Annotated in this window: 58 protein-coding genes (2 of these 58 cut by a window edge); 24 read left to right on the top strand and 34 right to left on the bottom strand. The window is 72.2% G+C overall.

Going from position 1 to position 54,598, the window contains the following annotated elements; genetic code table 11:
• The 4 genes from MCBMB27_RS16970 to MCBMB27_RS16985 form a co-directional block, all read left to right on the top strand.
• Positions 1–80 carry the 3' end of a response regulator transcription factor gene (locus MCBMB27_RS16970; RefSeq protein ID WP_075380908.1) on the top strand. Its footprint begins 370 nt before the window's first position, so the window shows 80 of its 450 coding nt (coding positions 371–450); its start codon lies beyond the left edge, outside the window; it ends in the stop codon at positions 78–80.
• A 372-nt stretch (positions 81–452) separates the two neighbouring features.
• Complete coding sequence (locus MCBMB27_RS16975) at positions 453–821, top strand: SPW repeat protein (RefSeq protein WP_043387222.1); 369 nt, start codon at positions 453–455, stop codon at positions 819–821.
• An 83-nt stretch (positions 822–904) separates the two neighbouring features.
• A complete protein-coding gene (locus tag MCBMB27_RS16980) occupies positions 905–1,129 on the top strand; it encodes a hypothetical protein (protein ID WP_043354335.1) in 225 nt (74 codons plus the stop codon).
• A 120-nt stretch (positions 1,130–1,249) separates the two neighbouring features.
• Entirely contained in the window at positions 1,250–1,942 is a 693-nt protein-coding gene (locus tag MCBMB27_RS16985; protein ID WP_043354333.1) for a helix-turn-helix domain-containing protein, read from the top strand.
• A gap of 47 nt (positions 1,943–1,989) precedes the next feature.
• Here the strand turns inward: MCBMB27_RS16985 and MCBMB27_RS16990 are convergent, their stop codons facing one another.
• The 4 genes from MCBMB27_RS16990 to MCBMB27_RS17005 all read right to left on the bottom strand — a co-directional run bounded on the left by MCBMB27_RS16990 (position 1,990) and on the right by MCBMB27_RS17005 (position 6,418).
• Positions 1,990–2,850 carry a universal stress protein gene (locus tag MCBMB27_RS16990; protein WP_053610293.1) on the bottom strand — a complete coding sequence of 287 codons (861 nt, stop codon included), beginning with the start codon at positions 2,848–2,850 and terminating at the stop codon, positions 1,990–1,992.
• A 107-nt stretch (positions 2,851–2,957) separates the two neighbouring features.
• Positions 2,958–3,224: a hypothetical protein gene (locus MCBMB27_RS16995; protein WP_236952731.1), complete on the bottom strand. Its 267-nt coding sequence runs from the start codon at positions 3,222–3,224 to the stop codon at positions 2,958–2,960.
• Positions 3,225–3,327: 103 nt separating this feature from the next.
• Positions 3,328–6,024 carry a cation-translocating P-type ATPase gene (locus MCBMB27_RS17000; protein ID WP_083683578.1) on the bottom strand — a complete coding sequence of 899 codons (2,697 nt, stop codon included), beginning with the start codon at positions 6,022–6,024 and terminating at the stop codon, positions 3,328–3,330.
• Positions 6,017–6,418 (bottom strand): DUF6455 family protein, encoded by a 402-nt coding sequence (locus MCBMB27_RS17005; RefSeq protein ID WP_043387209.1) that lies wholly within the window; start codon positions 6,416–6,418, stop codon positions 6,017–6,019. Before MCBMB27_RS17005 ends, MCBMB27_RS17000 begins: the two co-directional genes overlap by 8 nt.
• A 138-nt stretch (positions 6,419–6,556) precedes the next feature.
• On the opposite strand from MCBMB27_RS17005, the gene MCBMB27_RS17010 reads away from it, so the two are divergent.
• The 8 genes from MCBMB27_RS17010 (at position 6,557) to MCBMB27_RS17050 (ending at position 15,757) form a co-directional block, all read left to right on the top strand.
• Positions 6,557–7,030, top strand: coding sequence for an SPW repeat protein (locus tag MCBMB27_RS17010; protein ID WP_075380909.1), 474 nt, complete (start codon positions 6,557–6,559; stop codon positions 7,028–7,030).
• A complete protein-coding gene (locus MCBMB27_RS17015) occupies positions 6,991–8,649 on the top strand; it encodes a bifunctional aminoglycoside phosphotransferase/ATP-binding protein (RefSeq protein WP_083683580.1) in 1,659 nt (552 codons plus the stop codon). The genes MCBMB27_RS17010 and MCBMB27_RS17015 overlap by 40 nt, the downstream gene beginning before the upstream one ends.
• Positions 8,650–8,722: 73 nt before the next feature.
• On the top strand, positions 8,723–10,087 hold the full coding sequence (locus MCBMB27_RS17020; RefSeq protein WP_075380910.1) for a S41 family peptidase: 1,365 nt from the start codon (positions 8,723–8,725) through the stop codon (positions 10,085–10,087).
• Between the two features lie 39 nt (positions 10,088–10,126).
• Entirely contained in the window at positions 10,127–12,730 is a 2,604-nt protein-coding gene (gene mgtA / locus MCBMB27_RS17025) for a magnesium-translocating P-type ATPase (RefSeq protein ID WP_083683582.1), read from the top strand.
• A gap of 90 nt (positions 12,731–12,820) precedes the next feature.
• Entirely contained in the window at positions 12,821–13,168 is a 348-nt protein-coding gene (locus MCBMB27_RS17030) for a DUF1476 domain-containing protein (protein WP_043352687.1), read from the top strand.
• Positions 13,169–13,248: 80 nt separating this feature from the next.
• Positions 13,249–13,899 (top strand): BON domain-containing protein, encoded by a 651-nt coding sequence (locus MCBMB27_RS17035; protein WP_053610287.1) that lies wholly within the window; start codon positions 13,249–13,251, stop codon positions 13,897–13,899.
• An 11-nt stretch (positions 13,900–13,910) separates the two neighbouring features.
• Positions 13,911–14,387 carry a hypothetical protein gene (locus tag MCBMB27_RS17040; protein ID WP_081948758.1) on the top strand — a complete coding sequence of 159 codons (477 nt, stop codon included), beginning with the start codon at positions 13,911–13,913 and terminating at the stop codon, positions 14,385–14,387.
• Between the two features lie 656 nt (positions 14,388–15,043).
• The gene (locus MCBMB27_RS17050) at positions 15,044–15,757 is read left to right on the top strand and encodes a Crp/Fnr family transcriptional regulator (protein ID WP_158713301.1); all 714 of its coding nucleotides are present in this window, start codon (positions 15,044–15,046) and stop codon (positions 15,755–15,757) included.
• 391 nt (positions 15,758–16,148) lie between these two features.
• On the opposite strand, the gene MCBMB27_RS17055 is transcribed toward MCBMB27_RS17050, so the two are convergent.
• Complete coding sequence (locus tag MCBMB27_RS17055; RefSeq protein WP_043759287.1) at positions 16,149–18,695, bottom strand: phosphoketolase family protein; 2,547 nt, start codon at positions 18,693–18,695, stop codon at positions 16,149–16,151.
• A 132-nt stretch (positions 18,696–18,827) separates the two neighbouring features.
• Between MCBMB27_RS17055 and MCBMB27_RS17060 the strand changes: the two genes are divergently transcribed.
• The 3 genes from MCBMB27_RS17060 to MCBMB27_RS17070 are packed head-to-tail and all read left to right on the top strand — an operon-like array spanning position 18,828 to position 20,692.
• Complete coding sequence (locus tag MCBMB27_RS17060) at positions 18,828–19,028, top strand: hypothetical protein (protein ID WP_043759288.1); 201 nt, start codon at positions 18,828–18,830, stop codon at positions 19,026–19,028.
• Positions 19,029–19,053: 25 nt separating this feature from the next.
• Positions 19,054–19,698 carry a BON domain-containing protein gene (locus MCBMB27_RS17065; protein ID WP_043352669.1) on the top strand — a complete coding sequence of 215 codons (645 nt, stop codon included), beginning with the start codon at positions 19,054–19,056 and terminating at the stop codon, positions 19,696–19,698.
• A 10-nt stretch (positions 19,699–19,708) separates the two neighbouring features.
• Complete coding sequence (locus MCBMB27_RS17070; RefSeq protein ID WP_075380912.1) at positions 19,709–20,692, top strand: zinc-dependent alcohol dehydrogenase family protein; 984 nt, start codon at positions 19,709–19,711, stop codon at positions 20,690–20,692.
• A gap of 92 nt (positions 20,693–20,784) precedes the next feature.
• Here the strand turns inward: MCBMB27_RS17070 and MCBMB27_RS17075 are convergent, their stop codons facing one another.
• Positions 20,785–21,780 (bottom strand): ABC transporter ATP-binding protein, encoded by a 996-nt coding sequence (locus MCBMB27_RS17075; protein WP_043352660.1) that lies wholly within the window; start codon positions 21,778–21,780, stop codon positions 20,785–20,787.
• Positions 21,781–21,992: 212 nt separating this feature from the next.
• Here MCBMB27_RS17075 and MCBMB27_RS17080 point away from each other — a divergent pair, with 212 nt between their 5' ends.
• The 3 genes from MCBMB27_RS17080 to MCBMB27_RS17090 are packed head-to-tail and all read left to right on the top strand — an operon-like array spanning position 21,993 to position 24,013.
• Positions 21,993–22,808, top strand: coding sequence for a universal stress protein (locus MCBMB27_RS17080; protein ID WP_043387218.1), 816 nt, complete (start codon positions 21,993–21,995; stop codon positions 22,806–22,808).
• On the top strand, positions 22,808–23,140 hold the full coding sequence (locus MCBMB27_RS17085; protein WP_053610283.1) for a c-type cytochrome: 333 nt from the start codon (positions 22,808–22,810) through the stop codon (positions 23,138–23,140). The genes MCBMB27_RS17080 and MCBMB27_RS17085 overlap by 1 nt, the downstream gene beginning before the upstream one ends.
• 12 nt (positions 23,141–23,152) lie before the next feature.
• Entirely contained in the window at positions 23,153–24,013 is an 861-nt protein-coding gene (locus tag MCBMB27_RS17090) for a universal stress protein (protein WP_075380913.1), read from the top strand.
• 338 nt (positions 24,014–24,351) lie between these two features.
• Here MCBMB27_RS17090 and MCBMB27_RS17095 read toward each other — a convergent pair whose 3' ends face one another.
• The 7 genes from MCBMB27_RS17095 to MCBMB27_RS17125 form a co-directional block, all read right to left on the bottom strand.
• Positions 24,352–24,798, bottom strand: coding sequence for a host attachment protein (locus tag MCBMB27_RS17095; protein ID WP_043352661.1), 447 nt, complete (start codon positions 24,796–24,798; stop codon positions 24,352–24,354).
• Positions 24,799–24,815: 17 nt separating this feature from the next.
• Complete coding sequence (locus MCBMB27_RS17100; RefSeq protein ID WP_043352654.1) at positions 24,816–25,622, bottom strand: universal stress protein; 807 nt, start codon at positions 25,620–25,622, stop codon at positions 24,816–24,818.
• Positions 25,623–25,710: 88 nt separating this feature from the next.
• Positions 25,711–26,358 (bottom strand): BON domain-containing protein, encoded by a 648-nt coding sequence (locus MCBMB27_RS17105; protein WP_043387185.1) that lies wholly within the window; start codon positions 26,356–26,358, stop codon positions 25,711–25,713.
• A 48-nt stretch (positions 26,359–26,406) separates the two neighbouring features.
• Positions 26,407–26,859, bottom strand: coding sequence for a response regulator (locus MCBMB27_RS17110; RefSeq protein WP_043352641.1), 453 nt, complete (start codon positions 26,857–26,859; stop codon positions 26,407–26,409).
• Between the two features lie 132 nt (positions 26,860–26,991).
• A complete protein-coding gene (locus tag MCBMB27_RS17115) occupies positions 26,992–27,249 on the bottom strand; it encodes a hypothetical protein (protein WP_043352639.1) in 258 nt (85 codons plus the stop codon).
• A 12-nt stretch (positions 27,250–27,261) separates the two neighbouring features.
• Positions 27,262–27,477, bottom strand: a complete 216-nt coding sequence (locus MCBMB27_RS17120; protein ID WP_043352636.1) for a hypothetical protein — start codon at positions 27,475–27,477, stop codon at positions 27,262–27,264.
• Positions 27,478–27,561: 84 nt separating this feature from the next.
• Positions 27,562–28,080 carry a potassium channel family protein gene (locus MCBMB27_RS17125; protein ID WP_043352634.1) on the bottom strand — a complete coding sequence of 173 codons (519 nt, stop codon included), beginning with the start codon at positions 28,078–28,080 and terminating at the stop codon, positions 27,562–27,564.
• A 175-nt stretch (positions 28,081–28,255) separates the two neighbouring features.
• Here MCBMB27_RS17125 and MCBMB27_RS17130 point away from each other — a divergent pair, with 175 nt between their 5' ends.
• The 3 genes from MCBMB27_RS17130 to MCBMB27_RS17140 all read left to right on the top strand — a co-directional run bounded on the left by MCBMB27_RS17130 (position 28,256) and on the right by MCBMB27_RS17140 (position 29,291).
• A complete protein-coding gene (locus MCBMB27_RS17130; RefSeq protein ID WP_043352632.1) occupies positions 28,256–28,495 on the top strand; it encodes a biotin/lipoyl-containing protein in 240 nt (79 codons plus the stop codon).
• A gap of 71 nt (positions 28,496–28,566) precedes the next feature.
• The gene (locus MCBMB27_RS17135) at positions 28,567–28,941 is read left to right on the top strand and encodes an SPW repeat protein (protein ID WP_043387180.1); all 375 of its coding nucleotides are present in this window, start codon (positions 28,567–28,569) and stop codon (positions 28,939–28,941) included.
• Positions 28,938–29,291, top strand: a complete 354-nt coding sequence (locus MCBMB27_RS17140; protein WP_043352630.1) for a c-type cytochrome — start codon at positions 28,938–28,940, stop codon at positions 29,289–29,291. Before MCBMB27_RS17135 ends, MCBMB27_RS17140 begins: the two co-directional genes overlap by 4 nt.
• Before the next feature lie 214 nt (positions 29,292–29,505).
• On the opposite strand, the gene MCBMB27_RS17145 is transcribed toward MCBMB27_RS17140, so the two are convergent.
• The 5 genes from MCBMB27_RS17145 to MCBMB27_RS17165 form a co-directional block, all read right to left on the bottom strand.
• Entirely contained in the window at positions 29,506–30,201 is a 696-nt protein-coding gene (locus MCBMB27_RS17145) for a dienelactone hydrolase family protein (RefSeq protein ID WP_043387178.1), read from the bottom strand.
• Positions 30,202–30,240: 39 nt separating this feature from the next.
• Positions 30,241–32,259 (bottom strand): erythromycin esterase family protein, encoded by a 2,019-nt coding sequence (locus MCBMB27_RS17150; RefSeq protein ID WP_075380914.1) that lies wholly within the window; start codon positions 32,257–32,259, stop codon positions 30,241–30,243.
• Positions 32,260–32,360: 101 nt separating this feature from the next.
• Entirely contained in the window at positions 32,361–32,891 is a 531-nt protein-coding gene (locus MCBMB27_RS17155; protein WP_043759316.1) for an Hsp20/alpha crystallin family protein, read from the bottom strand.
• A gap of 263 nt (positions 32,892–33,154) precedes the next feature.
• Complete coding sequence (locus tag MCBMB27_RS17160; RefSeq protein ID WP_043352646.1) at positions 33,155–33,574, bottom strand: CBS domain-containing protein; 420 nt, start codon at positions 33,572–33,574, stop codon at positions 33,155–33,157.
• 206 nt (positions 33,575–33,780) lie between these two features.
• Positions 33,781–34,599: a universal stress protein gene (locus MCBMB27_RS17165; RefSeq protein ID WP_075382003.1), complete on the bottom strand. Its 819-nt coding sequence runs from the start codon at positions 34,597–34,599 to the stop codon at positions 33,781–33,783.
• A 191-nt stretch (positions 34,600–34,790) separates the two neighbouring features.
• Here MCBMB27_RS17165 and MCBMB27_RS17170 point away from each other — a divergent pair, with 191 nt between their 5' ends.
• On the top strand, positions 34,791–35,357 hold the full coding sequence (locus MCBMB27_RS17170) for a flavodoxin family protein (protein WP_075380915.1): 567 nt from the start codon (positions 34,791–34,793) through the stop codon (positions 35,355–35,357).
• Here the strand turns inward: MCBMB27_RS17170 and MCBMB27_RS17175 are convergent.
• Positions 35,347–36,228: an RMD1 family protein gene (locus tag MCBMB27_RS17175; RefSeq protein WP_403091468.1), complete on the bottom strand. Its 882-nt coding sequence runs from the start codon at positions 36,226–36,228 to the stop codon at positions 35,347–35,349. The two genes, MCBMB27_RS17170 and MCBMB27_RS17175, sit on opposite strands and share 11 nt — an antisense overlap.
• Positions 36,229–36,305: 77 nt before the next feature.
• On the opposite strand from MCBMB27_RS17175, the gene MCBMB27_RS17180 reads away from it, so the two are divergent.
• The gene (locus MCBMB27_RS17180) at positions 36,306–36,674 is read left to right on the top strand and encodes an SPW repeat protein (protein WP_043759318.1); all 369 of its coding nucleotides are present in this window, start codon (positions 36,306–36,308) and stop codon (positions 36,672–36,674) included.
• Positions 36,675–36,961: 287 nt separating this feature from the next.
• On the opposite strand, the gene MCBMB27_RS17185 is transcribed toward MCBMB27_RS17180, so the two are convergent.
• The 8 genes from MCBMB27_RS17185 to MCBMB27_RS17220 form a co-directional block, all read right to left on the bottom strand.
• The gene (locus MCBMB27_RS17185; RefSeq protein WP_075380916.1) at positions 36,962–38,359 is read right to left on the bottom strand and encodes a bifunctional enoyl-CoA hydratase/phosphate acetyltransferase; all 1,398 of its coding nucleotides are present in this window, start codon (positions 38,357–38,359) and stop codon (positions 36,962–36,964) included.
• A gap of 12 nt (positions 38,360–38,371) precedes the next feature.
• Entirely contained in the window at positions 38,372–40,228 is a 1,857-nt protein-coding gene (locus MCBMB27_RS17190) for a PHA/PHB synthase family protein (protein WP_083683590.1), read from the bottom strand.
• A gap of 103 nt (positions 40,229–40,331) precedes the next feature.
• Complete coding sequence (locus tag MCBMB27_RS17195; protein WP_053610280.1) at positions 40,332–41,453, bottom strand: ABC transporter permease; 1,122 nt, start codon at positions 41,451–41,453, stop codon at positions 40,332–40,334.
• Between the two features lie 19 nt (positions 41,454–41,472).
• Positions 41,473–44,217, bottom strand: a complete 2,745-nt coding sequence (gene rbbA / locus MCBMB27_RS17200) for a ribosome-associated ATPase/putative transporter RbbA (RefSeq protein ID WP_075382005.1) — start codon at positions 44,215–44,217, stop codon at positions 41,473–41,475.
• Positions 44,218–44,225: 8 nt separating this feature from the next.
• Entirely contained in the window at positions 44,226–45,545 is a 1,320-nt protein-coding gene (locus MCBMB27_RS17205) for an HlyD family secretion protein (RefSeq protein WP_075380917.1), read from the bottom strand.
• Positions 45,542–46,438, bottom strand: a complete 897-nt coding sequence (locus MCBMB27_RS17210; protein ID WP_075380918.1) for a CBS domain-containing protein — start codon at positions 46,436–46,438, stop codon at positions 45,542–45,544. The genes MCBMB27_RS17205 and MCBMB27_RS17210 overlap by 4 nt, the downstream gene beginning before the upstream one ends.
• Positions 46,439–46,585: 147 nt before the next feature.
• A complete protein-coding gene (locus tag MCBMB27_RS17215) occupies positions 46,586–46,903 on the bottom strand; it encodes a hypothetical protein (RefSeq protein ID WP_124262963.1) in 318 nt (105 codons plus the stop codon).
• Between the two features lie 168 nt (positions 46,904–47,071).
• Positions 47,072–47,416: a hypothetical protein gene (locus MCBMB27_RS17220; protein ID WP_043759339.1), complete on the bottom strand. Its 345-nt coding sequence runs from the start codon at positions 47,414–47,416 to the stop codon at positions 47,072–47,074.
• Between the two features lie 295 nt (positions 47,417–47,711).
• Here MCBMB27_RS17220 and MCBMB27_RS17225 point away from each other — a divergent pair, with 295 nt between their 5' ends.
• A complete protein-coding gene (locus MCBMB27_RS17225) occupies positions 47,712–47,966 on the top strand; it encodes a hypothetical protein (protein ID WP_043386906.1) in 255 nt (84 codons plus the stop codon).
• An 81-nt stretch (positions 47,967–48,047) separates the two neighbouring features.
• Here the strand turns inward: MCBMB27_RS17225 and MCBMB27_RS17230 are convergent, their stop codons facing one another.
• The 7 genes from MCBMB27_RS17230 to MCBMB27_RS17260 all read right to left on the bottom strand — a co-directional run.
• Positions 48,048–49,064 carry an asparaginase gene (locus MCBMB27_RS17230; protein WP_043386909.1) on the bottom strand — a complete coding sequence of 339 codons (1,017 nt, stop codon included), beginning with the start codon at positions 49,062–49,064 and terminating at the stop codon, positions 48,048–48,050.
• Between the two features lie 146 nt (positions 49,065–49,210).
• Positions 49,211–49,825, bottom strand: a complete 615-nt coding sequence (locus MCBMB27_RS17235) for a hypothetical protein (RefSeq protein ID WP_075380919.1) — start codon at positions 49,823–49,825, stop codon at positions 49,211–49,213.
• 171 nt (positions 49,826–49,996) lie between these two features.
• Entirely contained in the window at positions 49,997–50,860 is an 864-nt protein-coding gene (locus MCBMB27_RS17240) for a CheR family methyltransferase (protein ID WP_043386914.1), read from the bottom strand.
• Positions 50,857–52,077, bottom strand: coding sequence for a chemotaxis-specific protein-glutamate methyltransferase CheB (cheB, locus tag MCBMB27_RS17245; protein ID WP_053610567.1), 1,221 nt, complete (start codon positions 52,075–52,077; stop codon positions 50,857–50,859). Before cheB ends, MCBMB27_RS17240 begins: the two co-directional genes overlap by 4 nt.
• 57 nt (positions 52,078–52,134) lie before the next feature.
• Positions 52,135–52,527: a response regulator gene (locus tag MCBMB27_RS17250; RefSeq protein WP_043352407.1), complete on the bottom strand. Its 393-nt coding sequence runs from the start codon at positions 52,525–52,527 to the stop codon at positions 52,135–52,137.
• 11 nt (positions 52,528–52,538) lie between these two features.
• Positions 52,539–53,057 carry a chemotaxis protein CheW gene (locus tag MCBMB27_RS17255; RefSeq protein ID WP_043386919.1) on the bottom strand — a complete coding sequence of 173 codons (519 nt, stop codon included), beginning with the start codon at positions 53,055–53,057 and terminating at the stop codon, positions 52,539–52,541.
• A 64-nt stretch (positions 53,058–53,121) separates the two neighbouring features.
• A protein-coding gene (locus tag MCBMB27_RS17260; RefSeq protein WP_075380920.1) for a hybrid sensor histidine kinase/response regulator crosses the window boundary here: on the bottom strand, positions 53,122–54,598 show its 3' portion. Its footprint extends 1,253 nt past the window's final position; the window shows 1,477 of its 2,730 coding nt (coding positions 1,254–2,730); the start codon falls outside the window, past its right edge; the stop codon is at positions 53,122–53,124.

Genomic DNA, 54,598 nt, shown 5'->3' on the forward strand with positions numbered 1-54,598 from the left:
CAGCCCGAGACACCGCCCGAGACACCGCCCGAGACGCCGCCCCGGCGCCACGCCCCGCGCCCCTCCCCCAGCCGGCCTGACCAAACCCGACGGAAACCAGATCGGCAAACCGGCGCGCGCCGGCGTGCCCGAGGCCGAGCCACCCTGGCCGAGGAGACCGCGGCGCCCGCATGCGGCGGCGGACGATCCCAAGGCCCCTGTGCGCTCCGTCACAGCGTACGGCCAAGCAAAAGGACCGGACCACGTCGCTCTTGTCTCCACGGCCCGACGATTTGCCAAGCTTATTCATGAACATTGTGGCGAAACCTGCACAAAGATCTTGAGCTGGATCAATGTATCGCCGCACCAATACGGAGACCCTGAAAATCGGGAAGGCGGCAGGCCGTCTGCCGCTCGTGCTCCGGACGCCCGCTCAGTCCGGCCGCCGGGGCCCCTTCGTCAGGGGGAAGCCGATGAGAACCATCGAGAACCGAACCGAGGACATGATCCCGAACGCGCTCAACATCCTCCTCGGGATCACGCTCGTCCTCGCACCCTGGTATCTGGAGTTGAGCTACGATTCCGCCGCCGCACGCAACGCCTTTCTCAGCGGCGGCGCCATCACCGTCGTCGCGTTGCTGGCCCTCGGCCGGACCTACGATTGGGAAGAGTACCTCAACCTCGCCCTCGGCCTATGGGCGGCCATGGCGCCGTGGGCACTGGGCTTCGCGGAGACCAGGGGCGCCATGGGGGTGCATGTCGGGGTCGGGCTCGCGGTGGCCGCCCTGGCCGCGTTCGAACTCCGGCGGCTCTACGTGTCGCCCCAGGCGCGCTCGGTCTGAGGCGGCCGGGCGCCGGAACGGCCGCGGCAGCCCTGCGCCGCGCGCGGCCGCGTCCCTCACGGCATCGTTTCCAGGAGGCTGCCATGCCCCTCGACCCCGTCGCGCTCGCGGCCGCCGCGTCCTTCACGGTCGGCTGCGCGGGCATCCACGCCCTGCGCCGTCATGCCGACGTCCTCACGCTGGTTCTGGGCGTGCTGGCATACGGGCTCGCCACCCTGGTGGGCGCCCTCCTCGCGGGGCGCTCCGGCCTGCCCGGGCTCCCCGACCCGGTTCCCGCCTGGGCATTCGCGACGACCGCGGGCCTCTGAGCCCGACGCGCGGCACTACGTAATTGTCCGTAAGCAAGTTCGCTTAAGACACGAACCGGAATTTCATCGCTCCCCGAGGACGGCCAATCTCGCTCCCACGACGAGGTGAGGAGCGAAGCGATGAGCACCGACTACACCGCACGGACGTCCACGCAGATCCCGGCAGGCCATTCGGCGCCCTTCCCGAGCCTGGACGCAAGCGCCCTGTTCGCGGGCTGCCCCGAGGTGATCGGGACGCCGTTCTCCTACGCCCGCGAGGAGGAAGTCTACGGCGAGGGCGAGGAGGCCGAGTTCGTCTACAAGGTCGTCAGCGGCGCGGTGCGCACGCACAAGGTGCTGAGCGACGGCCGTCGTCAGATCACCGGCTTCCGCCTGCCCGGCGACCTGTTCGGGTTCGAGCAGGGCAAGATCCACCGCCACAGCGCCGAGGCGCTCACCGACACCAAGGTGCTGATCTTCAAACGGCGGCAGGTCGAGCGCGCCGCGACCGACCGGGCCGAGTTCGCCTGCCAGCTCTGGGACATGGCCACGAACGATCTGAGGCACGCCCAGGATCACATGCTGCTGCTCGGGCGCCGCTCGGCGGCGGAGCGCGTGGCAAGCTTCCTCATCGACGTGGACGCACGCCTGGGCGGCACCGGGACCTTCGCCCTTCCGATGACCCGGCGCGACATCGCCGATTTTCTCGGGCTGACCATCGAGACCGTGTCGCGCACCCTTTCGCAGCTGGAGGAGGACGGGGCCCTGCAACGCGTCGGCGGCCGCCAGGTCAGCCTGAGACGGGCCCGGCTCCACCGCATGATCGAGGACTGAGCGCGACGCCGCCCCGGCGGGTCGCGACGGATCGTGCTGCCGCGCCGTCAATGGGCGAGGAACAGCGGAAGGGGGCTGCGGGCCAGGAGCGACTGGGTCACGCCGCCGAAGAACCATTCCTTCAGGCGGGCGTGCCGGTAGGCGCCCATCACCAGCATGTCGGCGCGGAACAGGCCCGCCTGGGTCCTGAGCGTCTCCGCGACGTCGTCGACGACCGGCAGGACGTTCACCGACACGGTCACGCCGTGGCGCGCGAGGTGCGGCGCGAACTCGGCGCCGGCGACCGCGGCCGACAGGTCCTTCTCGCCGACGACGGACACGATCTCGACCGCCTCGGCGGCGCGCAGGAACGGCAGGGCATCGTTCGCCGCCCGCGCGGCCTGGGCGCTGCCGTCCCAGGCGACGACGATCCGACCGGCAGGCCAGGCCGAGCAGCCCGCAGGCACCACGATGAGCGGGCGACCGCTGCCGAACAGGAGTCCGTCGATCAGGTCGCGGTCGAGATCGACCTCCCGCGCCTCCGCGTCCAGGATGGTCAGGTCGGCGAGGCGCGCGCGGGCGGTGAGCCGGGCGATCAGATCCGGGTAGGCCAGCGCGGGCGCCTCGGTCGTACAGGTCACCCCCGCACGGGTGGCATCCCCGGCGGCGCGTTCGGCGACGGCCTGGGCGAGGACGCGCAGGCGCCGGTTCTCGTCCGCGACGAGGCCGTCGACGAACCCCAATCCCGCGCCGCCCACCATGGTGAGACGGCGGGCCGCGGACTGGACGGTGAGGTGGGCGCCCGCCGCGGCGGCGAGCGTGAGGCCATAGCCAAGCGCCGTTCCGGGCTCGTCGCCGCGGCCCTCCTCGGTGACGGCGACCAGGATGTCGCGCAAGGCGGCGAGGGGCGATGAGGACGGGAGGGACATGAGAGCTCCGGGCTGCCGATCGCCCGAGTCTCGACGGGTGCGGCCGCTCGACCTTGATCCAGCTCAACGCCGGACCGTCGGCGACCGCGCCGGATCACCCGATCCGGTCAGGGCTTCTTGCGGAAGCGGGACACGAACCGCTCCACCGCCCGCGCCATCGCTTCGAGCCGCGGCTTCAGCGCCGGGATGTCCTCGCTCAGGAGGGCGAAGCCGAGGGGCAGCATCCAGAGGCCGAGGATCGGCAGGAACGACAGCAAGCCGCCGCCGATCAGGGCGAGCGCCGCCGCCAACCGCGCCGGCCGCCGCGAGGGCTTCCTCAGCCACGTGACCGCATCGCGCAGGCGCCCGGGAAGGCGGCCGGTCAGCCGCTCCATTCGTGCATCCCAATCCGCTGCGGTCGGGTCCGTCGTGATCCTGCTCATGGACGACAGCTTACACGAAGGCGCGCGGGCCGTGGGCGCGGAGGGGCACCGGACCTCACGTCGGACGGCCGTTGCGCCCGGACGGCCGGCGGGCTCCTGCCGCCAGGGTGGCGAGTTGGACGACCAGGAGCGGTGCGAGGCTCACCGAGAGGACGAGCATCCAGCCGTTCCGATCGAGCGGGACGAGGCCCAGCAGGCGGCCGACCGGCGGGAGATAGGCCGGGCCGACGAGGAGCGCCGTGCACAGGAGCAGGGCGGCCCAGACCCAGGGATTCCGGGTGACCTCGTTGCGGAGGAGCGGCGCGCTGGAGGCGCGCATGTTGAACACCTGCCAGAGCTGCGCGAAGGCGAGCGTCAGGAACGTGACGGTCACGACCGAGGCCGGATCGAAGGCGAGCCAGAACGTGGCGGCGGCGCCGGCCGCGAAGGTCGCCGCCGTCATCGCGGCGGCGTGCAGGCCGATCCGCGTCCATTGCACCCGCCCCAGAATGGGCTCCTTCGGATCCCGCGGCGGTCGCCGGAGGATGTCGTCCCGGCCTTCGCCGAGGGCCAGGGCGAAGGCCGGGAACACGTCGGTCACGACGTTCAGGTAGAGGATCTGCATCGGCAGGATCGGTAGCGGCAGCGTCGACACGACCGCGAGCCCGACGACCATCACCTCGCTCAGGTTGCAGGCCAGGAGATAGGTGACGAACCGGCGGATGTTGTCGAAGATGATCCGCCCCTCGCGGATCGCGCCCACGATGGTCGGGAAGGCATCGTCGAGGAGGATCATGGCGGCGGCCTCGCGCGCCACGTCCGTCCCCCGCCGGCCCATCGCGACGCCGATATCCGCCTGCCTCAGCGCCGGGGCGTCGTTGACGCCGTCGCCGGTCATGGCGACGACCTCGCCCTTCGCCTGGTAGGCGCGGACCAGCGCCAGCTTCTCGGCCGGGCTCACGCGGGCGAAGACCGCGACATCCTCCAGCCCGTCCGGCAGGCCGGCATCGGGGACGCCCTCCGCGATGCGGTCCCCCGGACCGGCGAGACCGACCGCGAGGGCGATGCTCCGGGCGGTTACGGCGTGATCGCCGGTGACCATGACCGCGCGGATGCCCGCGGCGCGGCAGGCCGCCATCGCCGCCGGCACGTCTTCCCGGGCCGGGTCCTCCAACCCGACCAGCCCGAGGAACGTGAGATCCTCGAAGGGCGGGCATCCCGGGTCCGCGACCGTCCTATCGGCGCAGGCGATGACCCGCAGGCCCCGTGCCCCCAGATCCTCGACGCGGCGTCGCCACAGGGTGCGGTCGCCCGCGTCGAGGAGACGATCATGCGCGCCGTCACCGGTGCGCCGCGAGGCGGCGAGCACGGCCTCCGGGGCGCCCTTGACCGCCACCCAGAAGCCCGGCCCCGCAGCATGGATGGTGGCCATCATGCGGACGGCCGCCTCGAAGGCGTGCTTTCCCACGAGAGGCCGGTCGCGCCCGAGGGCCGCGCGGTCGAGGCCGGCGGACCGCCCCGCCCGCAGCAGCGCCTGTTCCATCGGGTCGCCGCTGCCGTCTCCGGCGCCCGATCCGAGCGCGGCGTCGTTGCAGAGCACCGCAACGCGGAGCAGGCGTCCGGCTTCGATCGAGGGCCCTCTTTCGGCCAGGTCCCCCTGCCCGGAGGGCAGCGACAATTGCCGCACCGTCATCCGGTTCTCGGTGAGCGTCCCCGTCTTGTCGGTCAGGATGACCGTCGTGGCGCCGAGCGTCTCGACGGCCGACAGGCGCTCGATCAGCGCGTTCCTGCGGGCCATCCGCCACATACCGCGCGCGAGCACCAGGGTCGCGACGATGGGCAGGCCTTCCGGAATGGCCGCGACCGACAGCGCGATGCTGGCCTCGGTCATGAGGCGGAGATCCTTGCCGGTTGCGATGCCGAGGCCGGCCAGGAGAACGGCCACCCCCAGGACCGCCCAGACCATCTGGCCGGACAGGCGGCCCAGGCGCCGTTCCAGGGGCGACCCCTCCGGGTCGGCCTGCGCGACGAGGCGCGACACCGCCCCGAGTTCGGTCGCCGCGCCGGTCGCGACCACGACACCCGCACCGCTCCCGCGGGTGACCAGCGTGCCCCGGAACAGCATCGACGCGCGCTCCGCGAGGCGTGCCTCCGCGGCGACCGGCTGTGCCGACTTGTCCACTGGCACGGATTCCCCCGTGAGGGTCGACTCGTTGGCGCCCAGGTTCGACGCCTCGACCAGCCGGATGTCGGCCGGGACCGCATCGCCGCCCTCGATCAGCACGATGTCGCCCGGGACGAGATCCTCGGCGGGCAGGACCCGGATGTGCCCGTCGCGGCGGACGCGGGCCGAGCGCGTCCCGAGCGACCGCAAGCCCTCGACGGATCGGACCGCCCGAAGCTCGGTGAAGAAGCCGAGGCCGGTATTGATGGCCAGCACCGCGATGACGGCGGCCGCCTCCTGCCAATCCCCGAAGTAGAGCGAGAGCCCGCCGGCCGCGGCGAGCAGGTAGACGACGGGGCTCGCGAGCTGGTGCAGGAGCAGGGACAGCCTGCCGGCCCTCTCGGTCGTGGCGATCACGTTCGCGCCGAACCGCGCGCGCCGTCGCCGGGCCTCCGCATCGGTCAGGCCCGCGGGCAGGGCGGTCTCGAAACGCCCTGGAACCTCCGCGACCGGCAGGGCATGGACGGGTTTCGTCCCCGCCGCCGGGCACCCGGTCGCGGCCGGCGGGCTGGGCCATTCGGGATCCTCGGCCGGATCCCGCTCAAGCATGGCGCAGCCGGTCGAGGCGCGCGGCGTTCGGGCAGAAATCCGGGTAGGTGCGGGCCGCCGTTCCGGCCCGGAGCTCGCGTTCGCAGCGGCTCCGCGCGCCGCAGGCCCGGCAAGCGGCCTCGAGCGCCCGCATGGTCTCGGGCTCGCTCCGCCGAACGGCTTCGGGGTCGAGCTGCAGGCGTCGCATCAGGCTGACGACGCCCTGGAGCTTCGCGCCGGCTTCCGGCGACAGGCCGGCGGGCGCCGCGGCGTCGGCCTCCATCATCGTCTCCATCATCTCCTGGTCGATGTCCCGGATTTCCTGCGCCGCCTTCAAGAGGCAGCACCATCCGGTCATCGCGGCGGCGACGCCGAATGGATCGAAGGGGTCGGTCTTGTCGGCTGGTGCGGCCATCACAGACTCCTGAAAGTCCCTGCGTGCCCCACCGCGGCGGCGGCGCCCTTGATCCATCTCAAGGCCGATCCGGCGACATCGGCGCACATCTCGGTCGGCGGCGGCCCAGGGCCCGCCACACCCTGGGGACGAGGGGCGATGCGCACCATCGACAACCAGCCGGAAGACATCTTCCTGGGGGGCTGGAACCTCGTGCTGGGGGCGGGCCTGATCCTGGCGCCCTGGTACTTCGGCTTCCGATCCGAGGACATCGCGGCCTGGAACGCCTGGATCACCGGGGCGACGATCCTGGCCTTGGCGGCCCTGACGCTGATGCGCACCCGTGAGGGAGAGGTGTACGCCATCGGGGCGGCCGGTCTCTGGTCCTGCGCGGCCCCCTGGGCGCTGGGCTTCCAGGACGCCGCGGCCTGGGCTCACGTGGGCCTCGGCGTCGCCCTCCTCGTCTCGGCCGGATCCTGGCTGTGGCGGCTGCGGGACCTGCCCGCCTCCCAGAAATCGGCCCAGAAATCTGCTTGGCAAACCGCGCCGCCCGCGGCCCGCGCGACGCCCAGGGTCAGCGAGGATCGATCCGCATGTCGACCGGGGACCAGGACGCCGTCGCCGCGTTCCTGACGCAGGCCCTGTCGGGCACGGGACAGGTGGAGACCGTAACCACCCACATCTCCCGGCTCTTCCTGGCCGGCAGCCGCGTGTTCAAGCTCAAGCGCGCCGTCCGCTTCCCCTATCTCGACTTCTCGACCCCCGAGCGGCGCCTCGCCGCCTGCGAGGCCGAGGTCGTGCTCAACCGCCGCACGGCACCCGCGCTCTACCTCGGCGCCCGGCGGATCACGCGCGGACCGGACGGAGGCCTGGCCTTCGACGGGACCGGGAACCTCGTCGACGCCGTGGTCGAGATGCGGCGGTTCCCGGAGGCGGACCTGTTCGACACCCTGGCGTGCGAGGGTCGCCTCGGACCGGACCATATCGCGGACCTTGCCCAGGTCATCGCCGCCTTCCATGCCGGCGCGGAGATCCACCGCGACAAGGGCGGGGCCGCCGCCCTGACGGCGCTCGTCGACTTGAACGCGGCGGCGCTCCGGGCGACGGGGCTCGCCTCGACCGGCGCGGTGGCGACGCTGACGGCGCGGTTCCGGGCGGTTCTGGCGCAGCATGCCCCCCTGCTCGACGCCCGCCGCGCCGCCGGCAAGGTCCGCCGCTGCCACGGCGACCTCACCTTGCGCAACATCTGCCTGTTCGAGGGCAAGCCGACGCCGTTCGACTGCATCGAGTTCAGCGAGACCATCGCGACGACCGACATCCTGTACGACCTCGCCTTCGTCCTCATGGACCTCTGGCACCGGTCGCGCTTCGACCTCGCCAACCTCCTGCTCAATCGCTACCTCGATGGGGCGGACGAGACCGACGGTCTCGGATTGCTGCCGGTCCTGATGGCGCTGCGCGCGGTGATCCGCGCCCACGTCACGGCGGCTCAAGCGGCGGACGGAACCGGCGCGGCCGCCGCCGCCAGGACCGCCGAGGCGCGCGCGTATCTCGCCCTCGGGGAAGACCTGCTGACCGACAGGCCGGCGGGCCTCCTGGCGGTCGGCGGCTTCAGCGGTTCCGGCAAGTCGAGCGTCGCGGCGGCGGCGGCCCCCTGGATCGGCGCGGCCCCGGGCGCCCGGATCCTGTCGAGCGATCGGATCCGCAAGCGCCTGCACGGGGTCGGCGCCCTGACGCGGCTCCCGGCGGCGGCTTATGCCCAGACCGTGTCGCGGCGCGTCTACGCGATCCTGCGGCGGGACGCCGGGCGGGTCCTGGCCGCGGGCCATTGCGTCGTCGCCGATGCGGTCTTCGATCGACCGACCGAGCGGGCGCAGATCGAGGCCCTCGCCCGAGACCGGGGGGCCCGGTTCTGCGGCGTCTGGCTGGAGGCCCCGGCCCCATTGCTCGCGCGCCGCATCGACAGCCGCGCCGGCGACCCTTCGGATGCCACCGCGACGGTCCTGGCGGCCCAGGTCGCGCGGGGTCGCGGCGCCCTCGCGTGGCACGAGCTCCGCGCCGATCAGCCCGTGGACGCGTTGCGCGCGACGGTCCTGTCGCTCCTGGGGAGCGCCGGCGTGACGGGCTGGCCGGCGGCCCGGCCACCCGACGGGTCACCGGCGACCCCAACCCCGCCGGATCGGCCGGAGCGGGCACGGGGCGTTCCGACGACGATCGCCATCGCGCAGGGCCCGCCTCCGCACACGCGGTGACGTTGACGCACGTCAAGGCGAGGCCGGGCGCGGAGAGCCATCCTCACCGCGCGCGTGGACGTCGAACCGGGCGATGCCGTTCAAACCGATCGCAAGCAAGGCGGCACGCGACCGGTCGGCCCCCGGTCGCGGCGCCGCGTGCTGCCTCGCCGGGGCGGCCTGGCTCGCCGGCGCTGCCGGCGCGCTGCTCACGAGCCCCGCCGCACCCGACGTCGGCCTACGCCCGGACGGGTTCCAGGAATCGCCCTATCGGGACCTGCGGCTCTTCGGGGCCGCATTCCACGCCATCCGGTCACGGGCGGCCGACATGCGCGGCGACGGTCCGTTGATCGACGCGGCCATCGTCGGGATGCTCGCCGCGCTGGACCGGCATTCACACTACCTCACCGCGGCCGAGTTCCGCCGGCTCGATGAGCAGGATACGGGGAGCTATGCCGGCATCGGCGTGGTCGTCGACGCGGACGGGACGGTGCGGCGCACGCTTCCCGATGCCCCGGCCGCGCGCGCCGGCCTCACGCCCGGGACAATCATCCAGGAGATCGACGGCGTCGCCATCGGGCGCATCGCGCCCGACCAGGTCGCCGACCGCCTGCGCGGAGAGCCGGACTCGGCGGTGCGCGTGCGGGTCGTCAGGCCGGGCGAGCCTGCCCCGGCCGAGATGGTCCTGATCCGGGAGTGGCTGCCGCTGCACCCGGTGCGTCTGAAAGCCCTGGATACCGTCGCCTATCTCGGGCTCGACCACTTCGACGAATTCACGACCGGCCGGCTGCTCAGGGCGGTGGCGAACCTGAAGGCCGGCATCGGCCGTGACAGGCTCACGGGGTTCATCCTGGACCTGCGCGGCAATCCGGGGGGCCTCGTCGTGCAGGCCGTCGCGGTGGCCGGGGCCTTCCTCGGACGGGGCGAGATCGTGCGACTGGTCGGCCGGGACCCCGGCAGCGTCGAGCGGTTCGCGCTGGACAGGACCGGTGCCGACGTGATCGACGGCCTTCCGTTGGTCGTGCTCGTCGACGGCGGGACCGCGTCCGCGGCCGAGATCGTCGCCGGCGCCCTTCAGGATCACCGGCGGGCGATTCTCATCGGGACGCGCACCTACGGCAAGGGGGCGGTCCAGACCACCTATGCCCACCGCGACGGGCGCGCGCTGCGCCTCACCACGGCCTGGTTCGTCACGCCCGCGGGCCGCCGGGTGGACGGCAACGGCATCGCACCCGACCGCGTGGTGACCCCGGACGGCATGGCGGCCGGGACGCAGGGCCGCCTATCGCCGGAGCCCGGTGCGGGCGGCGGCTCGCTGCAGGACGGCTTCGTCGCGGACGGCCTCATCGATCCGTCGCGGGACCGGCCGTTGACGGCGGCCGTGCAGCATCTGCTGGCCGTCAGCCAGAGCGGCGGCGGCGGCTTGATCCACCGCAACGACCCCAGTCCCAACCGGTGATGTCGTGCCGCCGCGAGCGGGAGAGCGACGGGTCGACCCATGGAGATGACGGCGGTTCCGGCGCGCGCGCGCGACATCGCCACTCCGACGGAGCTGTCGTCGCCCGGGCCGAGCGGGGCGTTCTGGGTGCGCGGCCTCGAGGCGCTCTGCGCCGAGCTCCGATGCGGGCTCGACGGGCTCGGCGCGGTCGACGCCGCGCGACGGCTCGAACGCTACGGGCCGAACAGCGATGCCGGGACGCGGGCCGGCGGCGCCCTGCAGGCCGTGCTCCGCCGCCTGCTCGAACCGCTCGCCCTGATCCTGATCGCGGCCGGCCTCGTCTCGGTCGTGACCGGCGACGTGGTGGGAGGCGTCATCATCGTCGCCATCCTCGGCCTGTCCATCGGACTCGACACGGTGCAGGAGGGCCACGCCACACGGGCCGCCGAGGCCCTGCGCCACACGGTGGCGCTGAAGGCCGAGGTCAGGCGGGACGGCAGCTTCGTCACGGTCCCGGTGGAGCAGGTGGTTCCCGGCGACATCCTGCGCATGCGGGCCGGCGACATCGTCCCGGCCGATGCCCTCGTGATCGACGGCGACGCCTTCACGGTGGCCGAGGCCGCCCTGACCGGCGAGCCCTACCCGGTGGAGAAGCGGGCCGGGCCGGTGACGTCTCCAGAGCCGGCGGAGGCCTCGAACGCCGTGTTCCGCGGCGCCGTCGTGCGGACGGGCAAGGCAACCGCCCTCGTCGTCGCGACCGGCCCCGCCACGATGTTCGGCGCGGCGGCCTCGGTTCTGGCCGAGGCGCGGGCATCCTCGCCCTTCCAGCGCGACCTCCACGCCTTCGGGCTCATGGTCGCCCGGCTGACCCTGGCCCTGGTGCTCAGCGTCCTGGCCGCCCGCGTCGTGCTCGGCCGCCCCGTGCTCGACTCCCTCCTGTTCGCGGTCGCGCTCGCCGTCGGCCTCACCCCGGAACTGCTGCCGATGGTCACGACGGTGACGCTCTCGCGGGGCGCGCTGCGCTTGGCGGCCCGCAAGGTCATCGTGAAGCGGCTCGCCGCGATCCACGACCTCGGCGCGATGACGGTGCTGTGCACCGACAAGACCGGGACGCTGACCTCGGCCGAGATCGCCCTGGGCCGCAGCCTCGATCCGGCGGGCCGCGAGGACGCGCGGCCGTCGCGGCTCGCGGCGGTCGCGGCCGATCTCGGCGGAGATCGCAGCTCGCTCGACGCGGCCCTCGTCGACCATCACCCGAACGCGGGCCGGGCGTGGGTCCTGGCCGGCCAGCGGGCGTTCGACTACGGGCGCCGCACCGGGTCGGTCCTCGCGCAGGGACCGGAGGGGCCGCTGCTGATCCTGAAGGGCGCGCCGGAGGCGGTCCTGGCGCTGTGCACCGCGCGCCGCGCCGGCGAGGGGACGGAGCCGATGGGCCCGGAGGAACGCGGCGCGGCCCTCGGGCAGGTCCGGAGCCTGGCCGAGGAGGGGCTGCGCACTATCGCGGTCGCGTCGCGGCCCTGGTCGGGGCCCATGCGGCCGCCCGGAACCGCGGACGAGGCCGACCTCGTCTTCGAGGGCTTCTGCGCCTTCGCCGACCCGCCCAAACCGACGGCCGCCGCCGCCGTCACGCGGCTCGCGCGCGCCGGCGTGCGCCTGAAGATCCTGTCCGGCGACGACCCGGTGGTCGTGCGCCGCCTTGCCAGCCTCGTCGGGCTTCACACCACCACGGTCCTGTCCGGCTCCGAGGTCGCGGCCCTGAGCGATGCGGCGCTCGCGGTGCAGGCCCGCAAGGTGGACGCCTTCGGACGGCTCACCCCGGACCAGAAGGCGCGCATCGTGCGGGCGCTTCAGGCCAGGGGCGCGATCGTGGGCTTCCTGGGTGACGGCATCAACGACGCGCCGGGCCTCGCGCAGGCCGATATCGGCCTCTCCGTCGAGGGCGCGACCGGGGTCGCGCAGGCCGCGGCCGACATGATCCTGCTCGCCTCGGACCTCGCGGTCGTCGCCGACGGCGTCGAGGAGGGGCGGCGGACCTTCACCAACATCCTGAAGTACATCCGCATGGGCGCGAGCTCGAACTTCGGCAACATGCTCTCGATGGCGGTCGCGTCGGTGACGCTGCCGTTCCTCCCGATGCTGCCGACGCAGATCCTTCTCAACAACCTGCTCTACGACCTCTCGGAGGTCGGCATCCCCTTCGACCATGTGGCGCCGTCCGCGACCGCCCGGCCACAGGTCTGGGACATGGCGGCCATCCTCCGGTTCGCGGGCGTGATGGGCCCGCTCTCGTCGCTGTTCGACCTCCTGACCTTCGGCGCCCTGCTCTTCCTCTTCGATGCCTCGGCGGAGGAATTCCGGACGGCCTGGTTCCTCGAATCCATGGCGACGCAGATCCTCGTGATCTTCGTCATCCGGACGAGCGGGCGCCCCTGGCGGGATCGTCCGAGCGCGGCGCTGGCGTGCTCCTCGCTCGCCGCGCTGGCGGCCGCGCTGGCCCTTCCCTTCACGCCGGCAGGGCCTTGGTTCGGCTTCCAGGCCCCGCCCCTGCCGACGCTCCTCGGCATCGCGCTGATCACCCTCGCCTACCTCGCGGCGGTCGAGACCGTGAAGCCCTGGGCCGCCCGCCCGCCGCACCGCGCCCGCCATCGGCGCGCCGAACCTTGATCTGCCTCAAGGCCGGCGGCGCCGGCCGGTTGAAGGATGGCCGAACCGCAGCCGGCGCGGTCCGGCACCGCTCACGGGATGGAGGCTTCCATGACCACGACGTTCGACGAGCGCGAGCGAGCCGCCGAACGCCGCTTCGTCCAGGAGGAAGAGGCGCGGTTCCACGCCCGCAACCGGCGCAACCGGCTCCTGGCCGCCTGGGCCTCCGAGCGGATGAACCTGACCGGCCAGGCGGCGGAAGACTACGTCACCGCCGTCACGGAGTACGCCGTCGTGACCGAGGACGAAGCGCTGATCGACAGGCTTCGGTCGGATCTCGGGGCGGCCGGCATCGACGCGACGATCCCCCGCCTGCGCACGGAGCTGGAGCGGTGCGCCGCGCTCGCCCAGGCCGAGCGGCGCGTCGGCGTCGCGCTGAATCGAGGCTCCTCCGTCTAGGCCGCGCCGCAGCGCCGAGGAGCCCCCGCGCCATCGCGCCAGCCAGAACGATCGGGAGACACGCCATGAGGAAGGACCCCATGACCGACAAGGACCTGCGCCGGGCGGTGCTCGACGAACTCGACTTCGACCCGAGCCTGGACGCCGGGGATATCGGCGTCGCCGTCTCCGAAGGGGTGGTGACGCTCACCGGCCATGTCGGCAGCTACGCCGAGAAGGTGGAGGCGGAGCGCGCCGTGCGCCGCGTCCGGGGCGTGCGCGCCATCGCGCAGGAGATCGCGGTCCGCTACGCCGACGCGAAGAAGGTGGCCGACGACCAGATCGCCGCCCGAGCGCTCGCGATCATCGACTGGTCGGTGCACCTGCCGAAGGACGCCATCCAGGTGAAGGTGGCCGGCGGCTGGGTCACGCTGACCGGCACGGTGGACTGGCAGTACCAAGTGGCGGGCGCCGAGGCGGCCGTCCGGAAGCTCACCGGCGTGCACGGCGTGACCAACCTCATCGAAATCCGGCGGCAGGTGCCCCCGGCGGCGGTCAAGGACAAGATCCTGGAGGCGTTCCGGCGGGGCGCCCTGTTCGAGGCGGAGGGGATCAAGGTCACCGTCACGGGGGACAAGGTGACCCTGGAAGGGGCGGTGACGGCCTGGGCCGAGCGCGATGCGGCCGAGCGCGCCGCATGGTCGGTGCCGGGCGTGCGCGCCGTCGAGGACCGCATCGTGGCCCTGAGCTGAGGAGGACCGCCATGTCCGGCGAATCGCACGCGCTCGACGCCGCCCCGCTCCAGGGTGGACGACCTCCGGGGAAACCCGATGCCCGGCCCGGACTGTCTCGCGTGACGCTGACGCTGGCGCGCTGCCCGGAGCATCCGGACGGCAGCACCGGACGGGGCTACGAGATCGTGGCGCCCCTCACGCCAGACGGGCACCTCGACCCGGCGCTCTGGCGCGAGACCCGCGACCGGTGCCGCGTCCGCCGCTTCTGGATCGGCGAGCCGGACCGGCACGGCCGCCTGGTGCACCGGGCCGGTGGCGAGGGCGGCGCGACTTGGCTGATCGACTACGAGGACTGGACGAACGAGGATGACGAGGCCGGCTACCATCTGGGTACCCACGTCTTCGTCGAAGGCGAGTACGTCTCGATCCGGGATGCCGGCGGCGCGGTCTACCGCACGTTCAAGGTCGCCCGCCTCACCCATCCGGACGGCGGGGACGGATCATGACGGGCGGGGGCGCGGACTGTCCCGTCTTGCCCCTGTGCCCGCCTCCGTCGGAGTTCGGGTCCGCCGAGAGCACCCTTCTGACGCGGTGGCGCACCTTCTGGCGCGATCTGCCGCTCGCCCGGGCCGGCGCGGTCGACCGTCTCCTGTACCGATGGGTGCGGCCGGCCGACATCGCAGCCCGTTCCGTCGGTTCGACGGAGGGGCGCGACGGCCGCGATGGCGGGGTCGGGATGGGGGGTGTGCGCGCGTGAGCGCGATGGAGCGTGCAGCCCCCCGCCGTCCCTCAGGGTGCGGCGATGATCTCCGGGGGCCGCCGGGCGGCAGGCGGTGCATCGTGCCGCGATGCCGGATGGCGTGGAGGCTTCGAACCGGGCGCCTTTGATCCACCGCAAGGCACGACCGCGGCGCGGCGCCGACCTGTTTCCATCCAGCGAGACTGGGGGCGCATGATGTCGATAGCCGAAGGGAAGACGCGCTCAAGGCTGAGCCACGAAGCGATCACCGCCCAGGGATGCGAGGCGGCGCAATCCCCCCCTGGCCCGACACGGCCCCCGACACTGCCCCCGACACTCCCCCTGGCACGCGCCCGGGACGCGCAGAGGGGCCGGCGGAAGTTTGCCCGCGACCCCACGCGCCCGTCGGGCGTGGATTGGACCTTGACCATCCGGCGCAGGCTGGATCGGTCCGGCGGCGTCTGGGCCGCGGAGATCGATGCCCTCGCCGCATCCGTATCCCGGGTCGTGAACGTCGAGGCGGACACGGACATCGTGCGCGAGGGCGACACGCCGACCGAATGCCGCCTTCTGCTGGAGGGTTGGACGTGCCGGTACGTCCCCTTGAAGGACGGCAGGCCGCAGATCCTCGGCCTGCAACTCGCCGGCGACGCCCTGGACCTGCAGGGCCTTCTGCGGGGCGAGATGGATCATGTCATCGCCACGCTCACCCCATGCCGCATCGGCATCATTCCGCACGGCGTCCTGCACGGGCTCGTCGAGCGGCATCCCGGCATCGGCCGTCTGATTCAGGTCGAAACCGCCACCGAGGCGGCCATAACCCGCCGCTGGCTCCTGAATGCGGGGCACCGTCAAGCCTATGCGGGGATGGCGCACCTGATCTGCGAACTCTTCACCCGGGCCGCGGTGGCCGGCATGACCGAGGCCTTCCGATTTCCGATGCCCCTGACGCAGACGGAACTCGGCAGCGCCCTGGGCCTCACATCGGTCCACGCGAACCGAACCATGAAGAGGCTCCAGCAGGCCGGGCTCGTGTCCAAGCGATGCCGATGGATGACCATCGAGGACTGGGACGGTCTCCGGAAGGTCGCCGAATTCGACCCTGCCTACCTGAACCTGGATTTCCCGCCCCCCTGACCCGGGGTGGACACGGCCCGGGTTCGGCTCCCCCCGGATCCGGGTTTGGAGCGGTCCTCGCGGAGGGACTCATCCGCGATTGCGTCCAGCCCGGGGGATGGCGCGGCCCCGAAGACGGCCCGAAGACGCCTCGCGCGGCACGCGCGCTTCGGGCCGTCGCGACACCCCGAAGGTCGGGCACCGATACCGTGATCGCAGTCAGGAAGGGACGCCCGGGGGGTTCGTCCAGCGCGCCCAGCACCGGCGCGTCGAGGCCTCCGATCGGGAGCGCCGCTCATGACCGGTGTCGGCGACCGCGGGCGCGCCACGCCGGGTCGTCGGCACCCGGCCGGGACAGGGCGCGGCGCAGGCTGGAGGCGCCGGCGTCGAGGACGCGGATCATCGCCCGGCCTCAGGTGACGACCGTCCAGTCGTCCAGGGTTTCGCCCGGGCGAGGCTCTTCGCCCGTGGTTGGACCGCACTGCATGATGTCGCCGTCGATCCGCCGACGGTCCGGATGCGGATGCGCATGCCGGTCCGGCCAGACCCAATCCCGCACCTCCGGCAGGTCGTCGCCGGTGCGACGGACATACGCGTGATGGGCCGCCAAGGCATCCCGCAGCGCCTGCTCGGCATGCTCGGCGCATGCCCCGAGATGGGGGACCGTCTGCAGCGCGGCGAGCGCGAGGTGGAAGCGGTCGAGGCGGTTCAGCACGCACATGTCGAAGGGCGTCGTGGTCGTGCCCTCCTCGATGAAGCCGTGGACGTGGAAGTTGCCATGGTTCGTCCGCTTGTAGGTCAGCCGATGGATGAGCCACGGATAGCCGTGATAGGCGAACACCACGGGCCGATCGGAGGTGAACAGGCTGTCGAAGGTTGCGTCGTCGAGCCCGTGGGGGTGCGTCTCGGGCGCAGGCAGCGTCATCAGGTCGACGACGTTCACCACCCGGACCTTGAGCGCGGGGACATGTCGGCGCAGCCAATCCACCGCGGCGAGCGTCTCCTGGGTCGGCACGTCGCCCGCGCAGGCCATCACCACATCCGGCTCCCCCGCACCCTCGTTGGAGGCCCAGTCCCAGATGTCGACGCCGGCCGCGCAATGGCGGACGGCCTCGTCCAGACTCAACCACTGCAGGGCCGGCTGCTTGCCGGCCACGACGACGTTGATGCGGTCGTAGGTGCGCAGGCAATGATCCATGACGCAGAGCAGGGTGTTCGCGTCCGGCGGCAGGTAGATGCGGGCCGTGTCGCCCCGCTTGTTGGCCACGAAGTCGATGAAGCCGGGGTCCTGGTGGCTGAAGCCGTTGTGGTCCTGCCGCCAGACATGGGACGAGAGAAGGATGTTGAGGGACGGCACCGGCCGGCGCCAGGGCAGGTCGCGCGCGGATTTCAGCCACTTGGCGTGCTGGTTCACCATCGAATCGACCACGTGCGCGAAGGCCTCGTAAGTCGCGAACAGGCCGTGCCGCCCGGTCAGCACGTAGCCCTCCAGCCAGCCCTCGCAGAGGTGCTCGCTCAGCACCTCCATGACGCGGCCGTCGCGGGCGAGGTTCTCGTCGCCCGGCAGGATCGCCTCCTGCCAGGCGCGGCTCGTCACCGCGAAGACCGCGTCGAGGCGGTTCGAGGCGGTCTCGTCCGGCCCCATGATGCGGAAGTTGCGCGCCGGCGCGTTCAGGGTCAGCACCTCCCGAAGGTAGGCCCCGAGCGCGCGGGTGGCCTCGGCCCTGGTGCGGCCGGGCTCCGGCACCGCGACGGCCGCCACGCTCAGGTCGGGTAGGCGCAGGGGCGCGCTCTTGTGCGCGTTGGCGTGCGGATTGGCCGAGATGCGCCGCGCCCCCTTCGGCGGCAGCGCGGCGAGTTCGGGGACGAGGGCGCCGTCCTCCGCGAACAGCTCCTCCGGACGATAGGAGCGCATCCAGGCTTCCAGGATCGCCCGGTGCTCCGCATTCTCCCGGACGGCGGCGACCGGCACTTGGTGCGCACGCCATGTGCCCTCGACGGGCTTGCCGTCCACGCAATGCGGCCCGGTCCAGCCCTTGGGGCTGCGCAGCACGATCATGGGCCAGCGGGGCCGCTCGACGGCGCCGCGTCCGGCACGCGCCCGGATCTCCGCGATGGTGTCGAAGGCGGCATCGAGGGCCGTGGCCATGGCCTGGTGCATCGGGGCCGGGTCGTCGCCCTCGACGAAGACCGGCGCGTAGCCGTAGCCGACGAGAAGGCTGCGCAGCTCGTCCGCGGGCATGCGGGCGAGGACCGTCGGGCTGGCGATCTTGTAGCCGTTGAGGTGCAGGATCGGCAGGACCGTGCCGTCGGAGCGCGGATCGAGGAACTTGTTCGCGTGCCAGGCGGCGGCGAGCGGCCCGGTCTCGGCCTCGCCGTCCCCGACGATGCAGGCGACGGTCAGGCCCGGATTGTCGAGGGCTGCCCCGAACGCATGCGCCAGAGAGTAGCCGAGTTCGCCGCCCTCGTGGATCGAGCCCGGCAGCTCGGGCGAGGCGTGGCTCGGGATGCCGCCGGGGAACGAGAACTGCCGGAACAGGCGGCCCATCCCGACCGCGTCCCGGGCCACGTCCGGGTAGATTTCGCTGTAGGTGCCCTCCAGGTAGGCGTTGGCCACGAGACCCGGCGCACCGTGGCCCGGTCCCCAAACGGCGATCATGTCGAGGTCGCGCTGCCGGATGATCCGGTTCAGGTGCGCGTAGATGAAGTTGAGGCCGGGCGTCGTCCCCCAGTGGCCGAGGAGCCGCGGCTTGACGTGCTCCGCCTTGAGCGGCTCGCGCAGGAGCGGGTTGGCCATGAGGTAGATCTGCCCGACCGACAGGTAGTTGGCGGCGCGCCAGTAGGCGTCGATCGTCCCGAGGCCATCGGGTCCGAGCGGCCCGGGCACGAAGGCCAGGCCGTGTCCGTCGTCCCGGCCTTCGCCGTCGCGGCGCTCCTTCGAGCCGTGCCTCGCGTCCATGTCGGCCTCCCGGCGGATCCGTAACCCGGGGCGGACCCTGCCGGGGGCCGGGCCCGGCGGCGTTGAGGTGGATCAAGGCCCTCCCCAGGCAGGACGGCAAGATGGCCCCGTCAGCCAAGACGGGAGCGAACGATGACCCTGGTGCTTCGATCCACCCACATCCGGACGGTGCGCCGCGTATGGATGCCGCTCAGGCTCGAGCCGCGGAACGACGCGGGCCGGCGCGTCGTGGCGGATGGCTACCACTACGGGCGCATCGGCAGTCTGCAGGCCCTGGCCCTGGCCATCGCGGCCTCGGCGGTGACGACTGTGCTGCTCTGGCTGGTCCTCTGAACCGAGCGACGCGGGGAGACGGGTGATGGACGACAAGACCGTGCACCAGCATGTGCTCGACGAGCTGGAATACGCTCCGATGATCGACGCGGCGCAGATCGGCGTCACCGTCGAGAACGGCATCGTGACCCTGACGGGGCATGTCCGCAACTACGCCGAGAAGGGCATCGCCGAGCGCGTCGTGCTGCGGGTCCGCGGCGTGCGGGGCGTGGTGGAGCGGATCGAGGTCCGTTATCCGAACTGCCCCATCGTCGGCGACGAGGCCCTGGCCGAGCGCTGCGCCCGGGTGCTCGCATGGGACGTGCAGATCCCGGAGAACGCGGTCACGCTCAAGGTCGAGAAGGGCTGCGTCACGCTCGACGGCTGTGTCCCGTTCTATCACCAGAAGGCGGCCGTCGATCAGGCGCTGCGGCGCCTGGCCGGCGTCACCGACATCGTCAATCTCATCGCGGTGAAGCCGCTGGCGCAGGCCACCGAGGTGAAGTCCCGCATCCTCGCGGCCCTGAGACGGAGCGCGCGGGATCCGGATACGATCCGCGTGCACGTGGACGGCGACAAGGTCACCCTCGACGGGTGCGTCGATGTCTGGAGCGAGCGCGAGATCGCCGAGCGGGCCGCGTGGTCGGCGCCCGGCGTCCGCGCCGTCGAGGATCGCCTGACCCTCGCGTGAGGCCGGTCCGATGCTGGCCATGGTCCTGCGGGAGATCGGCGCGGCCCTCGTACCGGAGGAGCGTCCGGACCCGGACCCCGGGCCGGGCGAGCTGCGCATCCGGGTCGAGGCCTGCGCGGTCTGCCGAACCGACATCCACGTCATCGACGGCGACCTGCCCCAGGCCGTCTACCCCATCGTGCCGGGACACGAGGTCGTCGGGCGCGTCGAGGCGGTCGGCGCGGGCGTGACGGCGCCGCGACCGGGCATGCGGGTCGGCGTACCTTGGCTCGGGCATGCCTGCGGGCACTGCGCCTACTGCGAGACGGGGCGCGAGAACCTCTGCGACGCCCCCGGCTTCACCGGCTGCACCCGCGACGGCGGCTTCGCGAGCCATCTCCTGGCCGAGGCCGCCTTCACCATCCCGCTCGACGCGCGCCTGGACCCGGTCGCGACGGCGCCCCTTCTGTGCGCCGGGCTGATCGGCTGGCGCACGCTGCGGATGGCCGGCGATGCCGGAACGGTCGGTCTCTACGGGTTCGGGGCGGCCGCCCACATCGTCGCCCAGATCTGCCGCTGGCAGGGGCGGCGCGTGTTCGCGCTGACCCGGCCGGGCGACCGGGACGCCCAGGACTTCGCGCGCACGCTGGGGGCCGCGTGGGCCGGCGGGTCGGACGAGGCGCCGCCCGAGCCGATGGACGCGGCCCTGATCTTCGCCCCGGACGGGAACCTCGTCCCGCGGGCCCTCGGCGCCCTGCGCAAGGGGGGCCGCGTGGTCTGCGGCGGCATCCACATGAGCGACATCCCGGCCTTCCCCTACGACCGGCTCTGGGGCGAGCGCTCCGTGCATTCGGTGGCGAACCTCACGCGCGAGGACGCCCGCACCTTCTTCGCCGTCGTGCCGCAGGCCGGCCTCGTCACGCACACCCGCACCTACGCGCTGACCCGCGCCAACGAGGCCGTGGCGGATCACCGGTCCGGCGCCCTCCGGGGCGCGGCGGTCCTCGTGCCCTGATCCCACGTCCCGGGCGCGAGGCCGTCCGGGCGGGGCACCGGGTCGAGGCGGTTTCGGGCGATCGGCGGGCACGATCCGGCCGGAACGCCGCCTCAGGCGCCCTGCCGCGGGAGCGTGTCGAGGGCCTGCCGGAGCAGGGCGTACTTTGCCAGCGTGACGCGCCACTCCCGGAACCAGTCGATCAGGCCGCCCCACGGATCGTTGAGCTGCCTCAGGCCCGCGACGAAGGCCACGACGGTCCCAAGATCCGTCTCGCCGTTCACCACGAGGTAGCCGCCCAGCCCCAGGGTCAGCGCCACCCCGGCATGGTGCATCAGGTTCATGAGGAAGTTCATCGAGAACTTCAGCTTGAAGATGCCCATGTTGAGCCGGAACACCCGCTCGATGCGTGCGTCCTGAAGTCCCGTGGCCTCGTGTCGGTGCCGGCCGATGATGCCGCCGCTGATGCGGCGCAAGGCGCCCGTCCGCGCGACCACGCGGCGGTTGATCGCCTGCTGCATCAGCGGCACGAAGACCATCTGCGGTACGAACACCGCCAGCGCCAGGGCCGCCATCAGCGGGTTGAGGTACAGCATGTACCCGAACGTCCCCAGCACGATGCCGCCCTCCAGGACCGGTTCCGAGACGCTCACGCCGACGAAGGCGCCGACCGGCTCCGCCTCCGCCAGGACGAGGGAGACCTCCACGCCCTCGACCGCCGCACGGTCGCCCGGGGCGAGGGTGCCGAGGTCTTGCAGCAGCGTCCTGCGGAGCCGGCGGACCGCGCTCTCGCTGACGTAGCTGCGGTATATGTTGAGCGCGAGCTTGAGGGCCCCCATCGCCGTGGCCGCCGCGATGTACAGGGCCGCGAGCAGGAGGATGGTTCGGGCGCTCCCGCCGGGAAGGGCCGCGTTGACGACCCGGCGCTGCAGCTCGAGGGGCGCCAGATCCGCCACGAAGAGGGCCGTCGCCATCGCCACCAGGGCCAGCTGATGGGCGCCGCTCGCGCTCGCGATGAAGGCCGGGAGGGTCCGCGGCGTCGCCAGCCCATCGCGGGAGGGCCCGAAACCGGGCAGGCCTGAAGCCAGGATCGCGGAAGCGGACGGCATGAGACCTCCATCCGCAACCTCATGTCCCCATCCGGCGGGACCGGGCATTGCGATCGGTCAATCGTCCCGGACATCGCGCCCACCGCGCGGCGGGACACGCGCCCTCGCGGCTTGCGCTGGCCCCGGTGCGGTTGAGCTGGATCAAGGCCCCGGCCACCCGCACGGGCAAGAGTCGCCGGGCCGGGCGGACGGGCCCGCGCCGGGAGGTGATCATGCGGATCTCCAACATCTTGGTCTCGGTCGACCGCGGGGCCACGGCCGTCGACCGCGTCCGGCTCGCCGCCGACATCGCCTGGCGCTTCGACACCACCCTGATCGGCGTCGCCGCGCGGCAGCTCGTCACCATGATCCCGGTCGAGAGCGCCGACGCGTCGCAGCGCATCTTCGAGATCGAGGAGACGCGGGCGAAGGAGGAGCTGGCCGAAGGGCGGGCGCTGTTCGAGCGCGAGGCCGGCGAGCGGGTCAGGACCGCGTGGCGGGAGGCGCTGGCCGAGCCCCTGGCCTTCCTGGTGGAACAGGCCCGCGCCGCCGGCCTCGTGGTGGTGAGCCGTCAGGGGCCGGCCGACGGCGATCCCGGGCCGATGGGTGTCGCCGCGGGCGGCCTGCTGATGGAGGCGGGGCGTCCCGTCCTCATCGTGCCGCCCGGTCTCCATCGGCTCTCGGCCAAGCGGATCGTCGTGGCCTGGAAGGACACCCGCGAGGCGCGCAGGGCCGTCCACGACGCCCTGCCGTTCCTGGTGCGGGCCGACCAAGTCCATGTCGCGGTCGCGGGTCCGGAGGCGCGCCGCGAAGGCGCCACGGACGTCGCCGCGTACCTGTCGGGGCACGGCATCCGCGTCGCCACGCACCTGCTGCACAAGCCCGAGATCAGCGTCGCGGACGAGATCCTCCGCTTCGCCCGGCGGGAGGAGGCGGATCTGATCGTCATGGGCGCCTACGGCCATTCCCGGCTGCGCGAGTGGGTCTTCGGGGGCGCGACCCGCGAGATGCTGGAGACCACCACCGTCTGCTGCCTGATGAGCCACTGATGCGCACGACCCGCCTCCTTCTCGCCGGCGTCCTGGCTGCCCTCCCCCCTCTGCCCGCCGTGTCGGCGCCGGCCTGGAACCTGCAGATCCGGCAAGGCGAGACCCTCGCGCGGACCAACTGCGCCCGGTGCCACGCCATCGGGCGGGCCGGGGAAAGTCCGCTGCGGGCCGCGCCCCCCTTCCGCGATCTCCACACGCGCTACCCCGTCGAGGATCTCGGCGAGGCGCTCACCGAGGGGATCCGCACGGGCCACCCGACCATGCCCGAGTTCCGGTTCGATCCGGACCAGGCGCAAGACCTGATCGCCTACCTGAAATCGCTGGAACGCTGAGGGAGAGCCTCGATGTACCTCCGCTGCCTCCTCGTCCCGACCGGCCCGGGGATCGACGCGACGCGTCGGCTGGACGCGGCCCTGCGCCTCGGGCGGCGCCTGCACGCGCATATCGGCGTCGCCTTCATGGCGCCCGGCCCGGAGCACGTGCTGGCCGCCATGGCGAGCCTCGTGCCGATGGACGGCACGACCATCGAGGCCATCCAGCAGAGCGTCCGGGAATCGGCGGCCGAGGGCAAGGCGGCCTTCGAGGCGTGGTGCGGACGCGCGGGCGTGCCGGTGATCGCGAAGGCCGAGCGCCTGGACGCCACCTTCGCCACGTGGACCGAACTCTCCGGAGAGGTCGAGCCGCTCCTGACGCTGACCGGGCGGGTCAACGACCTCGTCATCGTCGACCGCCCGGATCCGGACGAGCCGTTCACGGGCCGCGCCCTCGACACCGCCCTGTTCGCCGTCGGCCGGCCGACCCTGGTCGTCGGCGAACACATCCCCCACGACCTGCTGGACCATATCGTGATCGCCTGGAACGGCAGCCTGGAGGCGACGCGCCTGATCGGCCAGTCCATCACGCTGCTGCACGAGGCCGCGCGCGTCACGGTCGTGCACGCGCAGACCGAGCGCTTCGCGGAGGTGCGGGCAGCGGATCTGTGCGCCTATCTGCGCTGGCACGGCATCGTGGCGGAGGCCGTCAGTCTGCCGGTCGAGGACGGGACGCCGGTCGGCGCGGCGATCCTGGCGGAGGCGGGACGGCGCAACGCCTCCCTGCTGGCCATGGGCGCCTACACGCACAGCCGCGTGCGCGAGTTCCTGCTCGGCGGCGTCACCCGCCATGTCATCGAACACGCCGGCATTCCGGTGCTCATGGCCCACTGAGTGCGGACCTGGGCAGAGCGCTCGGTTTCGACCGGGCGCCCGGTCGCGATGTGGTTCCACCGCCGCAGCCGGGTCCGGGGGGCGCCGGTTGCGCCTCTGCGTCCGGATCCGGCCGGAGAGCGCAATTGTAGCCGGTATCGACGGCGCGCCAGAACAGGTCCCGGAACGCCGCCCCGTGGCGCGAGAGGATGGCGTCGATCAGGACCCGGGCCGCGGCGGCGTCCGCCGCGCTCCAGTCCCCCGGGCGTGGGGCCGGCGGCAGCGTCCCAGCCTCGTCGGCTCCTGCCGCGTCGGCTCCTGCCCCGTCGGCCCCTGCCGCGTCGGCGTCTGGCGCGGGGTCAGGCATTGGCGAGGCAGCGCTCGATCTCCTCGACCGGGTGCTTGGTCAGATCCTTGTCGACCTCCGCCACGACGACCCGCCGCAGGCGCTCGGGCAACGCGCGCCGCATCTCGGCGAGGGTCTTCGGCGGGGCGACGACGATCAGGGCCGTGACCGGATCGAAGGCGTCCAGCGCGTGGGCGACCGCTTTCGCGAAGCGTCGCTCGGCGAGATCATGCCAGTCCGTCTGCGCGATGGCGCTGCGCTGGTCTCCGAGCCTGACCCGCGGCGGCCTGTCGGTGCCCTGCGCGTGGGTCGGCGGGTTCGGGGGCGCCTCGAACGCGAGCTGGACCTGGAGGTCCGGCTTCGGGTGGACGCTCACGTTGCGGAGCACCAGGGCCTTGCGGCCGTCGCAGACGACGACGTAGCCGCCGTGCGGGATCATGCGGGTGCGTGTATCGGACATGCCGCCCATCCCTGCTCTCAGTGGCTCATCAGGCAGCAGACCGGGGCGCCGGCCAGCAGTTCGCGGGTGACGCCGCCGACGACCCACTCGCGCAGACGCCCGTGCCCGTAGGCGCCCGTGACGATCAGGTCCGCCCCATGCTCTGCCGCCGCCTCGACGAGCGCCAGGGACACCAACTCGCCCTGGGCATCGCGCCGGACGCGGATCGCGGAGACGTCATGGGCCTGAAGGAGGCGGAGGGTATCCTGCCCTTCGGAACTGGCTCCGTCGTCGACGGAGACGACGAGCACCTCCGAGGCGCGCTTCAGGAAGGGCAGCGCGTCCCAGACCGCCCGGCGCGCCTCGCGCGTGTTCTTCCAGCCGATCACCACGCGCTTCGCGTCGAGATGGTCCAGATCCGGCGGCACCACCAGCACCGGACGGCCGAGCTGCATGACCGCATCGGCCGGATCCACCGCGAACAGGGGGGGCCCGGGGACTCCGCGGCCGACCACCACGAGGTCGGCGGCCGCGGACTGTGCCGCCAGGAACGCCACCGGGACATCGAGGTTGGAGCGCCACTCGAGGCGGTTGCGGCCGCCGGCCGCCGCCGCGAAGGCCTCGTGGGCGACCCGGAGGTCGTTCAGGACGGTCTCGCCGGAATCGGCCAGCGCGTAGGCGCTCGCCGGCGTCGGGCCCACCGGCGGGACGACATAGGCCGGCTGCTCCGCGGCGACGCCGATCAGGCGGGCGTTGAAGTCGTCGGCGAGGCGGCCTGCCAGGCGCACGCGGTTTCGCGCGCCATCCGTCAGGTCCATGGCGACCATGATGCTCGCATAGGTCATGGAACGTCTCCGGCTCGAAGGACGGCGGCGGGATGACGGCGGGCCCGGCCGGCGCCTCCCGTCGGTTCGGGCCTCAGCCCAGCGTCGGTCAGCCCAGCGTCAGGTGGTCCTCGACGGCGCGCACGCCCGGCGCCGACCACGCCGCGTTCTCGGCGAGCCGGCGCTCGTGCCACGCGTTCACCTTGCCCTCCAGGACGACCTTCGCGTCCTTGACGGTGACCTTGATGGCGTCCGCCTCGAGTTCGGCGTTGCGCTTCAGCGCCGCCAGGATCTTCGCACGCACATCGGGCACGCTCGCCTTCGGCGCCACCTCGATGGTGTTGAGGATGCCGGCCACGCCCGCGAGGCGCTTGATCGACCGGTAGGCTTCTTCCTTCTGATACTGCCAGTCGACCCGGCCGGTCAGCGTCACCCAGCCGTTCTGAACTTTCACCTGCACCGCACCCTTCGGCACGGTCGCGGACCAGTCGAGCATCTGCACGGCGCGCTGGGCGAGGTCCTCGTCGCGCGGCGGCGTCTCGCCGCCGAAGCGGACCTTGATCTCCTCGACGACGCCGCGCACCCCGCGCACCTTCTGGGCCGCCTTCTCGGCGGCGACGCGCTCCGTGTAGCTGGCGACGTGGCCCGTGAGCGTGACGATGCCGTTCTCGACGGCGACGCCGATATGTGCGGCGTCGATGCTCGGGTCGAAGTCCAACTCGTCGATGACGTTCTGGCGGATCAGCTTGTCGCCCATGTCGGTCTCCTCCGATGACGTCCAGGCCGTGCCCGGTCCACGCCGACGCTAGGCCCGGCAGGCGGTCGGGCATTGATCCAGCGCAAAGGGGGCGCCCGCCGGCCTCCGATCCGGCATCGGGCAGGCCCGGGGGCCGCCGGCAACGGCGCAGCCGGCGGTCACGGTGGAGACCATCGCCCGGGCCTCGAACAACCGGTCGAACTGCGGCACGTCCGAGAAGGCGCGCGGAACGCGTGCGTTGCCCGAGATCAGGGCGAAGGGGATACCCTTCCGGCGCAGGGCGCAGGCCAGCGGGAAGCCGGAGCCGTGATTCAGGTCGATGCTGACCACCGCGAAGTCCGGAGGCGTCTCGTCCAGGCAGCGGGCCGCCTCCGCGCTGGTTCCGTAGGGTCCGCGCACCGCGCAGCCGGCCTCGGCGAGGACGTCCTCCAGCCACATGCCCGGCAGGGCCTGCGGCTCCGCCACCAGCACGACCGGCCTGTCCCCTGGTCCGCTCCTCATCGCCCGTCTCCCGGTGCCGTTGCGGTGCGACCAGGATGGACCGGTCGGTCCGGTCCGCGTTGCGCCAGATCAAGGGCGGCGTGACCGTACCGCTCAGGACCATGCCGGGCTCCTGCCGGACTCATGCCGGGCTCATGCCGCGGAACGCGACGCGGCCGGCTTCGCCGCGAACCGGATCGAGCGGGCCACCCTGAGGGCCGCCGCGAGGTCGTCCCGGTCGGTGCCGTAGCGGTGCCAGAGATTCTCCAGCCAGTCCGGAGGCCCGGCCTCGGCCTCCGGGATCTCGGAAAACGGCACATGGTACATGCCGTCGAGCGCCTCGATGCCGTAGCCGGTGACGGCCCATTGCCGGCCCTGCCAATGCACGGGGGCGGTGAGATCGTGGCTCATGGGGATGCCTCCTTATACCGTGGCCTCGGACAGTTGGGCGACCAGGCAGGTGTCGGCCCGCAGACGCCAGTCGACGATGCCGGCCGCTTCGCAGAACAGCGCCTGGGCCGCGCAGGCCGCGGTGCCCTCCGACCGGGCGGGGACGATGACCTGGTGCTGCAGGATACGGTGGTCGTGGCCGCTATCGTCCGGCACGACCTTGTGGAAGGTCACGAGGTATTGGCGCATGGTGCGCCTCCTGTCCGAGAATCCCTTCAGCCTGGGGCCCGCAGGGACCGGCGGCCTTGATCCAGCGCAAGGATGGGCGCCCGGTCAGGTTTCCGGGGCCGGCGGGAAGAGACGGTCTCGGCTGGGCTCGGTCCCGATGCCGGCCGCCGCCCGGGCGGCCCGGTGCGCCTGCGTCTTCCCGTGCAGCGGCCAGTACCGCTCCATCGCCAGGTAGGTGAACGAGGCCGACCACCCGATCAGGAGCAGGCCGTTGAGGGCCTCGACCCCGGCGAGCAGCCGCGTGTGCGAGCTCGGGAAATGGTCGCCGAACCCGAGGGACGTGTAGGCCACCACGGAGAAGTACAGGCAGTCCTCGAAGGTCTCGACCGGCGCGCCCGCGAAGGTGCCGATGCCGAGCCGGAGCACGAGCAGCCAGTAGGCGCCGGCGTAGATCCAGACGGCGACGGTGTGTCCGACGAAGGTCATCAGCACCACGGCCAGGATGCGGACCCGCGGCGGGACCGGCAGCTCGGACAGGTGCTCCGAGGTCAGCCGCAGCGTCTCGTAGAGGACCAGGATCGTGGACACGACGAGGGCGACGCTGGCCGTCATGGCGAGGAGCATGGCGCTGGACCGGACGACTGTTCCCCTCGACCCTGCCTGAGACACCGCGGACCTCATTGACCTGGCTCAAGCGGCCCCGCAGCCGCGCGGTGATCCAGATCAAAGCGCGTCCTTCCCGGATGGCCTCCTCTACAAGCGGCGCCCCGCGACGGGCGCCCCGACAGGGGAGACGACCATGGCCGACGTGCATGTGGCCGAGGAACTCTGGTCCACCAGCATGCTGCCTGAGGGCATTCTGGAGCGGTGGTTCGTGGCGGACGGAGCGCGCGTGCGCGCCGGCGAGGCCGTGGCCGCCGTCCGCATCGGCGATGCCCTGCACGACATCGCCTCGCCGGCCGAGGGCTGCCTGACGGTCCTCGCCCCCGTGAACCAAGTGGTCGACCCCGGCTGCGTCATCGCCGAGGTCCACGCCTGACGCCGCGCCGCGGCGATGGTTTCAACACCGGCCGTGGCGCGGCGCCCGGCCGGTCCTATCGGAGGCAGATCATGTCCCGCGCGGACCCGGCCCCAACACAATCGCCGACGTGGCGGACGGACGAGATTCTGGTCAGCATCCTGCAGTACACGGCCGGCATCGCGCTGGTGCTGACGGCGTGGGTGCTGGCCTTCACCGACCATGCCCGTGCGGCGGGGTCCGCGCTGCTGCCGGGCTTGCTCATCATCATGCTCTACGGCGCCAACCAGATCCGCTTCCGGGCCGTGCTGGAACGGACGGTCCTGCTCGTCGGGGTTTGGACGCTGGTCGCACCCTGGGCCCTCGGCTTCGCGGCGAATGACGGCGCGACCTGGGCGCATGTCGTTCTCGGGAGCCTGGCCGTCGCCTCCGCCACGGCCCTGCTGCGGATCGCGAGGCGGCCATGACGGTCTCGCGGCCCGCCGCCTGCGCGGCGCTCCTCGCCGGCCTTCTGGCGGTCGGAACCGGCGCCGCGGCGGCCGATCCCGACGAGGGTCACCGCCTCCGGGGATGGACCATCGCCACGCAGCTCTGCAGCCCGTGTCACGTCATCGGTCGCGTCCCGCAGGCCGGCGACGCCATGGGACCGTCCTTCGTCCGGATCGCCAACATGCCCTCGACGACCGGACTGGCGCTCAACGTCTTCCTGCAGAGCCACCACCAGCGCATGCCGAGCCTGCGGCTCGACCGCGACGAGATGGATGCGGTCATCGACTACATCCTCAGCCTCAAGGAGGCCGAGGCCATCCGGCCATGAGGCGCGGCACGCTTTCGGAGCCGTCCGGGACGAGACGCGGATTCCGTCCGCAGACATGCCTGCCGCCCGTCAGGCCGCCCGCGACGGCCTCGGAGCCGGGCAGGCCCCGCGCCGGACGGCCGCGGCTTCCTGGCGTCAGCGATGGGCTGGGCGTCGGCGATGCACCGGTCGCGCGGGTCGCGGCCTTCGGGGCGGCCGTCGCGTCTCCGCGCCGTCAGGATACCGGAACCGAGGCGCCGGAGGTATCGGCCTTCAGGTGCTCCCGGAACCACCGCGCCGCGTGCTGTGCCACCGTCTCGAGCGTCCCCGGCTCCTCGAAAAGGTGCGACGCACCGGGCACGACGACCAGGCGCTTGACGCAGGTCAGACGGGCCAGGGCCGCCTCGTTCAGGGCGAGGACCTCGGGGTCGCGGCTTCCCACGAGCAGCAGCGTCGGAGCCCGCACGCGGGCCAGGGTCGCGCCCGCCAGGTCGGGTCGGCCGCCGCGCGACACGATCGCCCCGACCTGATCCGGCTCGGCGGCGGCCGCAATCAGCGCGGCCGCAGCCCCGGTGCTCGCGCCGAAATAGCCCCGCGGGAGCCGCCGCAGATCCCGCTGGCCGGAGAGCCACGCGGCCACGGAGCGCAGCCGCCCGGCCAGGAACGGGATGTCGAAACGCAGCTGGCCGGTCCGGCGGTCGGCCGTCTCTTCGCTCGGGGTCAGAAGGTCCGCCAGCACCGTCGCGAAGCCCACCGCATTGAGCGCCTGCGCGACGCTGCGGTTGCGCGGGCTGAAGCGGCCGCTTCCGGACCCGTGCGCGAACAGGATGACGCCGCGGGGCGTGCGCGGAACGTGCAGGTCGGCCGCCAGGAACGCCGCGGCGGCCGGAATCCGGATCTGCTGCTCGCGCGGAGCGAGGATTTCGTCCATGGCCAGCTCCTCCGCTGGGGAGAGGATCGCGCCGGCGGCTCAGAGGCCGACCGGGAAGGTTTCCGGCACCTCGCCCGCATCCCACTCGGCCGTCCGCTCCAGGGGCGTCACCGCGCGTGTCTCGTCGAAGTGGAGGATCGCGTCGAACTGCTCCGGAAGGCAGGCTCGGGCATAATGGCTCTGCAGCTCCGTATCGGGCCGGTAGATGACGCCGATCGCCCGCTCGATCCGGTCGGTCCGGAGGATTTGCTCCGCCTCCCCGCCGAGGGTGAGGGGCAGCAGGAAGCGGCCTATGCCGAGGGCGTGGAACAAGGCCTCGTAGCTGTCGGGTCGCGCGGGACGCACGCGCTTGCGCTCGGCCGGCTGATCCCAGTCGGAGGCGGCCGTCACGGTCCCCGCGTAGGTGGTGAAGCCGACGCTCACGACGGCGCGGCCGTGGCGTTCCCGCAGCAGCTGCCCCAGGTTCAGTTCGCCCCGCTCGCCCATCGCAGTGGCGCGGGCGTCGCCGAGATGGGAGTTGTGCGCCCAGACGGCGATCTTCACCGGGCCGGGCCGGCGCTCCAGATGCGCCACCAGCCGCTCCAGGCTGTCGGCCATGTGGCGGTCCCGCAGGTTCCAGGAGGAGACCTCCGCCAGGAACATCGTGCGGTAATAGGCTTCGGCGCTCTTGACGACCCGTGCGTTCTGCTCGGCGTTGAAGAGTTCCTCGCCATCGGCGCTGCCGCTCCAGGACAGGGTATCGGCCGTGCGCCGCTGCAGCGCCAGGAGCTGGGCGACGGCCTGCTCCTGGCAGGATCCGATGCCCTTCAGCCCGGTCATGAAGCCGTAGGCCTGGCCGCTGTCGCCGAACCGGTCGAAGCAGGCGTAGCGCGTACGCGCCACCGCGGCGGCGGCCGGGTCGACGGCTTCCAGGCAGCGGAGCACCGCCTTCATCGAGGCGCGCAGGCTGTAGAGATCGATGCCGTACACGCCCACCCGCGCCTGCGCCGGCAGGCCCTGGTTGTGGATGCGCAGCCACTCGACGAACTCGACCATCTGGGTGTTGCGCCACATCCAGGTGGGGAAGCGGCGGAAGCCGGCGAGCGCCTCGACGGCGTCGAGGTCGTCGCTGTCGCCGCGGACGTAGCGGTTCACCCGCCAGGCATCCGGCCAGTCGGCCTCGATGGCCACGGCCCCGAAGCCCTTGTCGGTGATCAGCCGCCGGGTGATCTCCGCCCGTTCCCGGTAGAACTCGTGCGTCCCGTGGGAGGCCTCGCCGAGGAGCGCGAAGCGCGCGTCGCCGATCAGCGCCAGCAGCGGATCGTAGTCGTCGGGGCCGCCTTCCAGGGGGATCGCCGCCGCGCGCAGGCGGCGGAGGACCGTGGGGTCCGGCGCGTCGTCGGCGTGCGCCGCGGCGGGATCGGCCGCACCCGCGGCCTGCGCGCGCCCGAGCAGCCGGCGCACCTCGTCGTCGCTCGTCTGCGTGAAATCCCGGTACGCGGCGCCCACCGCCCAGAACGGTTCGGGCAGGTCGGCGCAGACGACCGCATCCGCCTTGTGTTTCAGCCGCTCGACCGTCTCGCGGGAGGCGGTGGGCACGGCCACGACCACCTCCTTCGGCTGGCGCTGCCGGATCGCCCGGATGGCGGCCTGCATCGAGGCGCCGGTGGCCAGGCCATCGTCCACCAGGATGACGGTGCGCCCGCGGACATCGGCGGGCGCACGCCCGCCGCGATAGACGCGCTCGCGCCGCAGGAGCTCCTCTTGCTCCTGCGCGGTGACCGCGTCGATCAGGTAGGGGGGGACCTTCAGGGACGCGACGATGTCCTGGTTGAGAACCCGCACACCGCCGCTGGCGATGGCACCCATGGCGAGTTCCTCGTAGCCCGGCACGCCGAGCTTGCGCACGATGAACACGTCGAGGGGCGCGTGCAGCGCGTCGGCCACCGCGGCCGCCACCGGAACGCCGCCGCGCGGCAGCGCCAGGATCACGACGTCGGAGCGCCCGGCGAAGGCGGCGAGTCCGTTGACGAGTTCCCGACCCGCTTCGGCGCGGTCGCGAAAGATGCGCTCGGCCATCGCCACCCTCCCGCTGCGCGGATCCCGGAACAGGATCGTCGTTCTCCGGGGCGGGCGACCCGACGCGTCGGGCCCGCCCCGGGCTCGCGTTCGAATGCCGGCTACGCGGCCTGAACGGCGATCGTCTTCTCGGCCTTCGCCTCCGCGGTCTTCGGCAGCGTCACCGTCAGCACGCCGTTCTTGAGGACCGCCTCGATCTTGCTCGCGTCGACGCCCGGCGGCATGCGGAAGGCCCGCTCGATGGCGCCGAACCGGCGCTCGGACAGGTAGAAGCCCTCGCCCTTGCGTTCCTGGTCTTGCCGCTTCTCCCCCTTGATCATCAGCATGCCGTCGGTGACTTTGACCTCGACATGCTTCTCATCGATCCCGGGAAGCTCGGCCGTGACTTCGTAGCAGGTCGGCTTGTTCTGTATGTCGGCCACGGGAGACAGTTGCCACAGCGCGCCGCCGGTGAACGGCGTGGTGGCCGCCCCGAGGAAATCGAAGGGCACGCGCTTCAGGCTGCGCGCCAGGTCGTCGATGAGATGATCGATGTCCCGGCGCACATTCTCGAACGGACGCCATTCGGCCGGTGCGGACGCGCGCTCCGACCCGTCGCTGCTGACCGACACTTTTGTACCGGACTCGGCCATGGGGAATGCCTCCTCTCAAGAAGTGGTCCGCATCGGTAGGGCCCGCACCCCGATGCGGCATTGATTCACCTCAAGATCAACCGCGCCAGAAGACACGAAAATAAACGATAATCAGAATACGAATATTTGGAAAAACGACGACATCAACAAGACATCGAGACAGCCCCAGGCTGTCCACGCAGGATCTCCATCCGCACCGCAGGCGCGCGCGGGCGGCCGGGATCCAGCCGTCGGTCCCAGGGCGGCCTGCCCGCGCGCCTTCGTCAGCGATGATGCGCGGAGACGGCGCGCAGAACCTCGCCCGACAGCCCGGCGCCGACCTTGTGGGAGATGTCCCCGAGGCTCACCATGCCGACGAGCTTCTGGTCGGCGTCGATGACCGGAAGGCGGCGGACCCGCTTGTTCTCCATGATCTTGATCGCCAGAGCGAGATCGTCATCCGGAGCGCAGCAGGCGACCCGGGTGGTCATCACGTCGGTCGCGGTCATCGTCTGCGGGTCCTTGCCGTCCGCCAGGGCGCGGCACGCGATGTCCCGGTCGGTGACGATGCCGACCAAGTGGCCGTCCGACTTGACGGGCAGCGCGCCCACATCGGCATCCCGCATCTGCCGCGCAATCACGTCGACGCGCGTCTCGGCCGAGACGAAAGTCGCACCTTTGTGCATGACGTCACGGACTTTCATGAGCTTGGCCTCGTGCTGATGGTTTCGGATCCGCCCCGGAATCGCCTCCGCGCGGATTCTGTCTGAAACCCTCTTCCGGCTGGAATGACCGGCATTGATGCAGGTCAACGGAAGTTTCGTTCAGCTCAAGACTTCGTCCGAAGCTCTTGCCCGAAGCACAGGCGTTCCGCGGGCCCCGGCGACCGGTGCGCGAAACCTTCCGCGGCTCAGTGCGCCATCAGGGTCGGCACCGTTATCCTGCGGAGGAGGTCGCGGCTCGCCCCGCCGAGGAAGACCTCGCGCAGGCGGGAATGGCCGTAGGTCCCCATCACGAGAAGGTCGACGCCGGCCTGGGCGACCTCCGCCAGCAGGGTTTCGCCGACGGTGGTGCCGCTGATGATCGCGCGGTAATCGGCGGCGATGCCGTGGCGACCCAGATGCTTCACCACGCGGGCGCCGCCCTCGCTAACGCCGGCCACCGCCTCCGTCTGCACCGTGAGGACGCGCACGCGCTCGGCGCGGCTCAAGAGCGGCAGCGCATCGGCCAGCGCCCGTGCGGCCGCGGCGCTGCCGTCCCAGGCCACCGTGACGGCGCCGAACCGCGCCGGCCGGCCCCACCGCGCCGGCACCACGAGGATCGGCCGGCCCGCTCCGAGGAGAAGGTCTTCGATATAGGCATCCGCCGGCTTGTCGCGGCCCGGATCGGCCCGCTCGACCACGATGAGATCGGCGAGGCGGGCCCGATCCAGCAGGGGGCTCCGGATGTCGCCCGCGCTCCCGCTCAGGGTTTCCGTCTCCATCGGCACGTCGGCGGTTCTGGCGGCGTAGGACAGGTCGTCGGCGGCGTCGCGCACCACCGCGAGGGCGGCCTCACGGGCCGAGAGGGCGAAGCCATAGGGCAGCTCCGCCAGGGGGGCCTCATCGCCGCCCTCCGGCTGGAGGTACAGGCATCCGGCCGCGGCCCCGACCTCCCGGGCCAGGGACAGCGCGTAGGGCCCGGCGGCCTCTCCGACCGCGTCCGCGACGATGAGCAGATCCTTGATCATGGCGCGCATCCTGTGAGGGCGAACCGGAGGACGATCCGCGTTCCGGTCCAGGCCGCCAGGGTGCGCCGATGGGCACGGCGAGCCTTGATTCATCGCAAAGAGGCCGGACGGCCGGCCTTTGATGTCCCTCAATGCCGCGCCCGGGCGTGAGGCGGATCCTGGCGGCTCACTCGGGCACGCGGAGGCGGGCGATGCGTGACGTCCTGGTCGTCTATTATTCGCGCTCGGGAACGACCGACGTGGTGGCCCGGGCGCTCGCGACCGCGCTCGGCGCCGACCTCGATCGGATCACGCCTGCGGTTTCCTATGCGGGGGCGGCGGGATTCGTGAGAGGCCTGTGGCATGCGCTCCGTCGGATCGGGCCGCCGATCCGGAAGCGCTTCGATCCGGCGCCGTTCAAGACGGTCGTCCTGTGCTCACCCGTCTGGGCCGGCCGGCTTCCCGGGCCGGTGCGGACCTACCTCCAGGAGGCCGGGGCGCCGCCGCACCTGCTCGGCGTCGCCGTCTCGGGCTCGGGGGGCGCGCAGGCCGCCTTCTTCCGGGATCTGGAGCAGATCAGCGGCTGCGCCGGCATGCCCACCCTCTCGTTGACCCAACGCCAGGTCCTGACCGGCGCGTATCGCCCGTCCCTGGACGCGTTTGCCCAGACGGCGCGTCGCGGCTTGAGCGACGCGGCCCCGGCCCGGCCCCGCGCGGACGGCAACGCGCCGGATCGGTCCGGTCCGGACGGCCTTCCGGGCGGCGGACTCATCGCCTGAAGGCGGGCAGCAGGGGAAGGAACGTGATCGCGATCTCGAGGGCGATCAGCAGGACGACCACGATCTCCAGGCGCAACGAACGGTTCGTGTGCATCAGGTCGGTGAGCGCGGTCGCCGTCGCGCCGATCACGGTGAGCTTGCGATTCAGCGTGGCCGTCCGCTCCCGCAGCTCGTACTCGTCCTCGAGGCGCGCGTAGAGGCGTTCCAGGCCGGGCTGATCCCACAGCACCTCGGGCTTCTCCTCGACCGCCACGCGCCCCGACACCCTGTGCTGGACGAGCAGCGTGCTGCCGACATGCTTCAGGACGGCCCGACGGCCGCCCGATGCGCGCCCCGTCTCGGCCAGGCGCCGCGCCAAGGGCTCGATCACGTCGAAGACAGCCGCGACCTCGATCTCGTTCTGCGCCAGCGCCGTGCTCTTGGCGAGGATGTCGGCGATGACGATCAGGCGCCCGGGCGTCAGCTGGCGGATGGCGATCCGGCCGCCGGGCACGACCTGATCGTCGTGATCCGGCCCGATCTCGATCGTGGCGGTCTCCTCTTCCGGCCGCGTCACGGGACCGCGGACGCGCGACAGCAGGCCTGCCGCCATCGCCTCCTCCTCGCTCGGGGACAGCCCGACCGTCACCACGACCCCGTAGCGGAAGACCACCGCGAAACCGCACCCGACCCGCAAGGCGAGCGGGTTGATCGCGAGCGTGTCGTTGCGTTCGAGACCCGCCGTATCGATGCGGTCGCCGAGGATCCGGGCGCGGGCGATCAGGCGTTGCGGTTCGACCGGCAGCGTGTCCTGGCTCAGCGGAACCCCCGACCGCGTCGATCCGATGCCCGGCCGCGAGAGGGACCCGGCGCCCGGTTTGATCCAACGCAAGGTGTCCCGTCGCCCCGCGCAATACGGTCCCGGGCACGGCGGCGACACGCGCGCCGGACCCGTTGAGGGAGCGGAGGATGCGCACCATCGACAATCAATCGCAGGACATCTTCCTGAACGGATTGAGTCTCCTGCTGGGCGTCGGCCTGATCGCGGCGCCCTGGTATTTCGGATTCGCGTCCGAGACCGCCGCGGCTTGGAACGCCTGGATCTTCGGCACCACGGTCGCGATCCTCGCCGTGCTGGCGCTGATGCAGACCTACGACTGGGAGGTCTACGCCATCGCGGCAGGGGGACTCTGGGTCTGCCTGGCCCCTTGGGCACTCGGCTTCCAGGAGGCCACGGTGGCGACGTGGGCGCATGTGAGCTTCGGCATCGCGCTGATCATCTCGGCGAGTTCCGAAGTCTGGCGCCTGCGCGAATCCCCGTCGGCCTACGAGGTCTGAGCCGGCGCCGCCCCCCTGGCCCGCCCCCCCGCCGTGCCGCGGCCTGCCTCGTCCTCCGGGGGGCCGCCGTTCCGACCCTCGTCGGATCCGGCCCTGGAGGCGTGGCGCCCGCGCCGATGCGCTGGAGCCCCCGTCGGGGATCGACCGTGCGGGAGCGCGGGTCCGCCCTCGGTCCGTCGAGGGCCGTGAAGCCATCGTGGTCGTGACGCTCGTAACGCTGCCGTGGCCCCTCGGGGCGCATTCGAGGCGCGGCGCGCCGGCGTTCCCCCCGCTGAGCATCGGATCCATCAGGGCGTCCCGGAGCGGTGGGCGAAGAGCTGCGCCAGGGCGCAGGAGGCCAGCCGCACCTCCGGGCTGTCGGAGCGGCTCGTCAGGATGATCGGGACACGGGCGCCGAGCAGCAGACCGGCGGCGTCGGCGCCCGCGAGATGGATCAGCTGCTTGGCGAGCATGTTGCCCGACACGAGGTCCGGCACCACGAGGATGTCGGCCTCGCCCGCGACCGGCGACACGAGGGCCTTCGCGGCGGCGGCGGCGCGGGAGATGGCGGTGTCGAAGGCCAGCGGCCCGTCGACGAGGCCGTCCGTGATCTGCCCGCGCCCGGCCATCTTGCACAGGGCCGCCGCGTCGAGGGTCGAGCCGAGCTTCGTGGAGACCGTCTCGACGGCCGAGAGGATCGCCACCTTGGGCTGCGTGATGCCGAGCGCGCGGGCGAGGTCGATGGCGTTCTGCACGATGTCGCGCTTCTCCTCCAGGCTCGGCGCGATGTTGACGGCGGCATCGGTCAGGAACAGCGGCTTGGGGTAGCTCGGCACGTCGAGGGCGTAGACGTGGCTCATGCGCCGCTCGGTCCGCAGGCCCGTCGCCCGGGCAATGGCGGCCGCCAGGATCTCGTCGGTGTGGAGCGCGCCCTTCATCAGCGCCGTCACCCGGCCGGCGCGGGCGAGGGAGACCGCCTTCTCCGCCGCGGCGTGGCTGTGGGGCGCGTCGACGATCTCGATGCCGTCGAGGACGAGGCCGGCCGCGCGCGCCGCGGCCTCGATCTTCGGCCGCGGCCCCACCAGAACCGGCACGATCAGCCCGGCCTCGCGCGCGGCGCGCGCGCCCTCGAGCGAGACCGCATCGCAGGGATGGACGACGGCCGTCAGCGCCGGGGCGAAGCGGCGCGCCGCCGCAATCATGGGTTTCCAATGCACGCCCCGCTCGTGCAGGTGGACCTCCGGCAGCAGGACGCGCGGCCGGCGCACCTTGTCGGCGGGGGCCAGCACCTCGGCCTCGCCGGTGATGACCGTCTCGCCCTGCGCATTCAGGCAGACGCAGTCGAGGCGGACCCGCTGATCGGCGGCCTCCTTGGCGCGCACGGTGACGCGCGCCGTCACCGTGTCGCCGATCCGGACCGGATGCAGGAACCGCAGGGACTGGCTGAGATAGACCGTGCCGGGCCCGGGCAGTTCGGTGCCGAGCACCGCCGAGATCAGCGACCCGCCCCAGAGCCCGTGCGCGATCACCCCGTGGAACCGGTCCGTGGCGGCATAGTCCCGATCGAGATGAGCCGGGTTCACGTCGCCGGAGGCCAGGGCGAACAGGCTGATGTCCTGCGCCTGCAGGGTGCGGGTCAGGCTGGCGGTGTCGCCCACCGCGATCTCGTCGAAGGTGCGGTTCTCGATGAAGCGGGGCGGTTCCATCGGGCCACCCGCTCAGGCTTCCAGCACGTAGGCGCCGGGCGCGTCCCCGAGCACCGCGTAGCCCGAGGCCGGTGCGCCCATCGCGGGCGGCGGGGCGGGCGGCCCCGACCGCTCGGCGAGCCAGGCGGCCCAGGCGGGCCACCAGGACCCTTCACACTGCGGCGTCTGCCCGATCCAGGTGTCGGGATCGCGGTAACGGTCGGTCGCCCGCGTGGTGCGGATCCGATGACGGGCCTGCTTCCGCCCCGGCGGCGCGACGATCCCGGCATTGTGGCCGCCGCTGGCGAGGACGAAGGTGACGTCGGTATCGGCGAGGGGGTGGATCTTGAACACCGAACGCCAGGGCGCGACGTGATCGCGCTCCGTGGCCGCCGCGAAGACCGGGACGCGGATGTCGCTGATGGAGACCGGCCGGTCTCCGGCCAGGAAACGCCCCTCCGCGAGATCGTTGTCGAGGAACAGGCCACGCAGATATTCGGCGTGCATCCGCGCCGGCAGGCGCGTCGCGTCCGCGTTCCAGGCCGTCAGGTCTGTCATCGGCTGTCGCCGCCCCAGGAGATAGTCGCGGACGATCCGGGACCAGATCAGGTCGTTCGAACGCAGGAGCTGGAAGGCGCCGGCCATCTGCCGGGCATCGAGGGTGCCCTGGCTGCGCATCAGGCTCTCCAGGAAGCTGATCTGGCTCTCGCCGATGAACAGCGTCAGCTCTCCGGCCTCGGTGAAGTCGAGCTGCGCGGCGAACAGGCTGAGTGAGGCGAGGCGCGCGTCGCCGTCCCGGCTCATCGCGGCGGCCGCGATGGCGAGCAACGTCCCGCCCAGGCAATACCCGGCCGCGTGGATCGGATGGCCGGGAACGATGGCCGAGACGGCCTCGAGGGCCGCCATCACGCCGAGCCGGCGATAATCGTCGAAGGACACGTCCCGGTCCTCCGGACCGGGATTGCGCCAGGAGATCATGAAGACGGTGTGGCCCTGGGCCGTGAGGTACCGGACCAGGGAGTTTTCGGGCGACAGATCGAGGATGTAGAACTTCGTGATCCAGGCCGGGACGATCAGCACCGGCTCCGGCCGGACCGCGGTCACGGTGGGGGCGTACTGGATCAGCTCGATCAGCCGGTTGCGGAACACGACCTTGCCGGGCGAGACCGCCACCGCGCCGCCGACCGGGAAGGCGTCGGCGCCGACCGGCTTCAGACCTTCGGCTGCGCGCTGGGCGTCCTCGGCGGCATTGAGCAGGCCCGTGACGAGGTTCGCACCGCCGGTCCGCACGGTCTCGCCTAGCACGACCGGATTGGTCCAGGGCAGGTTCGAGGGCGCGGCGGCATCGAGGACTTGGCGCGCCGCGAAGGCGACCATGGTCTCGTGGGCGCGGCACACGCCGGGCACGCCGGTCGTGGCGTTGTGCCACCATTGCTGGGTCAGCAGGAACGACTGGCAGGCGAGGCTGAAGGGCCAGATCTGCCAGGCCGGATCGTCGAAGCGGTGGTCCTGGGGCAGCGGATCGATGCACGGCGCAGCATGGCCCTGCAGGACGGCGCTCCGGGCGGCGAACTGCGCGAGGCGCACCTGCTTCCGCAGGAGCTTCATCACCAATGTGGCCTGCTTGCCGGGCGAGAAGGCCGCGTGGATGGCCCAGTCGAACCACGCCTCGGCGAGGGCCGCGGGGGAGAGGCCGGCCGTCATCCGGGCGACGGACGCGTGCACGCTCTGATCGATCGCGCGTCGGACCGGCGCCAGATCGTCCTCGTCCTCGGGGGGATCGGGCCGGGATGCCGGGCTGGGGACCTCCGGGATCGGGCGCAGACGCAACCCGGGCCGCGGCGGCTCAGCGGCCGTCTCGGCCCGGTCTCTCACCTCAGCGTCGAGCATGCACGGTCTCCTGCGACGCCGCGCAGGGTACGGCAGGCGCAGCCGCCGTCCCGTGATTCAGATCAAGGTGCGGCGGACGGCCCCCGGCCGCAGTCCCCCGAGGTCACGAGAGGGCGACCGTCTTGCGGAACCGCAGGATCGCCGCGACGACGAACACGGCGCCGATCGCGCTCACCACCACGATGCGGGTCCAGACCGCGTCGAGACCGGCGCCCCGGTAGAGGATCGCCTGCGCGAAGGCCACGAAATGGACCGTGGGGGAGGCCTGGAGGAGCGTGGCGAGCCAGGGCGGCATGCTCTCCAGCGGCGTGTTGCTCCCGGACAGCATGGCGAGCGGCAGGTAGACCAGGAGGTAGATCAGGCCGAGCTGCGGCATCGAGCGCGCGAGGGTGCCCAGGAACAGGCCGATCGCCGTCGCGAAGAACAGGTACGCCGCCGTCCCGACCAGAAACAGCGGGATGGAGCCGATGATCGGCACGTGCAGCAGGCCCCGCACGACGAGGACGAGGGACAGGCCCACGGCCACCAGGATGACGAGGCCGTTGGACCAGACCTTCGCCATGGCGATCTCGAAGGGCGTGACCGGCATCACCAGCAGGTGCTCCAACGTCCCCCGCTCGCGCTCCCGCACCACCGCCGCACCGGCCAGGATGATGGCCAGCATCGTCACGCTGTTGAGGATCCCCATCACGCTCGTGAACCACGCCGTCTCGGCATTGGGGTTGAAGGCGATGCGCGCGACGAGTGCGACCGGCGCCGGCGCCGCCCCCCCTGCGCGGCCGACGAAGCGGGCGACCTCGTCGGCCACGATCTGCTGCGCGTAGGCTGCGCCGAGGCCGGCCTGCACCATTGCGGTGGCGTCGATGTCGAGCTGGAGCCGGGCTGGCTTCAGACCGAGCAGGTCGGCTTGGAAGCGCGGCGGGATGTCGAGCACGAACGTGTGGGTGCCCGCGTTCAGCGCCGGGACGATGTCCCGTTCGGCGATGGCGACGGGCGGCTTGAAATGGGGGGGCAGGAAGGCCTGCGTGATCTGCCGGGACAGCGTCGAGCGGTCCTCGTCGACGATGGCGATCGCGGCGTTGTGCAGTTCCTGCGAGCTGCTCTGCGCCTGCGCCAGGATGGCGAGGGAGAAGCTGTAGACGACGAGGCCCAGCAGGACGTAGTCGCGCCCGAAGCTGCGCAGCTCCTTGGTCCCGAGCCAGACGATGTTCGCGAGGGTGGCCACGGCGCAGTCCCGTCCGCGATCAGGATTCCTGCCGGGGCATCGCCAGGCAGGCCGCCGCGGTCAGGACGGGGACGAATACAGCCAGGATGGCGAGGCTGCCGGCGAGGTCGGCCCAGCCGAGGCCCTTGGTGAAGGCCCCGAGGCTCACCGGCAGGTAATAGGTCATGGGGAAGCGCCGCCCCAGGATGCGCCCCAGGCCCGACAGGGAGGCCACGGGGACGAGCATCCCGGCGAACATGGTGGCGGGCAGTACGGTCAGGATGGCGGTGCCGAACAGGGCCGCGATCTGGGTCCGCGCGAAGGTCGAGACCAGCATCCCGTAGGCCGTCGTCGCCGTCACGTAGATCAGCGTGCCGACGACCAGGACCGAGGCGCTCCCCTTCAGCGGGACCCCGAAGACGAACTGGGCCAGCAGGACCATCAGCGCGAAATTGACGAGCGCCAAGCCGATATAGGGGAGCTGCTTGCCCAGCAGGAATTCCAGGCGCGTCAGGGGCGTCACGTAGAGATTGGTGATCGAGCCGAGCTCCTTCTCGCGCACCACCGCCAGCGCCATCATGATCGCCGGGATCAGGGCGAGCTGGAGGGCGATCTGCGCCGGCACCATCGCGAAGATGCTGTCGAAATCCTGGTTGTACTTGAAGCGGACCGCGATCTCGGCCTGGGGAGCCGGATCGGCCTTGGCAGGAAATCGCCGCGGATCGGACAGATAGCGCTGGTGCACCCCCGACAGGTAGCCCCGGATGGTCTGCGCGAAGAACGGCCGGGCTCCGTCGATCCAGGCCGCCACCTGCGTCGGCCGCCCGCGGGCCACGTCCCGGCCGAAGCCCGGCGGGATCTCGATCGCGGCCGCGATGTCCCCCCGGGCGAGCCGCCGCTCGAGATCGCCGAACCCCGACAGGGGCGCGGTCTCCACGAAATAGCGCGAGCCGCGCAGGTCCTCGAGATAGGCGCGGCTCGCATGGCTCCGGTCGTGATCGAGTACCGCGAAGGCGACGCTGTTCACGTCGGTGGAAATGCCGAAGCCGAAGACCAGCATCAGGAAGGTCGTGCCCAGGACCGCGAAGGCGAGGCGGACCCGGTCGCGCGCCGGTTCCAGCGCCTCGCGACGCGCGCAGGCGAGGAGCCGGCGCGGGCTGACCGGGATGATGCCGTCCGTCCGGGGGCCGGACGGGGGAAGCCGCGCCTCCGTGATCGCGGGCGTCTGCGGGGGCGCTCCGGTGCCGCCGGCTCCGGCCCGTTCGAGGAGGGCGACGAAGGCGTCCTCCAGGGTGGCGGCCCCGCAGCGCGCCACCAGTCCCGCGGGGGTGTCGATGGCCAGGACCCGCCCCGAATCCATCAGCGCGAGGCGGTCGCAGCGTTCGGCCTCGGCCATGAAGTGGGTCGACACGAAGATCGTCACGCCCTGGCGGCGCGCGAGATCGAGCAGGAGAGCCCAGAAGCGGTCGCGTGCCGGCGGATCCACCCCGGAGGTCGGCTCGTCGAGGATGAGGAGTTCGGGCCCGTGGACGACGGCCACCGCCAGGGACAGGCGCTGCCGGATGCCGAGCGGCAGGTCCTCGGCACGCTGATCGACGTGGCGGGCGAGGTCGAACTGCGCGACGAGTTCGGCCACCCGGGCGCGCCTGGCCTCGGGGCTGAGCCGGAACAGGCGGGCATGCAGGGCGAGGTTCTGCCGGACGGTCAGCTCGGCATAGAGCGAGAAGGCCTGCGACATGTAGCCGACCCGTCGGCGCGCCGCGATGCCGCCCGCGGCGACCGGCTCCCCGAACAGGAGCGCCTCGCCCTCGCTCGGTGGCAGGAGGCCGGTCAGGACCTTCATGGTCGTGGTCTTGCCGCAGCCGTTCGAGCCGACGAACCCGAAGATCTCCCCGGGCAGGATGTCGAAGCTGACGCGGTCCACCGCCGTGAAGGCGCCGAACCGCCGTGTCAGGTCGCGCGCGGTGATGATCGGCCGGTCGCGCCCGGGGGCGGCCCTGGGCGGCACCGGCGCCCGGGACGGGGGCGCGTCCGCCTGCGGCAGCAGGGCCGTGAAGGCGGCCTCGACGCCGGCCGCGCCGGTCCGCCGCCGCAGCCCCTCCGGGGAGCCCGTGGCGACCACCCGGCCGTCGTTCATGGCGACGAGCCAGTCGAAGGCCTCCGCCTCCTGCATGTAGGCCGTGGCGACCAGCACCGACATGGCCGGGCGCCGCGCCCGGATGCGCCCGATCAGCTCCCAGAACTGCCGGCGCGAAAGCGGATCGACCCCGGTGGTCGGCTCGTCGAGGATCAGCAGGTCGGGATCGTGGATCAGGGCGCAGCAGAGGCCGAGCTTCTGGCGCATGCCGCCGGACAGCTTCCCGGCCGGGCGGTCCGCGAAGGGCGCGAGCCCCGTGGCGGCCAGGAGTTCGGCGATCCGCGCGTCCCGCTCCGCCGGCTCCTGCCCGAACAGCCGGCCGAAGACGTCGACGTTCTCGCGCACGCTGAGGCTGGCGTAGAGATTGCGCCCGAGTCCCTGCGGCATGTAGGCGATCCGCGGACACGCGGCCGCCCGGTGCCGAGCCTGCGCGATGTCGCCGTCGAGCACCGTGGCGCGGCCCGCCTGAACCCGCCGGGCCCCCGCGAGAATCGCGAGCAGCGACGACTTCCCGACGCCGTCCGGCCCGATCAGGCCCACGAGCCGGCCGCCGGGGATCGCCAGCGTCACGTCGTCGAGTGCGACGGTCCGGCCGTAGCGGTGGGTGAGATGCTCGACCCGGGCGACGGTGAGATCCGGCGGCCCCATCACGCGTCTCAGGGCGCCGTGGGGATCGGCGCGGGAGCCGGTGCAGCCGGCGGCGGGCTCGGGAGGAGCGAGGCCGGCCAAGCGGCCGTCTCGTCGGTCCGCACATAGGCGATCCCGGGCAACCCGCTGCGGATGAGGCGCTCGCGTCCACGGAGGCGCTCCGGGTCGATCCGCACCCGGATCCGGAACATCAGCTTGTCGCGCTCGTCACGGGTCTCCACGGTCTTCGGCGTGAACTGCGCCTGGCTCGAGACGAAGACCACCCGCGCCGGGATGACATGCCGAGGATAGGCGTCGAGCACGATGCGCGCCTCCGCGCCGATCCGGACACGGCCCGCCTCCGGCGTCGGCAGGTAGACATCCATGCGGACGTCGGCGGCGTCGAGCATCGTGAAGACCTTGCCGCCGGCGCCCAGGACCTCGCCGACATTGGCGACGCGATACTCGATGGGCCCGTCGCGCGGCGCGACGAGGGAATTGTCGGCGATGTTGACCCGGATAAAGGCGGCGCTCTGCGTCTGGGCTTCGAGGGCGTGCCGGGCCGCGCCAACCCGCGCGGCCGCCGCCTCCCGGGCGGCCTGCGCCGCGTCGGCGTTCTTCCGCGCGACCTCCAGCGCATGTTCGCCGCCGCCGAACCGCGCCTCAGCCGCGCTCAGCGCCGCGGCCGCCTCGTCCGCCGCCTGCCGGCGCGTGTCGAGCTGCTCGGCGGACGCGTAGCCCCGCGCCGTGAGATAGGTCGAGCGGCTCAGCTCCTGCTGGGTGAGCTTCACGTGGCTCTGCCGCTCCTGGATGTTGGCGCGGGCCTCCGCGACGGCGCGCTCGGCCTGGCTGACCGCCGCCTGGGTGGCGAGAACCTGGGCCTGCTGCTGGACGAGGGTCCGCTCCGCCTCCTCCACGCCCTTCTGGGCCTGGCGGATCTGCGCCTCCGCCTGGCTCAGCTGCGCCTCCAGATCCCGCGTATCCATCACGGCGACGACCTGCCCGGCCCGCACCAGGTCGCCCTCTTCGACGAGAAGACGCGCGATACGGCCGGCGAACTTGGTCTCGATGTCGATCACGTTCGCTTCGAGCCGGCCATTCCCGGAGGCGAAGCCCGGCGGCAGCAACGGGCGGTGGGCCTTCCACCACCCGTAGCCGCCCCCGGCGAGAAGCAGCAGCACGATGGCGGCCGTGAGCCACAGGCCGCGTGATCGCCGATCCGGCCCGGCGGGGGGGCATGGCGCGGGAGACGGGACGCCGGCCCCGGGCGCGGGGACGACCTTGTCACGAAGCACCTCCGCCGTCCGGTTGCGGGCGCTGACGGAGGGCAGGACGGTGTCCACGCTCATGGGGACGCGCCCTCGATCCGTACGGCGCTGTCGGCAGGCGTGGCGGGATGCGTGGCGGGATGCGGTGCGGCGGAATCCTCCGCCCGGGCGTCGTCTGGACCCGGCAGGACCGTGCCGGTGATCGGCTCGACCCACGTCAGATGGTCGCGCAGGGCGACGACGCCCGGAACGCCGTCGACGGCGGCGCGCACCGCGCCCCTTTCCCGCTCGTCGGCGATCCAGCCGTGGAGCTCGACCGTTCCGTGCCGGACGGCGACCGCGATGGTGGCCTTCGGGATGCAGACGGCTTGGTCGAAGGCCGCGAGGATGTCCTGACGGATCTCGACATCACTGCGGTGGCCCGCAGTCCCGTCCGCGTCCAAGGCGGCGCCGAGAGCCCGGACGACATCCGCCCGGCTCACGATCCCGACGACGGCGTGCCCGCGCAGGACCGGCACCCGCTTGATCCGAGCCCGTATCAGGGTCTCGACGATCGCCTTCAGGGGCGTGTCCTCCGTCACGGTGGTCACGGGGCTGGACATCACCGCCTCGACCCGCCGGCCGTGCGCGTGGACATAATCCTCGGCGAGCCGGCCGGGGCTGCGCAGATACGCGATCCAGCGCGACATGCGGTGTTCGGTGCCGAGTTCGACCCGGCGGAGCAGATCGCCCTCCGTCACCATGCCGACGAGCGCGCCCTGCGCATCGATGACCGGCAGGCCGCTGATCTCGGCGTCGAGCATGAGATCGATCGCGCGCCGCAGGGCCGTGTCGGGGCAGACGCTGACGACGGGCGCCGACATGATCTGCCGGGCGCACAGGGGATGCAGCCTCAGGTGCGACCGGTCGCCCGCGGACGCCGACGGGGCATCGGGCCCTGGGGCCTGATCCGGAACGGGGGTGAGCGCTGGCATTCACAACCTCCCCGGCTTGGGATCGGGGCATCGATCAACCGGCATCGGCAGGGCGGCCGGCCACGGAGCAGGGTGCGCAGTCCCGCCTTCGGCCCGCCTTGCGCTGGATCAAGCCCGGTCGGACGGAGGGCCCGCCGCGGCCCGGAATCACGTCTGAGCGGGCGTGCCCCGCTCGTCCGGTTTCAGCCGCAGCACCGGTCCCGGCGAGGCCTGCCGGTCCATCACGGACTGGTCGATATCGCGCGCGGCATTCGCGTAGATCTCGAACCGCCGTTGGAGGACGGCCCGCTTGATGCGGTTCTTGCACTTGACCATGGCCGCGCGCGCCTTGTCGGCCCGCCGCCGCAGCTTGAGCGCCAGTTTCTCGTAGGATTTGTCGATGCGGGCGCCGACCCGTTCGGTCTCTTCGCTCAGGTTCGTAGCGAGATCGCGTTTCATGGCTTCACCTCTTCGCAGGTCTGCCATTCATCGCTGTCGGCGCAGCCTGGGCGTTGATCCAGCGCAACGTGCGGGCCGACGGGACGGCGCAACCGCCGGGGTAAGGCGACAGGCGGCGCCCTCCCCCGTGCGGGACCGGGGTCCCGCGCGCAGGCCGGTGCCGCAGGCTTCGGCCCGGCGGGCCGTGAAACGGCGTCAGGCCATCCGTTCGCTGCTGTGGCTCATCCGGCGCGCGACGTAATCCGTGCGGTGCCAATGCTGGCCGAAGATCAGCCATGCCAGCCCGAAGCCGACGCCGCCGGCGGCGAGCAGCGCCGCCACTGCGGCCGGATCGTGGCCGTTGGCCACCCGGCGGCTCAGCGCGTGTTCGTGCGGTCCCAGATGGATCGCCTGCCGCAGCGCTTCGGGGCTCTTCAGGATGTCCTGCAGGGCCCGTCTCACGTGTTCGCCGATGCGGCCGGCAAGCCGCTCGTCCGGATGGGCGCCCTCCCCGCCCCGGCCCTCATGCTCGACGACCTCGTGTGCGTGGCTGTCCGTCATAGCGCGTCTCCATGGCTGGCTGCGGGTTCACGGGCGATCCGGTCTGCCGCTGCCCGGCCGTTCCGTCCAGACGAGAGCGACGATGCGGTCCTCGACGGCCCGGATGCGGGGCGCGGACCCGCGGCAAACTCTGCTCGCCCCCGGCCGGCGAGCCTTGATCTAGCGCAACGGCGACCGGGCCGATGACGACGAGCCCGGCGCCGCACGCGGGCCGAGCCTTGCGATAGGTCAATGCGGGGAACCCGGATCGGTCTGTGATGCCGTCACACGCTCTACCTCTACGGCGGAGGCGGCCATGCGGTATCCTCTCGTTCTCGGATGTTCGATCGCTCTTGCGGTGGTCTCGTCGGCTCTGGTCCGGGCCGGCGACAGGCCGGATTCGATGGATGTTGCGGCCAACCGAAGCGACTACATCGCCAAGAGCGGTGCGACCGTGCCGAAACCGGACAAGATCGACGTCGACGAGAGCAGCCAGATCCAGCGGCGCACGCCGGAGCAGATCCGCGACGACGCCATCACCCGCGGCATCTGCGTCGGCTGCACTCGGTGATCCTCCGGCCGGGCGCGGACGACCCCGGCGCGGATCGGCCCAAACCGCGGCCCCGCCCCCCTCTCGCGCCGAGCCGGTCCCCTAATAGGTCGCGAACAGCCGCGCCACCGCCTCCGGCTCCGTCGTGACGGTCAGCGCCAGGGCCAGCAGGATCCTGGCCTTCTGCGGGGTGAGGTTGTCGGCGCTGAGGATGCCGCGGGTGCGCAACCGGGTGGTGAGCGGGACGACGCCGCTGCCGGCCCGGGTCGACATCACCACCACGATCCCGGCGGCAGCCGCCGCCTCCAGGGCCTCGGCCTCGGCCGGCGGGGTCATGCCCGGGGCAAGACCGGCCGCGACGAGGCCGCGCGCGCCCGCCGACAGGAAGGCCCGGACCGCGGTGCCGTCCGCGTCGGCGTAGCCATAGACGATATCGACCCGCGGCAGCGCGGGCAGGCTGCGGATGTCGAAGGGCGTGCCCGGTGCGTGCGCCCGCTCGGAGCGGCGATAGTAGCGGACGCTGTCGCCGTCGACATGGCCGAGCACGCCGAAATCCGGCGTCCGGAACGTCTGAAGCCGGGCCACCGAGGTCTTGGTCACCTCGCGCGCCGCCTGGATCTCGTCGTTGAGCACCACCAGCACGCCGCGCCCGCGGGAGGCCGGCGCCGCGGCGGTGCGGATCGCGGCCACGAGATTGAGCTTGGCATCGGTGGAGAGGGCGCTCATCGGCCGCTGCGAGCCGACCAGCACCACCGGCAGATCGATCGTCAGGGTCAGGCTCAGGGCGTAGGCGGTCTCCTCCAGGGTGGCGGTGCCGTGCCCGATGACGATTCCCGCGAGATCCGCATGCTCGGCCGCGAGGCGCTCGCACAGGCGCACGAGGTCGCGCCACTCGGCAAATCCGATCGCCGGGCTCGGGACCGCCTGGAACGGGACCGGCACCACCGTGGCGACGGTGGCGAGTTCCGGGACCGCCTCCAGGATGCCGCCGGCTTCGAGGCGCCGGTCGGTGGCGGTGTAGTCGAGGATGTCGAGGGTGTCGCGCCCGAGGGACGAGATCGTCCCGCCCGTGCCGATGAACGCGACCTTGGGCAATCCGGTCCCCGATCCTGCCGCCATGCCGTGCCTCCCGACCCTGTCCGGTCGCGCGAATGCGATGGCGGAGTGATGCCGCGTCGCGCGGCCGAGGTCGACCCCGGCCGCGCGCAGGCGGGCGATGCGTCGGGCGGGCGGCCCCCTCGGCCGGCCACGCCCGCACCGCCGGCTCAGCTCTGGAAGTCGACCAGAAGGGCCGAGAGGCTGCTGCTGTTGGTGGTGCCGTTGGCGCCATAGCCGGCGCCGACCGACTGGCTGCTCTGGAGCTGCTGCATGAAGGTCGAGAGGAGGTCGTTCGTCGACTGCGTCACCGACGTGGAGGACGAGGTCCCGCTGCCGGTGCTGCCGGAGGCGGCGCTCCCCGGCGGCGGACCGGGCGGGGGGCCGGGCGGCGGACCGTCCGGCCCGGACACGTCGCCGGTGGCGTCCGCGCTCTGAAGGCTCTGGCCGTGGCTGGAAAACAGGTTCTTCAGCTCCGTGGCCTGGTCGGTGGTGAGGCTGCCGCTGCTGACCTGATCGGCGATCAGGCCGTCGATCCGATCCTTCATGGAGGACGGGTCGAGCTTGGACCGGGTCGTGGTGCTGCCCGAGGCGGAGCTGTCCGACGACAGGCTCGAATCGATGCTGCTCAGGGCGCTGGTCAGCGCCGTCGCGTCGGTGCTGCTGATCGTGCCGGCCGACAGCGCGCTGCTGATCGTGTCGGACATCTGGGTCTTGGGCGACGGAGGCGGCGACCATCGCTGCGCGGAGAGCTGCGATGTCGCGGTGGATGAGACGGTACTCATGAGGGGGCTCGGGTCACGGATGAGCCGGATTCGCCCGGCGGCGGGTCCGTGTGCAAATTACCCACGCGAGTCTTAAGGCCGCGTTTCCGGAACCGCCCGGATCCCCGTCGCGGTGCCGGGGGCTGGGACAGCCCGGAGCCGGGCCGCGACCGGGAACCCCGATCGCTGAATTCAGAGGCTCGCGGCCATGCGCAGCGGCGGCGCCTCGGCCGGGCGCGCCGCGGCCTCGGAATGGCCGTAGAGGCCGCGGTGCTTCGGGTTGGGCGACAGCCGGTCGGTGAGGCCGATCACCGTCTCGGCGGCCCCCAGCAGGAGCGCGCCCTCCGGTGCGAGCTGCGCGGCGAGCCGCGCCAGCACGTCCGACTTCGTCGGCGCATCGAAGTAGATCAGCACGTTGCGGCAGTAGATCACGTCGAACTGGCCCAGCGAGGCGAAGCTGTGCAGCAGGTTGAGCTGGCGGTAATCCACCATGCTGCGCAGGCTCTGGGCGATCTGCCACTGCTCGCCGACCTGGGTGAAGTACTTGATCAGCCACTGCACCGGCAGGCCGCGCTGAACCTCGAAATGGCTGTAGAGCCCGAGCTTGGCCTTCTCGATCACCTCGGTGGACAGGTCGGTGGCGACGATCTCGACCTGCCAGCCGGCGAGCCGCGGCGCCGCCTCCTGGAGCAGCATGGCCAGCGAGTAGGGCTCCTGCCCGGTGGAGGCCGCCGCGCACCAGATCCGCAGCCGGCGGCGGCTGGCATTGCGCGCCAGCACGTCCGGCAGGAGCGTGTCGCGGAACAGGTCGAAGGGGATCCGGTCGCGGAAGAAGAAGGTCTCGTTCGTGGTCATGGCCTCGACCACGGCCCGCTCGATCGTTCCGTTCTGGGCGAGCTTGAGGGCGCCGATCAGGTCGCCCAGGCTCGCGAGCCCGAAGCGGCGGCAGACCGGGGTCAGCCGACTCTCCACGAGGTAACGCTTCTCCGGCGTCAGCGCGAGGCCGGAGCGCTGCTTCAGGAAGCTGCGCAGGAATTCGAACTCGAGTTCGGTCATGCCGGCTGCCCCGTGATCATGGCGCGGAGCGCCGTCGCGAGTTCGGGCAAGGGCAGCACGGCCTCGGCGAGCCCGGCCCGCGCGACGCTGCCCGGCATGCCCCAGACCGTGCTGGTGGCCTCGTCCTGGGCCAGAACCGGGCCGCCGGCCTCGGTGAGGGCCCGGGCGCCGTTGGTGCCGTCCGAGCCCATGCCGGTGAGGATCACGGTCGCGGTGGCGGCGCCGAACACGACCGCCGCGTCCTTGAACAGGACGTCGACCGCGGGGCGGCAGAAGTTCACCGGCGGGCCGTCGGTGAGCTTGATGATCGGGCCGCTGGCGGCCGCGGCCAGTCCCATGTGGCGGCCGCCCGGGGCCACGTAGATGCGGCCCGGTTCGACCCGCTCGTCGGCCTTGCCCTCGGCTGCGGGCAGCCCGGTACGGGTGGCGAGGTGTTCGGCGAAAACCGCGGTGAAGATCGGCGGCATGTGCTGGACGATCAGGACCGGCAGACGGCGCAGGGCGGCCGAGCCGATTCCCTCCAGCATCTCGCCCACCGCCCGCGGGCCGCCCGTGGAGGAGCCGATCAGCAGGGCCCGGGGCTGGGTCCGGTTGCGGACCTTCGGCCGCAGCGTGAAGGGGGTCGCGGGGCGCGCGGCGGCCGGCGCCGGATGCGCCACGACCGCGGGTGCGTGGTGCCCGACCGCAGGCCCGGCGGGGGCGTGCGGGGTGGCCGGCACATGGCCGAAGGCGGGGCGCCGGCTCCGCGCGCGGGCGGAGCCGAACACGCGGACGCGCTCGATCAGCTCGACCCGGAACGTGTCCGAGGTGGTGACGCCACGGCTGCTCTCGGGCTTGGCGATGTAGTCCACCGCCCCGAGGGCGAGGCATTTCAACGAGATGTCGGCGTTGCGCGTGGTCAGCGTCGACATCATCACGACCTGCACGCTCGGGCTCATGGCCAGCATGCGCGGCAGCGCGGTCGTGCCGTCGAGTTCCGGCATCTCGATGTCGAGCAGGACCACGTCCGGGTCGTGCTTGGCCATCAGCTCGAGGGCGATCCGGCCGTTCGAGGCCGTGCCGACGAGCTCGAATCCGGCCTCGCCGATCCAGCGGGCCACGAGGCCGCGCACCACGGCGGAATCATCGGCCACCAGAACCCGGATCGTGGTGGCGGATGCGGTCGTGCTCGGGGTGGTGGGTGTACGGAGCGGAGCAACCGCGGGACTCAGGGCCATGATGCTTGCCTCGGGTACAGGTCGCGGGTGCAGGGGCGTCGGAGCCGAATCGTGCGGTCAGGCCGCGTCGGCGACGAGACCGACCTGTTCGAGCTTGGCCGTCAGGATGTCGCGGTCGAAGGGCTTCATGATGTATTCGTCGGCCCCCGCCCGGAGGGCGCGGGCGATCGCCCCGACATCATTCTCGGTGGTGCAGAACAGGACCTTCGGCACGCCCCCGCCCTCGCTCTGGCGCAGGGCCTGGAGGAAGGCGTAGCCGTCCATGTTCGGCATGTTCCAGTCGAGCAGGATCGCGTCCGGCATGCTGGCGGCACAGGCTTCCAGGGCGGCGCTGCCATCCTCGGCCTCGCTGACGTTCATGCCGAGATCCTCGATGATCCGCCGGGCGACCTTCCGGATCACCGCGGAATCGTCCACCACCAGGCAGGTGGTCTCGTGGGGCGCCTTCATCGACCTCTCCCTCAAGCCGCCTTGGCGCCGGCGGGCGTGAAGCCGAGGAGCGCGTCCACGTCGAGGATCACCAGGAGCCGCCCGTCGAGGCGATGGACGCAGGTGGCGAGATCGCGGAAGCGCGGATCCAGGTTGATCGGCACCGCCTCGCGGCTGTCGGCCCCGAGCTTCAGCACCTCGCCGACGCCGTCGACCACCAGCGCGAAGGTCTCGCCGGCCTGCTCCAGGCCGATCGCCATCTTCGGGCTGGCCTTGGTGCCGTCCGCCTGGGCCTCCGCGTCGGGCAGGCCCAGCCGCCGGCGCAGGCTCATGGCCGTCACCACGCGGCCGCGCAGGTTCAAGAGGCCGACGATCTCGGCCGGCGCCAGGGGAACCGGCGTCACGCCCGAGGGGACGAAGACGTCGTGCACCCGCTCGATCGCCAGACCGAACAGCGTCTCGCCGACATAGACCGTGACGAAGTCGTCGGTGGCGCCGGTCTCGACGCCGTTGGTGGTGGCGCCGCTGGTGTTGGCGTTGGCAGCCTGCATCGGAACTCTCCGGATTCGATCGTCTCGATCGTCTCGATCGTTTTGGGGCGGGCGGCGTGCAGGCTCAGGCGGCTTTCGACACCGTGGCGGCGCCGATCTCGGCCAGCGCCGAGATCAGGCCGCTGCGGTCGAACTTCGCCACGAGGTCGCTGATCGCCAGGGCCCGGGCGCGCTCAACCGCATCGGCGCCGATCGCGCCGCTGAGGCCGATCACCGGGAGCCCGGCGAGGCGCGGCTCAGCCCGGCGCATGGCGGCGACGAGGTCGAAGCCGCTGCGGCCCGGCATCTCCAGATCGGTGACCACGACCTCGATCTGCGGATCGGCCTGGAGGGCCGCCAGCGCCGCGTCCGCGCTCGCCGCGGTGACCACCTGGTAGCCCGCCGCCTTCAGCACCGGGCTCAGCATGTCGCGGAAGAAGGCCGAGTCGTCGACCAGCAGGATCGTGGAGATCTGCTCGGGCCGCTTCAGGCCGCGCGCCCAGTCGTCGTAGGCCAGCGGCAGGAAGTGGGCGATGTTGATGATGTCGGTCGCCCGGCCCCGCAGCACCGCCGAGCCGATCAGGTCCGACCGGTCGGCCGCGATCTCGATGTCGAGGCGCTCCTCGACGATGTCGACGATCTCGTCGACCACGAGGCCCATGGCGCGCTCGCCGTCGGAGAACACCACCAGGGCCTGCGTCCCCTCCGACTTGATGGTGATCGCCGCGTCGGCCGGGACCAGGGGCATCAGGCGCCCGCGATACTGGATCAGCGCGCGGCCGCCGAGCCACTCGACCTTGGCGCACTCGATCTCCTCGAGGCGGGTGACCAGCGACAGCGGCACCGCCTTGAAGCTGCCCTGGCCGCCCTTGAACACCAGGAGCGTGGTCTTGGTGTCGGCCATCTCCACCGCCTCGTCGGCGTCGGCGTCGATGTGGCCGCCGCTGCCCTGGACGCCCTGCGCCACCTGGCGGGCCACGCCGTTGGGATCGACGATCAGCACCACGGCGCCGTCGCCGAGGATCGTGTTACCGGCAAACATCGGGATGTGCCGCAGCTTCACCGACATCGGCTTCACGACGATCTCCTCCGTGTGGAAGACCTCGTCGACGAGGATGCCGAAGCGCTCGCGCCCGACCTGAGCGACCACCACGAAGCCGGCCTGCTCCGCCTCCCCGCCCGGGCTCGACTGGCCGAGCAGGCCGGTGAGCGAGACGATCGGCAGGAGCCGCTCGCGCAGGCGCAGCACCGGCGCGCCGTTGATGTGCTCGACCCGCTGCGCCCCGGCATCGACCCGCACCAGCTCCAGCACCGCCACCTGCGGCAGGGCGAAGCGGTGCTCGCCGGCCCGCACGATCAGCGCGGCGACGATGGCCAGCGTCAGCGGGATCTTGATGGTGAAGGTCGTGCCGCGCCCCGCCGTCGTGGCGATGTCGATCAGGCCGCCGATGGTCTCGATGTTGGTCTTGACCACGTCCATGCCGACGCCGCGGCCCGAGACCGAGGTCACCGCCGCCGCCGTCGAGAAGCCGGCGTGGAAGATGAACTTGGCGACCTGGGCG

Origin of the sequence: Methylobacterium phyllosphaerae (assembly GCF_001936175.1) — a bacterium.
Lineage (GTDB): Bacteria > Pseudomonadota > Alphaproteobacteria > Rhizobiales > Beijerinckiaceae > Methylobacterium > Methylobacterium fujisawaense.

Coding starts and splice junctions, on each gene's coding strand:
- MCBMB27_RS17225 (WP_043386906.1), top strand. CDS start 47,712: ATGCGGTATCCTCTCGTTCTCGGATGTTCGATCGCTCTTGCGGTGGTC.
- MCBMB27_RS17130 (WP_043352632.1), top strand. CDS start 28,256: ATGGCCGACGTGCATGTGGCCGAGGAACTCTGGTCCACCAGCATGCTG.
- MCBMB27_RS16990 (WP_053610293.1), bottom strand. CDS start 2,850: ATGTCCCTCCCGTCCTCATCGCCCCTCGCCGCCTTGCGCGACATCCTG.
- MCBMB27_RS17140 (WP_043352630.1), top strand. CDS start 28,938: ATGACGGTCTCGCGGCCCGCCGCCTGCGCGGCGCTCCTCGCCGGCCTT.
- MCBMB27_RS17155 (WP_043759316.1), bottom strand. CDS start 32,891: ATGGCCGAGTCCGGTACAAAAGTGTCGGTCAGCAGCGACGGGTCGGAG.
- cheB (WP_053610567.1), bottom strand. CDS start 52,077: ATGGCCCTGAGTCCCGCGGTTGCTCCGCTCCGTACACCCACCACCCCG.
- MCBMB27_RS17135 (WP_043387180.1), top strand. CDS start 28,567: ATGTCCCGCGCGGACCCGGCCCCAACACAATCGCCGACGTGGCGGACG.
- MCBMB27_RS17065 (WP_043352669.1), top strand. CDS start 19,054: ATGGACGACAAGACCGTGCACCAGCATGTGCTCGACGAGCTGGAATAC.
- MCBMB27_RS17055 (WP_043759287.1), bottom strand. CDS start 18,695: ATGGACGCGAGGCACGGCTCGAAGGAGCGCCGCGACGGCGAAGGCCGG.
- rbbA (WP_075382005.1), bottom strand. CDS start 44,217: ATGGGGCCGCCGGATCTCACCGTCGCCCGGGTCGAGCATCTCACCCAC.
- MCBMB27_RS17215 (WP_124262963.1), bottom strand. CDS start 46,903: ATGGCAGACCTGCGAAGAGGTGAAGCCATGAAACGCGATCTCGCTACG.
- MCBMB27_RS17160 (WP_043352646.1), bottom strand. CDS start 33,574: ATGAAAGTCCGTGACGTCATGCACAAAGGTGCGACTTTCGTCTCGGCC.
- MCBMB27_RS17145 (WP_043387178.1), bottom strand. CDS start 30,201: ATGGACGAAATCCTCGCTCCGCGCGAGCAGCAGATCCGGATTCCGGCC.
- MCBMB27_RS17115 (WP_043352639.1), bottom strand. CDS start 27,249: ATGAGCCACGATCTCACCGCCCCCGTGCATTGGCAGGGCCGGCAATGG.
- MCBMB27_RS16975 (WP_043387222.1), top strand. CDS start 453: ATGAGAACCATCGAGAACCGAACCGAGGACATGATCCCGAACGCGCTC.
- MCBMB27_RS17210 (WP_075380918.1), bottom strand. CDS start 46,438: ATGCCAGCGCTCACCCCCGTTCCGGATCAGGCCCCAGGGCCCGATGCC.
- MCBMB27_RS17000 (WP_083683578.1), bottom strand. CDS start 6,024: ATGCTTGAGCGGGATCCGGCCGAGGATCCCGAATGGCCCAGCCCGCCG.
- MCBMB27_RS16980 (WP_043354335.1), top strand. CDS start 905: ATGCCCCTCGACCCCGTCGCGCTCGCGGCCGCCGCGTCCTTCACGGTC.
- MCBMB27_RS17170 (WP_075380915.1), top strand. CDS start 34,791: ATGCGTGACGTCCTGGTCGTCTATTATTCGCGCTCGGGAACGACCGAC.
- MCBMB27_RS17080 (WP_043387218.1), top strand. CDS start 21,993: ATGCGGATCTCCAACATCTTGGTCTCGGTCGACCGCGGGGCCACGGCC.
- MCBMB27_RS16995 (WP_236952731.1), bottom strand. CDS start 3,224: ATGGAGCGGCTGACCGGCCGCCTTCCCGGGCGCCTGCGCGATGCGGTC.
- MCBMB27_RS17035 (WP_053610287.1), top strand. CDS start 13,249: ATGACCGACAAGGACCTGCGCCGGGCGGTGCTCGACGAACTCGACTTC.
- MCBMB27_RS17060 (WP_043759288.1), top strand. CDS start 18,828: ATGACCCTGGTGCTTCGATCCACCCACATCCGGACGGTGCGCCGCGTA.
- mgtA (WP_083683582.1), top strand. CDS start 10,127: ATGGAGATGACGGCGGTTCCGGCGCGCGCGCGCGACATCGCCACTCCG.
- MCBMB27_RS17005 (WP_043387209.1), bottom strand. CDS start 6,418: ATGGCCGCACCAGCCGACAAGACCGACCCCTTCGATCCATTCGGCGTC.
- MCBMB27_RS17095 (WP_043352661.1), bottom strand. CDS start 24,798: ATGTCCGATACACGCACCCGCATGATCCCGCACGGCGGCTACGTCGTC.
- MCBMB27_RS17180 (WP_043759318.1), top strand. CDS start 36,306: ATGCGCACCATCGACAATCAATCGCAGGACATCTTCCTGAACGGATTG.
- MCBMB27_RS17165 (WP_075382003.1), bottom strand. CDS start 34,599: ATGATCAAGGATCTGCTCATCGTCGCGGACGCGGTCGGAGAGGCCGCC.
- MCBMB27_RS17150 (WP_075380914.1), bottom strand. CDS start 32,259: ATGGCCGAGCGCATCTTTCGCGACCGCGCCGAAGCGGGTCGGGAACTC.
- MCBMB27_RS17075 (WP_043352660.1), bottom strand. CDS start 21,780: ATGCCGTCCGCTTCCGCGATCCTGGCTTCAGGCCTGCCCGGTTTCGGG.
- MCBMB27_RS17185 (WP_075380916.1), bottom strand. CDS start 38,359: ATGGAACCGCCCCGCTTCATCGAGAACCGCACCTTCGACGAGATCGCG.
- MCBMB27_RS17010 (WP_075380909.1), top strand. CDS start 6,557: ATGCGCACCATCGACAACCAGCCGGAAGACATCTTCCTGGGGGGCTGG.
- MCBMB27_RS17235 (WP_075380919.1), bottom strand. CDS start 49,825: ATGAGTACCGTCTCATCCACCGCGACATCGCAGCTCTCCGCGCAGCGA.
- MCBMB27_RS17030 (WP_043352687.1), top strand. CDS start 12,821: ATGACCACGACGTTCGACGAGCGCGAGCGAGCCGCCGAACGCCGCTTC.
- MCBMB27_RS17020 (WP_075380910.1), top strand. CDS start 8,723: ATGCCGTTCAAACCGATCGCAAGCAAGGCGGCACGCGACCGGTCGGCC.
- MCBMB27_RS17100 (WP_043352654.1), bottom strand. CDS start 25,622: ATGACCTATGCGAGCATCATGGTCGCCATGGACCTGACGGATGGCGCG.
- MCBMB27_RS17230 (WP_043386909.1), bottom strand. CDS start 49,064: ATGGCGGCAGGATCGGGGACCGGATTGCCCAAGGTCGCGTTCATCGGC.
- MCBMB27_RS17125 (WP_043352634.1), bottom strand. CDS start 28,080: ATGCTCCTCGCCATGACGGCCAGCGTCGCCCTCGTCGTGTCCACGATC.
- MCBMB27_RS17085 (WP_053610283.1), top strand. CDS start 22,808: ATGCGCACGACCCGCCTCCTTCTCGCCGGCGTCCTGGCTGCCCTCCCC.
- MCBMB27_RS17015 (WP_083683580.1), top strand. CDS start 6,991: ATGTCGACCGGGGACCAGGACGCCGTCGCCGCGTTCCTGACGCAGGCC.
- MCBMB27_RS17240 (WP_043386914.1), bottom strand. CDS start 50,860: ATGACCGAACTCGAGTTCGAATTCCTGCGCAGCTTCCTGAAGCAGCGC.
- MCBMB27_RS17220 (WP_043759339.1), bottom strand. CDS start 47,416: ATGACGGACAGCCACGCACACGAGGTCGTCGAGCATGAGGGCCGGGGC.
- MCBMB27_RS17105 (WP_043387185.1), bottom strand. CDS start 26,358: ATGGGCGACAAGCTGATCCGCCAGAACGTCATCGACGAGTTGGACTTC.
- MCBMB27_RS17110 (WP_043352641.1), bottom strand. CDS start 26,859: ATGAGGAGCGGACCAGGGGACAGGCCGGTCGTGCTGGTGGCGGAGCCG.
- MCBMB27_RS17205 (WP_075380917.1), bottom strand. CDS start 45,545: ATGAGCGTGGACACCGTCCTGCCCTCCGTCAGCGCCCGCAACCGGACG.
- MCBMB27_RS17120 (WP_043352636.1), bottom strand. CDS start 27,477: ATGCGCCAATACCTCGTGACCTTCCACAAGGTCGTGCCGGACGATAGC.
- MCBMB27_RS17190 (WP_083683590.1), bottom strand. CDS start 40,228: ATGCTCGACGCTGAGGTGAGAGACCGGGCCGAGACGGCCGCTGAGCCG.
- MCBMB27_RS16985 (WP_043354333.1), top strand. CDS start 1,250: ATGAGCACCGACTACACCGCACGGACGTCCACGCAGATCCCGGCAGGC.
- MCBMB27_RS17255 (WP_043386919.1), bottom strand. CDS start 53,057: ATGCAGGCTGCCAACGCCAACACCAGCGGCGCCACCACCAACGGCGTC.
- MCBMB27_RS17250 (WP_043352407.1), bottom strand. CDS start 52,527: ATGAAGGCGCCCCACGAGACCACCTGCCTGGTGGTGGACGATTCCGCG.
- MCBMB27_RS17070 (WP_075380912.1), top strand. CDS start 19,709: ATGCTGGCCATGGTCCTGCGGGAGATCGGCGCGGCCCTCGTACCGGAG.
- MCBMB27_RS17040 (WP_081948758.1), top strand. CDS start 13,911: ATGTCCGGCGAATCGCACGCGCTCGACGCCGCCCCGCTCCAGGGTGGA.
- MCBMB27_RS17090 (WP_075380913.1), top strand. CDS start 23,153: ATGTACCTCCGCTGCCTCCTCGTCCCGACCGGCCCGGGGATCGACGCG.